Source organism: Paenarthrobacter sp. OM7 (genome assembly GCF_029873575.1).
Lineage (GTDB): Bacteria > Actinomycetota > Actinomycetes > Actinomycetales > Micrococcaceae > Arthrobacter.
Genome location: NZ_CP123579.1, coordinates 3,436,744 through 3,494,414 on the forward strand (window position 1 = coordinate 3,436,744; position 57,671 = coordinate 3,494,414).

Annotated in this window: 46 protein-coding genes and 1 pseudogene (2 of these 47 only partly in view); 20 read left to right on the forward strand and 27 right to left on the reverse strand. The window is 59.3% G+C overall.

Annotation, left to right across the window (positions count from 1 at the left end):
• The 8 genes from QEH68_RS15855 to QEH68_RS15890 form a co-directional block, all read right to left on the reverse strand.
• Positions 1–675 carry the 5' portion of an MFS transporter gene (locus tag QEH68_RS15855; RefSeq protein WP_280623352.1) on the reverse strand. It extends 543 nt beyond the left edge of the window, so 675 of the gene's 1,218 nt are visible here — the first part of the coding sequence; the start codon lies at positions 673–675; the stop codon falls past the left edge of the window.
• Between the two features lie 152 nt (positions 676–827).
• The gene (locus tag QEH68_RS15860) at positions 828–2,423 is read right to left on the reverse strand and encodes a cell wall anchor protein (RefSeq protein ID WP_280623353.1); all 1,596 of its coding nucleotides are present in this window, start codon (positions 2,421–2,423) and stop codon (positions 828–830) included.
• Positions 2,424–2,521: 98 nt separating this feature from the next.
• Positions 2,522–3,505 (reverse strand): hypothetical protein, encoded by a 984-nt coding sequence (locus QEH68_RS15865; protein ID WP_280623354.1) that lies wholly within the window; start codon positions 3,503–3,505, stop codon positions 2,522–2,524.
• Positions 3,506–3,843: 338 nt separating this feature from the next.
• Positions 3,844–4,716, reverse strand: coding sequence for an MBL fold metallo-hydrolase (locus tag QEH68_RS15870; protein ID WP_242703361.1), 873 nt, complete (start codon positions 4,714–4,716; stop codon positions 3,844–3,846).
• A gap of 115 nt (positions 4,717–4,831) precedes the next feature.
• On the reverse strand, positions 4,832–7,039 hold the full coding sequence (locus QEH68_RS15875) for a S8 family serine peptidase (RefSeq protein WP_280623355.1): 2,208 nt from the start codon (positions 7,037–7,039) through the stop codon (positions 4,832–4,834).
• Between the two features lie 214 nt (positions 7,040–7,253).
• Positions 7,254–7,466: a DUF4177 domain-containing protein gene (locus tag QEH68_RS15880; RefSeq protein WP_024817767.1), complete on the reverse strand. Its 213-nt coding sequence runs from the start codon at positions 7,464–7,466 to the stop codon at positions 7,254–7,256.
• Between the two features lie 71 nt (positions 7,467–7,537).
• Positions 7,538–7,903: a cupin domain-containing protein gene (locus tag QEH68_RS15885; protein WP_280623356.1), complete on the reverse strand. Its 366-nt coding sequence runs from the start codon at positions 7,901–7,903 to the stop codon at positions 7,538–7,540.
• A gap of 47 nt (positions 7,904–7,950) precedes the next feature.
• A complete protein-coding gene (locus QEH68_RS15890; RefSeq protein WP_280623357.1) occupies positions 7,951–8,409 on the reverse strand; it encodes a DUF2000 family protein in 459 nt (152 codons plus the stop codon).
• A gap of 50 nt (positions 8,410–8,459) precedes the next feature.
• Between QEH68_RS15890 and QEH68_RS15895 the strand changes: the two genes are divergently transcribed.
• The 3 genes and pseudogenes from QEH68_RS15895 to QEH68_RS15905 all read left to right on the forward strand — a co-directional run bounded on the left by QEH68_RS15895 (position 8,460) and on the right by QEH68_RS15905 (position 10,122).
• Positions 8,460–9,236, forward strand: coding sequence for an AraC family transcriptional regulator (locus tag QEH68_RS15895; protein WP_242703364.1), 777 nt, complete (start codon positions 8,460–8,462; stop codon positions 9,234–9,236).
• A 130-nt stretch (positions 9,237–9,366) separates the two neighbouring features.
• A pseudogene (locus QEH68_RS15900) lies at positions 9,367–9,471 on the forward strand (MerR family transcriptional regulator); the annotation flags it as partial.
• A 192-nt stretch (positions 9,472–9,663) separates the two neighbouring features.
• Positions 9,664–10,122, forward strand: a complete 459-nt coding sequence (locus tag QEH68_RS15905) for a GyrI-like domain-containing protein (protein ID WP_280628065.1) — start codon at positions 9,664–9,666, stop codon at positions 10,120–10,122.
• 35 nt (positions 10,123–10,157) lie between these two features.
• On the opposite strand, the gene QEH68_RS15910 is transcribed toward QEH68_RS15905, so the two are convergent.
• The 6 genes from QEH68_RS15910 to pdhA all read right to left on the reverse strand — a co-directional run bounded on the left by QEH68_RS15910 (position 10,158) and on the right by pdhA (position 15,398).
• Positions 10,158–10,460, reverse strand: coding sequence for a helix-turn-helix domain-containing protein (locus QEH68_RS15910; RefSeq protein ID WP_280623358.1), 303 nt, complete (start codon positions 10,458–10,460; stop codon positions 10,158–10,160).
• Complete coding sequence (locus QEH68_RS15915; RefSeq protein WP_280623359.1) at positions 10,457–10,861, reverse strand: VOC family protein; 405 nt, start codon at positions 10,859–10,861, stop codon at positions 10,457–10,459. The genes QEH68_RS15910 and QEH68_RS15915 overlap by 4 nt, the downstream gene beginning before the upstream one ends.
• Before the next feature lie 113 nt (positions 10,862–10,974).
• A complete protein-coding gene (locus QEH68_RS15920) occupies positions 10,975–11,358 on the reverse strand; it encodes a DUF4259 domain-containing protein (protein ID WP_280623360.1) in 384 nt (127 codons plus the stop codon).
• 268 nt (positions 11,359–11,626) lie between these two features.
• Positions 11,627–13,105, reverse strand: coding sequence for a dihydrolipoamide acetyltransferase family protein (locus tag QEH68_RS15925; protein ID WP_280623361.1), 1,479 nt, complete (start codon positions 13,103–13,105; stop codon positions 11,627–11,629).
• A gap of 2 nt (positions 13,106–13,107) precedes the next feature.
• Complete coding sequence (locus tag QEH68_RS15930; protein ID WP_280623362.1) at positions 13,108–14,208, reverse strand: alpha-ketoacid dehydrogenase subunit beta; 1,101 nt, start codon at positions 14,206–14,208, stop codon at positions 13,108–13,110.
• The gene (gene pdhA, locus QEH68_RS15935; RefSeq protein WP_280623363.1) at positions 14,205–15,398 is read right to left on the reverse strand and encodes a pyruvate dehydrogenase (acetyl-transferring) E1 component subunit alpha; all 1,194 of its coding nucleotides are present in this window, start codon (positions 15,396–15,398) and stop codon (positions 14,205–14,207) included. The genes QEH68_RS15930 and pdhA overlap by 4 nt, the downstream gene beginning before the upstream one ends.
• Positions 15,399–15,569: 171 nt before the next feature.
• Between pdhA and QEH68_RS15940 the strand changes: the two genes are divergently transcribed.
• The 8 genes from QEH68_RS15940 (at position 15,570) to QEH68_RS15975 (ending at position 28,995) form a co-directional block, all read left to right on the forward strand.
• The gene (locus tag QEH68_RS15940; RefSeq protein WP_280623364.1) at positions 15,570–16,034 is read left to right on the forward strand and encodes an Lrp/AsnC family transcriptional regulator; all 465 of its coding nucleotides are present in this window, start codon (positions 15,570–15,572) and stop codon (positions 16,032–16,034) included.
• A 59-nt stretch (positions 16,035–16,093) separates the two neighbouring features.
• Complete coding sequence (locus tag QEH68_RS15945; protein WP_280623365.1) at positions 16,094–16,666, forward strand: YdcF family protein; 573 nt, start codon at positions 16,094–16,096, stop codon at positions 16,664–16,666.
• A 205-nt stretch (positions 16,667–16,871) separates the two neighbouring features.
• The gene (locus tag QEH68_RS15950; RefSeq protein WP_280623366.1) at positions 16,872–18,518 is read left to right on the forward strand and encodes a hypothetical protein; all 1,647 of its coding nucleotides are present in this window, start codon (positions 16,872–16,874) and stop codon (positions 18,516–18,518) included.
• A 605-nt stretch (positions 18,519–19,123) separates the two neighbouring features.
• Positions 19,124–20,266 (forward strand): UDP-N-acetylglucosamine 2-epimerase (non-hydrolyzing), encoded by a 1,143-nt coding sequence (gene wecB / locus QEH68_RS15955; protein ID WP_280623367.1) that lies wholly within the window; start codon positions 19,124–19,126, stop codon positions 20,264–20,266.
• Between the two features lie 250 nt (positions 20,267–20,516).
• A complete protein-coding gene (locus QEH68_RS15960) occupies positions 20,517–23,408 on the forward strand; it encodes a heparinase II/III family protein (protein ID WP_280628027.1) in 2,892 nt (963 codons plus the stop codon).
• Positions 23,409–23,454: 46 nt separating this feature from the next.
• Positions 23,455–25,611 carry a glycosyltransferase gene (locus QEH68_RS15965; protein WP_280623368.1) on the forward strand — a complete coding sequence of 719 codons (2,157 nt, stop codon included), beginning with the start codon at positions 23,455–23,457 and terminating at the stop codon, positions 25,609–25,611.
• Entirely contained in the window at positions 25,595–27,343 is a 1,749-nt protein-coding gene (locus tag QEH68_RS15970) for a heparinase II/III family protein (RefSeq protein ID WP_280623369.1), read from the forward strand. The genes QEH68_RS15965 and QEH68_RS15970 overlap by 17 nt, the downstream gene beginning before the upstream one ends.
• Before the next feature lie 326 nt (positions 27,344–27,669).
• Positions 27,670–28,995 (forward strand): D-glucuronyl C5-epimerase family protein, encoded by a 1,326-nt coding sequence (locus tag QEH68_RS15975; RefSeq protein ID WP_280623370.1) that lies wholly within the window; start codon positions 27,670–27,672, stop codon positions 28,993–28,995.
• Positions 28,996–29,729: 734 nt separating this feature from the next.
• On the opposite strand, the gene QEH68_RS15980 is transcribed toward QEH68_RS15975, so the two are convergent.
• The 8 genes from QEH68_RS15980 to QEH68_RS16015 all read right to left on the reverse strand — a co-directional run bounded on the left by QEH68_RS15980 (position 29,730) and on the right by QEH68_RS16015 (position 40,888).
• On the reverse strand, positions 29,730–32,393 hold the full coding sequence (locus QEH68_RS15980) for a glycosyltransferase (RefSeq protein WP_280623371.1): 2,664 nt from the start codon (positions 32,391–32,393) through the stop codon (positions 29,730–29,732).
• Positions 32,393–32,731 carry a hypothetical protein gene (locus QEH68_RS15985; RefSeq protein WP_280623372.1) on the reverse strand — a complete coding sequence of 113 codons (339 nt, stop codon included), beginning with the start codon at positions 32,729–32,731 and terminating at the stop codon, positions 32,393–32,395. The genes QEH68_RS15980 and QEH68_RS15985 overlap by 1 nt, the downstream gene beginning before the upstream one ends.
• Before the next feature lie 38 nt (positions 32,732–32,769).
• Positions 32,770–34,068, reverse strand: a complete 1,299-nt coding sequence (gene wecC / locus QEH68_RS15990; protein WP_280623373.1) for a UDP-N-acetyl-D-mannosamine dehydrogenase — start codon at positions 34,066–34,068, stop codon at positions 32,770–32,772.
• A gap of 17 nt (positions 34,069–34,085) precedes the next feature.
• Positions 34,086–35,993: a glycosyltransferase gene (locus QEH68_RS15995; protein WP_280623374.1), complete on the reverse strand. Its 1,908-nt coding sequence runs from the start codon at positions 35,991–35,993 to the stop codon at positions 34,086–34,088.
• Position 35,994: 1 nt separating this feature from the next.
• Positions 35,995–36,888, reverse strand: a complete 894-nt coding sequence (locus tag QEH68_RS16000; protein ID WP_280623375.1) for an ATP-binding cassette domain-containing protein — start codon at positions 36,886–36,888, stop codon at positions 35,995–35,997.
• The gene (locus tag QEH68_RS16005; RefSeq protein WP_280623376.1) at positions 36,875–37,762 is read right to left on the reverse strand and encodes an ABC transporter permease; all 888 of its coding nucleotides are present in this window, start codon (positions 37,760–37,762) and stop codon (positions 36,875–36,877) included. Before QEH68_RS16005 ends, QEH68_RS16000 begins: the two co-directional genes overlap by 14 nt.
• Positions 37,763–37,880: 118 nt before the next feature.
• Positions 37,881–39,602: a glycosyltransferase family 4 protein gene (locus tag QEH68_RS16010; RefSeq protein ID WP_280623377.1), complete on the reverse strand. Its 1,722-nt coding sequence runs from the start codon at positions 39,600–39,602 to the stop codon at positions 37,881–37,883.
• An 8-nt stretch (positions 39,603–39,610) separates the two neighbouring features.
• Positions 39,611–40,888 carry a glycosyltransferase family 4 protein gene (locus QEH68_RS16015; protein ID WP_172325569.1) on the reverse strand — a complete coding sequence of 426 codons (1,278 nt, stop codon included), beginning with the start codon at positions 40,886–40,888 and terminating at the stop codon, positions 39,611–39,613.
• A 980-nt stretch (positions 40,889–41,868) separates the two neighbouring features.
• On the opposite strand from QEH68_RS16015, the gene QEH68_RS16020 reads away from it, so the two are divergent.
• Entirely contained in the window at positions 41,869–43,503 is a 1,635-nt protein-coding gene (locus tag QEH68_RS16020; RefSeq protein ID WP_280623378.1) for a hypothetical protein, read from the forward strand.
• A 37-nt stretch (positions 43,504–43,540) separates the two neighbouring features.
• Positions 43,541–44,617: an LCP family protein gene (locus tag QEH68_RS16025; RefSeq protein ID WP_280623379.1), complete on the forward strand. Its 1,077-nt coding sequence runs from the start codon at positions 43,541–43,543 to the stop codon at positions 44,615–44,617.
• A 179-nt stretch (positions 44,618–44,796) separates the two neighbouring features.
• On the opposite strand, the gene QEH68_RS16030 is transcribed toward QEH68_RS16025, so the two are convergent.
• The gene (locus QEH68_RS16030) at positions 44,797–45,162 is read right to left on the reverse strand and encodes a lipoprotein (RefSeq protein WP_280623380.1); all 366 of its coding nucleotides are present in this window, start codon (positions 45,160–45,162) and stop codon (positions 44,797–44,799) included.
• Between the two features lie 244 nt (positions 45,163–45,406).
• Positions 45,407–46,678: a choice-of-anchor P family protein gene (locus QEH68_RS16035; protein WP_280623381.1), complete on the reverse strand. Its 1,272-nt coding sequence runs from the start codon at positions 46,676–46,678 to the stop codon at positions 45,407–45,409.
• A gap of 420 nt (positions 46,679–47,098) precedes the next feature.
• On the opposite strand from QEH68_RS16035, the gene QEH68_RS16040 reads away from it, so the two are divergent.
• Complete coding sequence (locus tag QEH68_RS16040) at positions 47,099–48,880, forward strand: FG-GAP-like repeat-containing protein (protein WP_280623382.1); 1,782 nt, start codon at positions 47,099–47,101, stop codon at positions 48,878–48,880.
• A 120-nt stretch (positions 48,881–49,000) separates the two neighbouring features.
• Complete coding sequence (locus QEH68_RS16045) at positions 49,001–50,884, forward strand: FG-GAP-like repeat-containing protein (RefSeq protein ID WP_280623383.1); 1,884 nt, start codon at positions 49,001–49,003, stop codon at positions 50,882–50,884.
• A 45-nt stretch (positions 50,885–50,929) separates the two neighbouring features.
• Here QEH68_RS16045 and QEH68_RS16050 read toward each other — a convergent pair whose 3' ends face one another.
• Together QEH68_RS16050 and QEH68_RS16055 are read right to left on the reverse strand one after the other, a co-directional pair.
• Entirely contained in the window at positions 50,930–51,754 is an 825-nt protein-coding gene (locus QEH68_RS16050) for an alpha/beta hydrolase (protein WP_280623384.1), read from the reverse strand.
• 135 nt (positions 51,755–51,889) lie between these two features.
• Positions 51,890–52,801 (reverse strand): alpha/beta hydrolase, encoded by a 912-nt coding sequence (locus QEH68_RS16055; protein ID WP_280628028.1) that lies wholly within the window; start codon positions 52,799–52,801, stop codon positions 51,890–51,892.
• Positions 52,802–52,986: 185 nt separating this feature from the next.
• On the opposite strand from QEH68_RS16055, the gene QEH68_RS16060 reads away from it, so the two are divergent.
• Positions 52,987–54,144 (forward strand): histidine kinase, encoded by a 1,158-nt coding sequence (locus QEH68_RS16060; protein WP_280623385.1) that lies wholly within the window; start codon positions 52,987–52,989, stop codon positions 54,142–54,144.
• Positions 54,141–54,806 (forward strand): response regulator transcription factor, encoded by a 666-nt coding sequence (locus QEH68_RS16065; protein ID WP_280623386.1) that lies wholly within the window; start codon positions 54,141–54,143, stop codon positions 54,804–54,806. The genes QEH68_RS16060 and QEH68_RS16065 overlap by 4 nt, the downstream gene beginning before the upstream one ends.
• 63 nt (positions 54,807–54,869) lie before the next feature.
• Here QEH68_RS16065 and QEH68_RS16070 read toward each other — a convergent pair whose 3' ends face one another.
• Positions 54,870–55,307, reverse strand: a complete 438-nt coding sequence (locus QEH68_RS16070; RefSeq protein ID WP_280623387.1) for a hypothetical protein — start codon at positions 55,305–55,307, stop codon at positions 54,870–54,872.
• A 154-nt stretch (positions 55,308–55,461) separates the two neighbouring features.
• Between QEH68_RS16070 and QEH68_RS16075 the strand changes: the two genes are divergently transcribed.
• From QEH68_RS16075 to QEH68_RS16085, 3 genes are all read left to right on the forward strand, one after another.
• Entirely contained in the window at positions 55,462–56,853 is a 1,392-nt protein-coding gene (locus tag QEH68_RS16075; RefSeq protein ID WP_280623388.1) for an APC family permease, read from the forward strand.
• A gap of 38 nt (positions 56,854–56,891) precedes the next feature.
• A complete protein-coding gene (locus tag QEH68_RS16080; RefSeq protein ID WP_280623389.1) occupies positions 56,892–57,473 on the forward strand; it encodes a DUF1349 domain-containing protein in 582 nt (193 codons plus the stop codon).
• A gap of 121 nt (positions 57,474–57,594) precedes the next feature.
• On the forward strand, positions 57,595–57,671 hold the 5' portion of the coding sequence (locus QEH68_RS16085; protein ID WP_242703372.1) for a hypothetical protein. 442 nt of this gene lie beyond the right edge of the window; 77 of the gene's 519 nt are visible here — the first part of the coding sequence; its start codon is at positions 57,595–57,597; its stop codon lies beyond the right edge, outside the window.

The following is a 57,671-nucleotide window of genomic DNA, read 5'->3' on the forward strand; positions in this document are numbered from 1 at the left end:
GGTCAGGAACACGCCCGCATGGGAGGCAGCGACACTCCGCAGCGTGGACGCTGGAGGGCGAGGGGCGCCGTCGGACGTATCCGGAGCCACTAAATCCGGGATGGTGAGCGACAAAGCCGCGGCCGCCATCATGCCCGCAAAGCCCACCCAATACGCGCCGCTTATGCCCGCAAACTGCATGACGCCGGCCCCAACGAACGGCCCAATGAAGAGACCGATCCTGGTCACGCCGCCCAATGTGGACAGTGCCCGTGCGCGATAGAGAACCGGGACCGCTTCGGTGAGGAACTTCTGCCGGGCAAGGTTGAAGACGCTGGCTGACATGCCAACGAGCGTCATCGAGACAGCCAGCAGCCATAGGCCGTGCTCCATTTGCGGTGCGAACGCCGCCGCACCCAGCGCTATTGCGCCCAAGGCACCGGCCCCGACGATCGACCATCGTTCGCCGAACTTCTCCGTGATGATCGACGCCGGAATGTTGAAGATCCAGGAGCCCAGTCCAATCAGCGTCACTATCAGCGCGGAAACGGCCACAGACGCTCCGAGGTCACGCGCCGAGAGGGCAATGACCGGAAGGACCGCCCCTTCACCGATGCAGAACAGCAACGCGGGCCCGAAGGCCGGCAAAGCAACGCTGCGAAGGCTGAACGTTGGATTTGTCTGGGTCTTGGTCATCCCTTTCATCCTAGGACTGCGGTTACTGAGGTCAGGGCAAGCATTACGTTGTGCAATGCCCACCCGTGGACCAGTGCGCTCCGCAGTCCGTTGCGGCCCCTGGGTCCGGAGCCGCAACGAACTACCTGCCGAGCGGGACTGCGTGCCGAGGACTACCGGCGGTTGACTGCTTCCTTCCGGCGGCTACCTACTGCCAAGAGGAGACCCATGAGGAGCATGGCACCCGCCCAGAAAACGACGGTGCCGTTCAGTCCCGTAGTGGCCAGTGCGTTTGAGCTCCCGACGGCGGTAGAGGCTGCCGCCGTGATCGAGCCCTGGGTTGAACCAGCCGGAACAATCGTGGCGGCTTGGGTGCCGACACCTGCCGTATCGATACCGGTGTTACCACCGGGGACGAGTCCGCCACCAGCAGGCGGGTTCACGGCAGGAGGGTTCACCACCGGAGGCGTAACAACCGGAGGGTGCACTACCGGAGGCGTAACAACCGGAGGCGTAACAACCGGCGGATTCACCACCGGAGGCGTAACAACGGGTGGCGTGACAGTGCCCGCCGATCCGCCGCCGACCCCCACCGAGGTGGAGCCGACGCTTACAGGAGCCGTAATCGGAACGATCACCTGGGTGCCTGAGAGGAGTCCATCATTGCCGGAAGTGGTGCTACCACCCGTGGTACCAGCAGGAGCAGTCCCACCGCTGGTTCCGGTGTTCGTAGCTGATGAGTCACCCAGCGCACCGGCCGAGGTAGAGCCCACGTTCACCGGAGCCGTAATCGGCGCAACAACCTGCGTACCCGAAGCAACACCACCAGAACCACTCGTGGTGCTACCACCCGTGGTACCAGCAGGAGCAGTCCCACCGCTGGTTCCGGTGTTCGTAGCTGATGAGTCACCCAACACACCGGCCGAGGTAGAGCCCACGTTCACCGGAGCCGTAATCGGCGCGACGACCTGAGTGCCAGAGCCGATGCCATCCGAACCATTCGTCGAGGTACCCGACGAGGTCCCACTAGGAGCAGCTGGAGCAACAGGCGCGGACGAACCGGACGAAGCCGCAGAGTCCCCAGCTACACCCACAGCAGTGGCTCCGATGTTAACAGGGACCGATATCGGAGCCACTACCTGAGCGCCGGATGCGATTGACTCTCCCCCCGACGTTGTTGCCTGCGCCGGCGCAGGAGCCGGTGCAGGAGCTGGAACTGATGCTGCGGGCGTGGTGGTGGCTGATGAATCCCCCAAGACACCGGCCGACGTCGAACCCACGGTGATAGGCACCGTCACCGGCGCTACCACTTGGGTTCCCGAGGCGATGCCGCCGGACCCGCTGGTCCCGGCCGCCGGCGTCGAACCTGTTGCCGCTGCTGGTGCGGCAGGTGTGGCTGGGCTCGCCACAGTGGAGCCCCCCAGCAGACCCACTGACGACGAGCCCAGGTTCGTGGGCACCGTGACCGGGGCGACTACTTGCGTCCCGGAGCCGATGCTGCTGGAACCATTGGTGGTGGCGGCAGGCGCATGGCCCGAACCTCCAGCAGCTCCCGGCGCGGACGCCGTAGCTGCTGAATCCCCCAACAGTCCCAGTGATGTGGCGCCCGTGGAAATCGGCGCTGTTACTGGCGCTATGACCTGCGTTCCGGAAAGGATTCCATCCTTGCCGGAAGTGGTGTCCGCGGCGTTGGCCGCGGTTGCGCTGAGGACAATCATGCCCCCGGCAAAGCACGTGCCGATAAGGCACTTGCGTAAGGTCCTGTTCATGGTGATCTTCTCCTGAAAGTCTTGTTCCCGTAGGCGTCCGTTGGCGGATCGCCTGCATTGCCGTCGGCTGCGTCTTGTTGCGCAGCGGGGCTGGAGAACTAGTCAGGAGAGGAGCCGGGATCGAATGAAACCGGCTTTGGATGTTGTTCATCGCTGACCGGCTCCAGGTCAGTGAGGGAATCTGCGGGAATGATCAATGCACCGTGCAGGAATGCCGCTGCGGGGCTCGGGGGCCCGTTCTGGGAGTTACCCGAGCCGGTGCCCGCGAGTCCGGCCGGCACTGCTCCGGAGCCGGCAGGGAGGTCTGCGGGTTCCGCAGGCTCCTGGGCTGACCCAACTCCGACGGCTTGTTCTGAGCTTGCAGAACCCAGCACACGGGATATGGACAGCACCGGCGACGCCGTGGTGGCGGTACCCGGAGCATTGGCACGGGTGGCTGGCACGGTTCCTGCCGCTGCAGGTACCTTGACTTCATTTTCGGTCGCAGCCACCCCCGGTTGTGAACTTACGACGCCGGAACCCGGCAGAGTGCCAACGCCCGGTGCCGCGTCTCCTCCCGGCGCTGCTGGAGGTGAGGTTCCCACGCCTCCAGGCAGAGGTGGCAGAACCGGCGCGGTGACCGATCCGACAGGGGGCAGACCCTTGTCATCGACGTCATCAACCACGTCGACGATCGGCTGAACAATCGGGTTGGTCACGTCGGTGACTGGTTCCAGAGCAACAGGTTTCAGCGCTTCGTTGACGGGAGGGACCATTGTCGTGACCGCGCGGTCAACGGTTCCGGTTACCGGCGCGACCACCGTGTCCACAACAGTTTCGGCTGTGTCAGCCGGAACCACAAGGTTGACGACTGGGACGTTCTCCCCAAGTGCGTCGACAGATCCCGCAACTTGCTCCACGATGGGTGTCACCACCGGAACTGGAACGGAGATTGGTTTTGCGGGCACGACCGTTTTGACCGGTGCGGGCAGCGGCACGTTGGGAAAAGGGAGGCTGACTGCAGGGGCCGTCGCCTGTGGAACCGCAGCTTTTGCAGCGGCCCCGACGGCGTCAGCAGCCGCTGTGGTCGTCGCACCTATCATCCTGGTTGCTTGGTTGGAGGTGCTGCTTACCGACCCGGTCGCCGAGGGCACAGTTGAGGAGACGGTGGACGTTACTTCACCAAGAAGTGAGCGATTATCAGCGGCTCCGGTATCGGCACTGGCGCCTGTTGCTGATAGAGCCATCCAAATTGCCGTTCCGGCTCCAGCGATCATGACTGAGCGGAGAATGTTGGTAGCACGCGGGAAGACGCGTGTCCCCTTCATCTCGACACCCCCAGGTAGTCGCGAACCGAACGGTCGCCTTCATCCTAGGACTGGAGTTACCCAATAGTCCATGGTTGGGAGTCAACAAGGTGACAAATTCGTAAGGAACCTTGTTACGAAGGGTAGAACCCGGTCTTTTCAGGCCCGAAGTCCGGCGTGGCCAGCGACGCTCGACCCTGGGCATTGGTTTCCTGAAGCCTCTTGATGAACCAACGGGACTGCTCAGGGCCGTAGGGAAGGACCGGAATCGCTTTGGTCGCGTCCGAGGGCATGTCACGGATGGACTGTGTGGCCTGCCGGACTGCCGTACCCATGGTGTCTGCCATGGTCTTCACGAACTCGTCACTGGCAGGTTTGCCGTGACCTGGAACCAGGAATTCATAGCGGTGGCGTAGAGCGGAGATGTGCCGCAAGGCATCGGCCCATTCTTCCGGATACGAGTCCTCGAATGACGGATGCGCGCCCTGCTCCACCAAATCGCCAACATACAGCGTGGTGCTGGTGCCCACCAGGAGGTCGCCATCAGTGTGGGCCCTTCCAAGATAGAAGAGCGTGGCAGTGATCCCACCGAGGTCCACCAACACGGGCTGGTCATGGACCAACGCGTTGGGAACTACGATGTCAACGGCGTCACCCTCCCCCGCTGCCATCTCAGGTTCGTTGGTAGCCACGAAGCGCCGCTGGTTGTCGGCGTCTTTCTCGATAGCCGCCGCACAGTTGGCATGCGCCCAAAACTCCGTGACGCCGTCGTCCGCGAAGACGGCGTTGCCGAAGTAGTGGTCGTAGTGGGCATGGGTGTTCACAACCACCAGTGGAAGCTGGGTCTTCTCGCGCACTGCTGCGAGGATCTCCCGGCCTTGGCGGGGGCCACAACCGGTGTCGATGACCATAGCGAGTTCGGAGCCCACTACGAGCCCGGTGTTCAGTAAGGACCCCTCGGTTTCCAGGACGTAGTTGTTGGGACCGAGTTCTAGCCAAGCTGACAATTGATTCTCCGTTTACAGTGCAATCCGGCGATGTTCAGGCCTCTACTCTACCCACGGAAAGCTGGGAGGGCGCGGAACCCGGACTATCGCGGCGCACTGATTTACGTGCAGTGCCTCAGAGGATGGCAGTCATGATGTTCCAGCCGGATCCTACCTGGGTGGCATAGATCCAGCCGCCCGAACCGTTGCCGCCGTAGAGAACCAGGTCGCCGTTGCTGGCGCGACCCAAGAGGTCCACGGTGCCGTCCCCGTTGAAGTCGCCCGGAGATTCGATGGCGGTCATGATGTTCCAGCCTTGACCGATCTGGCCAGCCGGGAGCCAGCCACCGGAACCATTGCCCGGGTAGAGCAGGAGTGCTCCGGAGCCGTTGCGGGCCACGACATCGGCTTTGCCGTCTCCGTTGAAGTCACCCACGCCCTCAATGGCGGTCATGACGTTCCAGCCCTGACCGATCTGACGGGCAGGAAGCCAACCACCGGAACCATTACCCGGGTACAGCCACAGGACACCGGCGGAGTCGCGGGCAATCACATCGGTCTTGTAGTCCCCATTAAAATCACCGGGAGCTTCAATGGCAGTCATCACGTTCCAGCCCGAGCCGATTTGGCGGGCAGCAAGCCAACCACCGGAACCATTACCCGGGTACAGCCACAACCGGCCGCTGGAATCGCGTGCCAGGACGTCGGCATTGCCGTCGCCGTCGAAGTCACCGGGAGCCTCGATAGCGGTCATGCCATTCCAGCCCGAACCGATTTGGCGGGCAGCAAGCCAACCGCGGTAGCCGTTGCCTGCGTACAGCCACAACCGCCCGCTGGAGTCGCGGGCCAGGACGTCGCTGCGGGAGTCGCCGTCGAAATCGGTGATCTTTCTCCTGTTGACCGGGGCCGTCCCGCCGTACGTGGCGAGTGCCTTGTTGGCGTCAATAAGGCCGGCACCACAACCAGCCGGGCACCCGGCCGGAAGAGGCCTCGAGGTGGCTTTCAATTGCTGCTCCACCTGGGCCGGTGTGACGCTGCTGCCCTCGGCCGAGATCAGCAACGCCGCCAGCCCAGCCACCTGAGGTGCCGCCATGGAGGTTCCCTGCATCCAGGCGTAGGCAGATCCGGCGCTGGTGGTTTTTCCGAAGTTGAACGTAGACAGGATCCCGTTCTTGGCAGCCTGGCTCATGTCGCCGCCAGGGGCTGTGACGTCCACTGCACTGCCGTAGTTTGAGTACTGCGCGCGGCCGCCGGAAGCGTTGCTGGCGGCCACGGTGATGACGTTTTCGCAGTTGGCCGGGCTTGCATCGGCAGCGGGACGGTTGGAGTTTCCTGCCGAAACCACAACTACGGCACCGGCGTTGCGGGCGAAATTAATGGCGTTTTGGTAGGTCGCCGAGCAGGGCTTGATACCGCCGAGGCTCAGGTTGATCACGCGGGCCGGGTTGGGGTTGACCGGCGCACCGGTAACGGTTCCGCCAGCGGCCCAGATGATTGATTCAGCGATGTCAGAGGTGTAGCCGCCGCAGTAGCTCATCGCCCTGACGGGCAGGATCTTGGCATTCGGAGCTACGCCGGTGACGCCCTGCCCGTTGTTGGCAACCGCTGCGATGATCCCGGCCACATGGGTGCCGTGCCACGACGAGTTTTGAGCGGGGCTTCCAACCTCGCACACGCCAGCTGGCTCCCAGTCACCTTGATCGGTGGGGTCCGGATCGCGGCCGTCGCCGTCCCGGGCATCCTCGGCGTAGGAGATCATGTCATAACCGGGCAGGACGTTCGCGTCCAAATCCTCGTGCCGGGTGATCCCGCTGTCCACCACGGCAACAACAACGTTCTCGCCCTTGACGTAGTCCCAGGCTCCCGCCGCATTGATGCCGGAAGGACCCTTCAGGTTCCACTGATCCGGGAAGCCGGGGTCAGTGGCATCCGCGGTGGCATGCATGATGTCATCCGGCTCTGCGTAGGCAATGGCTGGATCGGTGCGCAGCGTTTTGACGAAAAGCGCGGACTCCGCAGCGGAAAGCGGCTTATCGAGCTTGATGACATGCCCGCCCGCGGCGTTCTGGCGGGAAGCCTCGGCCACAGCACCGAGCGAGCTGGCCGCTTTGCCGGCAACATCGCGCACTGCTTTGTCGGCAGACTGGGCCGTGGCGTCCTTCACCCCCACAATGAACTGATCTGTGGGCGATTCGGGGGCAGGCTTCAGCACCTGCGGCCCAGCGGGAACAATATCCAGGGTGTCTGCTGCGGCCGGCTGGACGGCCAGGCCACCGCCGATCAGAAGAGTAGTGAGTGCCAGACCTGCAGCTCTCAGGGACCGGATTCGGGAGTCATTAACCATCAGGGGCATCCTTGGGACGTCGCGACCAACCCTGAGCGGCTGATTGCGGGCAACTGGAGACCACCAGTTGACCCCCAAGGAATTGTAAGCTGACTCCCGGCTTTAAATGGTACGAATCGCGGTTTGTGACAGCTCCCGCGAAAGCAACCAGCCAAGGCGCCCCGCCCCTCGGCGGAAGGGACGGGACGGATGAATATCCAACGCTTATAAGGACTCAGCCGACGCGCTCAAACACCATCGTCGCCTGGATGCGGTCGCCCCCGCCGATCACGCCCTTGCTCCCGCTGCTGGCAGTGGTGATGGTGTGGAGCCGGTACCCCTTTGCGGCTTGATCGTTGATGGCCTTTTCCAGAGAGGGAAGGTTCCCCGAACCGGCGCCCCACATTTTCTCTTTCAGGATCACTTGAAGAACGACGTACTGCTGCATTGCACCACTTCCTTCTGTTGCCGGACGGTTGCGTGCAAGGCTACTCGACGCCGGCGGGGAACCCATGGGATTCAGCTCAGTTCACGCAGTCCAGCGGTCATGTCACCACCAGCGTCGCCAGTATTGACGGTACCTTTTGGCTCGAACAGCAGTGCCTGAACCTCGTTTTCAGCCTTGGGGCAGTGCTCGGTTCCTCTGGGGACCACGTAGATGTCATTCGGCCCTAGCTCCACATCGCCGTCGCGGAGTTGAATGGTGAGATTGCCACTGATGACCATGAACAGTTCATCGGTATCAGGGTGGGTGTGCCACACAAACTCGCCCTGGATCTTCACCACTTTCACGTCATAGTCATTGATACTGATCAGCCGGTGCGGCTGCCAATGCTCCGAGATCGAATTAAGGGCGGCATTGATGTTGCGAACGGAATCGGTCATGTTAGTCAGCTCTTTCTTTTGATGTCATCATTCGGGCGTCGGGCGTTTCACGCATGCATTCGTGCGCCCTTGACGATCCGATCAACAACGTTTCGGGGTCCGCGGAGGGCTATTCCCACGAGATCGAGATCCGGGGCAGCGACGGCCGCCACGGCCGCGCGATTGGCCTCATCGTGGCCCGTGGCAAAGAGGTCACGGGTATACGCGGCGATGGGAATTTCACGGGAAGTCGCCCGCTCCCGAGCCGCTGCCAGAAGTTTCCGACCGGCAGTAGGAACCAGGACGGGTTGGCGAAGCATAGGAAGGTAGCTGTTGCCGTCCCGGTCCTGGTAGTGCTCCCCCGTCAGACCGGGGGCACTGGTGGCAATGGCACTCATCAGGAAGGCTGTCACGTTGAGCTCTTGCCACGGCAAAAGATCGTCGCGAAGGACCACCACCATTTTTGTCTCGAAGCGGCCGGTTGCGGGGTAAGTGGAATCAATAACTGTTGAGGAGTTTTCCTGCATGTTTCCCAGCATGGCCGCCAACAGAAGTGGTCGTCTTGTACATTTCTTGCATGGGGAACTCGGTGCAGGCATGGCATCCCGCTGTGCCATACGTGCGCGAGGTGCTGCATGCAACGTTTGAGGATCACAGCTACCCATCCCACACGCATGAGGACTGGACTGTGCTTCTGATCGACAAAGGCGCAGTGACTTACGACCTCGGACGCACCGAGCATCAGGCAGTTCCCGCCTCAATCACCTTGCTGCCCCCGCACGTCCCGCACGACGGTCGCTCCGCCGTCGGAGGTGAATCGTTCCGTAAACGAGTCCTCTACCTGAGCGAAGACTGGCTGCCTGCCAAGGCAACGGAGGCGGCAGTGGCGCAACCATTACTACTGGATCCGCAGACGGTGGCAACCGTGACCGGCATCCATACGGCGCTTACCTTGCCGGCGGATGCGATGGAGGCCGAATGCGGCGTTCTGGCTCTCCGCGAATCCGTGCGTTCACACTTGGGAACGCCTTCATCGCCGGCACGGGACGCTCCCTTGGCCCGCCAGTTGCGCGAGATGCTGGACGACCGTCTTTTTGAGTCCTTCACCATCGCCGAAGCAGCCAAAATACTGGGGGCCCACCCGAGCCACCTGGTGCGGGCCTTCTCCAAGGCTTATGGCATCGCCCCCTACCGCTATGTCACGGGGCGCCGCGTGGACCGCGCCCGACGCCTGCTTCTCGACGGCCGCCCGGCGTCAGAAGCGGCGGTAGAGGCGGGCTTTCATGATCAGTCTCACCTGACCCGGCATTTCCGGCGTGTTCTGGGAACAACGCCAGGCGCATTCACCGTCTGATTGTCACCTACCAGGAGCGCGGAAGGGATCGGCGTCGGGCGATACTTGACTCTGACACTGTGGAAGGCGAGAGAACTGAGTCATGTTATCCATCGGAGCTTTCGCGCAGATCGGTCAGGTGACCCATCGGATGCTGCGGCATTGGGACACCGCGGGTTTGCTCGTACCAGCCCACGTTGACGAGTTCAGCGGTTACCGATCCTATGACCCCTCCCAGCTTGAGCGCCTGCATCGAATCGTTGCACTGCGCCAGCTCGGCTTCGGCCTTAACGACATCTCGTCGATTCTTGACCAGGGCGTCGGGGCCGATCGCATCGCAGCTCTGTTGCGGATTCGCCGCGCAGAGGTCGAGCAGGAACACCGGATCGCTGCTGGCCGCCTCGTCGACGTGCAACGGCGGCTCCATCTCATCGAGAAAGAGAACCACATGTCCCAGATCGAGATCATCGAGAAGTCTCTGCCCGCTGTCCGCCTCGCAGCCCGCCGCGCGGTCGTAGCAGACCAACCTGAGGTCGCAAGTGTCGTGGGTCCCTCCTTTGACGCCGTTGCCCAGGTCATCGGCGATGAGCGTGGAACTCTAAAGACGCCAGTCGCGCTGTACGAGACGATTGAAGACGGCCTGCAAATCATCGCCGGTTACGCCTACACGGGACCCGCCCGCGCCGGCATCGAGATCATTGAGCTACCCGGTGTTGAAAATGCCGTCTGCGGCGTCCATCTAGGCTCCATGGAACACATTGCAGAAAGCTGGCAGGCGCTCCACGCTGAGATCTTCGCTCGAGGGCTGGTTCATTCAGGGCCGTGCCGGGAACTTTACGTCCGAGCGGTTACAGAGGACCAGTCCGACTGGGTGACCGAGCTGCAGCAGCCTGTTCGTCGCCGCTGAAACGTTCCCGGGTTCGTATGACGGCGCCTGAAGAATTAGGTTTCCGGGGTGCTCCCAGGCCATTGCCCGCTGCCCCAGCGTTCAAGCGCGACGATCGCCTCGCGCAAGGCGAGCCCTTTATCGGTCAGCGCGTAGGCCCGGGTGTTGTGCCGGAGTGGCAGGCGGGAAAGTACGCCGGCGGCCTCAAGCTCGCGCAGGCGCGTCGCAAGCATATTGGTCGGCACTCCCAGCTCGCGCTGCAGATCGCCGTAACGCTGTGGTCCGTCGAGCAGCCGCTCCACAATAAGCAGTGCCCACCGTGCTCCGACGACATCGAGGGCCGCGGCGAGGTTGCTCACGCTGTCGGATCGGCGTCCGGCTTCATCCAAAACGGGGAATAGTGGTAGCCGTCGGGGTCATCGAACTGGCGCTGGTACATGAAGGGGTAGTCATCGGTGTCACCGATCCGTCCGCCGGCGGCTCCTGCGCGCTCAATGAGTTCGTCCACCGCTTCACGACTGCCGAGGTCGAATGAGACCGTAACTTTCGAGGGGGTGTCGGGTCCCCCGACCAGTTCCTCGGCCCCGCCGACGCTCGCGTACATCTCGCGACTGCCGAGCATGACGTACTGCTCCGGCGCGATCGCAAAGCATGACACGTTGTGATCGGACATCTCAGTGTTGAGGGTCCAGCCAAGGGCGCTATAGAAAGCTGTCGCTCGCTCGACGTTCTCAACCGGGCAGGTGATAAAAAGGCTCATGGGGCACATACTTGCAAAATGCAAGTGCGGCGTCAAGACCCGGGTTAAGCGAACCTGACACGGCAGGTGCACTCCCTACCGAACCCGCCGGTGAACCGCGAACCGGACAGCCATCAATGCAGCAGGGTTTGGATCTTCTTCAGATTTGCAAGCCATGCCACATAGTCCTCGTCGTCTTCACCGAGTTCCGCCCACACATCGTGCCCATCAGCCTCGGGGTCCTCGATGATGTCCTGGATGGCATTCGCAGCGCTCAGCTTCAGAGCCGGGGGCGGAGTAGGCCTGCCAGCAGCCCACTCGGCCACATGAGGATGAACCTCTATGTCGCTGTTGCCACTCAGGAGGGCCAATACAGCACCGGCGGCAACGATGCTCTCCGTGGAACCAACCGCAAGTGTTTCCTGAATGAAGGGAAAGACCTCCGGCGCTTCCTTCAGATCACCAAACCAATCGAGGGCATCGTCATTGCCGAAACTTCCCGTTGACCAAGCACCCATTCCGAACTCCTCTCGTTGTGTATTCATCATGTCTGAAACGACCGCCGAAGGAGGTTTTTGGTTGAGCTTCATTCCACGCCACTGCTTCTGCAAGAAGAATTGGGCTCGCCGGGCCCTAGGCATAGGTTCAGCGTCCACCCACCCAGCGGGCAACCCGGAATGGGAGGCCCGCCTCTGGTCGGATACCGAGGAGGTGAGAGAGCATCCCGCCCAAACCCGAGGGATCTGATAGAGCGACTCGCTCAAGCCCAAGGGATGTGAGAGAGGGTTACATGTCCGCGAGCGCTCGACCCGGGTTCTCGATGGCGTCAGCAACGTACCGGAGGAAGCCGGCCGCGGTTTCGCCGTCGCACACCCGATGGTCGAAAGCGAGGGTCAGTTCGGTCACCTTGCGGACGGCCAGCTCACCGTTGACCACCCAGGGCTTGTCGATGATGCGCCCCACACCCAGCATCGCAACCTCGGGGTAGTTGATGATCGCGGCGGAGCCGTCCACGCCGAACACGCCGTAGTTGTTCAGTGTGAAAGTGCCGGAGCCCAGTTCGGTTGGGGTCGCCTTCCCGTCGCGTGCGACGGCGGTGAGTCGACGGATCTCTGCGTCCAGTTCACGGGCACTCAACTCGTGCGCGTTCCGCACGGAAGGAACCACAAGGCCCCGGTCCGTCTGCGCGGCGAAGCCGAGGTTGATGCCTTCGAAGCCAACGATCTCCTGCGAGCCGTCCGAAGCAGTTTCAAAGCGCGTGTTCAGGGCCGGATACTTTTTTAACCCAGCCGTGACAAAACGGGCTATGAAAGCCAGTAGGCCCGGGGTGTCGTGCGGTGCGCGCTTTTTGAGCTCGGCCCGCATCTCCAGCAACGCGGTGGCGTCCACGTCCACCCACACGGTCGCTTCCGGAATCTCCGAGCGGCTGCGGGTCATGTTCGCGGCAACCGCCTTGCGGACACCACGAACCGGCGTCCGCGCCGAGACGGCCAAACCCGTGCGGCTGTCAACGGCTCCCGCATCAGCAGGAGCGGCAACGGGAGCGGCCACCGGAGCGGGAGCAGAAGGAGCATCAACAGAAGGCGCCGTAATAGCAGCCTCCACATCCCTGCGCATGATCAGCCCGCTGGCACCTGAACCTTCGATTGCGTCGAGGGAGACACCATGGTCGCGCGCCATTTTGCGGACGAGCGGAGAGATGACAGCACTGAGCTTGCCAGGGATGCGCGTCCCCGCCACAGCCGGCTCCATCACAGGCGCAGCAACAGGCTCAGCCACCGAAACAGAAGAAGTGATGCTGACACTCGCCTTCCGCGGGCGGGTCCGGCCACCGGTAGCTCCCCCGGGCGTACCGTACCCAATCAGCACGTTGCCCGAGCCGGCCTTCTCCTCGGTCCGGTACGTCTCGGCAGCAGCTTTCACAGAGGGCGAAACATCAAGGCCCGAGGACACCGGGGAAGGATCCACGGAACTGGTCGGAACAGGCGCCGCGGCAGCGGGCGCAGCCCCCACGGAGCCAGCGCGGGCGATCGAGATCAGCGGCTTGCCGACGTCGAGCGTTTGACCAGCCTCGCCGTGCAGCTCGGCAACCCTGCCGGCGTAAGGCGAGGGCACCTCAACCATGGACTTGGCGGTCTCAACCTCGGCGATGGGCTGGTCAACCACAATCTCGTCGCCCACGGCAACGAGCCAGTTCACCAGTTCGGCCTCGGTGAGGCCCTCCCCAAGGTCGGGCAGTTTGAAGACCTGCATATCTGAGCTCATGGTCAGTCCTCCCATTGAAGGTCGTCGACTGCGTCGAGGATGCGGTCGACGCTTGGCAGGTAGTAGTGCTCCAGCTTGGGAGACGGGAACGGGACGTCGAAGCCGGTCACGCGGAGGATCGGGGCGGCGAGGTAGTGGAACGCGCGTTCCTGGACGCGGGCCACGATCTCGGAGGACACGGACGCGAATCCATGGGCTTCGGCGATCACGACGGCGCGTCCCGTCTTGCGTACAGACGCGCAGACGGTCTCGTCGTCGAAAGGGACGAGGGTACGGACGTCGATGACCTCGAGGGAACGGCCTTCCTCAGCAGCTGCCGCAGCCGCAGCGAGCGCGGTGGGAACCGACGGGCCGTACGCGATGAGCGTTGCATCCGTACCGGGACGAGCGACAGCCGCGCGACCCTCGGTGGAGGTGCCGGCGTCGTGCTCTGCCCGCAAGGCGCCCAAGTCCACCTGGTCCTTGGACCAGTAGAGCTTCTTGGGCTCCATGAACATCACGGGGTCATCGGAGTCGATGGCTTCGCGGAGCATGCGGTAGCCATCGGCCACTGTGGCGGGCGTGTAGACCTTCAGGCCTGCGGTGTGGGCGTAGTAGGACTCGGAGGAGTCGCAGTGGTGCTCCACTCCCCCGATGCCGCCGGCGTACGGAACGCGGATGACCATGGGCATTTTGAGCTTGCCCTTGGTGCGGTTGTGCATTTTGGCGACGTGGCTGACGATCTGCTCGAAGGCCGGGTAGGCGAAGGCGTCGAACTGCATTTCAATGACGGGCCGCATACCGTTGATGGCCATGCCCACCGCCATACCCACGATGCCTGACTCAGCCAACGGGGTGTCGAAGCAGCGTTGTTCGCCGAATTCGGCCATAAGGCCGTCAGTGATGCGGAAGACGCCGCCCAGCATTCCGACGTCTTCGCCGAATACCAGGACGGAGGGGTCGGCGCGCATGGCGTCGGCCATCGCGGTGTTCAGTGCCTTGGCCATGGTGAGGCTCTGCGGGCCGGTGGCTTCTGCAGTGGCCGCGGCGGAAGCGGCGGCGCTGGCGGTGGCTGCGCTGACGTTAGCGGTGGTGGTGCCTGTGGCAGCAGTGGTGACGGTCATTTTGCGCTCTCCTCTCGTGCGAGTTCGCTGGCGAGCAGTTCGGACTGTTCTTTCAGCTGCGGCGTTTGCTTGTCGAAGACGTACTTGAAGAGGTCCAGCGGCTGGACCGGGACGTCCTCACCAAGGCCTTCGCGGAGCTGGGTTGCGACGGCTTCGGCATGCACGGCGATCCTGTTGCTCGCCTCGTCGTCGAGGAGGCCCTTGTCGGTGAGGTAGGACTTCATGCGTGCCAGCGGATCCTTGGCCTGCCATTCGGCGACCTCGCTGTCCGGGCGATAACGCGTGGCGTCGTCGGCGTTGGTGTGGGCCTGCATGCGGTACGTGTGGGCCTCAATCAACAGCGGGCCGGATCCGTCGCGGGCCAGCTTCACTGCGCGGTCCATGACTGCGAGCAGCGCGACGAGGTCGTTGCCGTCAACGCGCTCACCGGCCATGCCATAGCCCACAGCTTTGTGAGCCAGGGACGGCGCCACGGACTGGTGGCTGAGCGGTACGGAGATGGCGTACTTGTTGTTCTGCACGAAGAAGATGACGGGCAGGTGGAAGACGGCGGCGAAGTTCAGGGCCTCGTGGAAGTCCCCTTCGCTGGTAGCTCCGTCGCCGCACATGGCCATGACTACCGTGTCTTCACCGCGGAGCTTGGCAGCATGCGCGACGCCGACGGCGTGCAGCAGCTGTGTGGTCAGCGGCGTGCACTGAATGCCCACGTTGTGCTCTTTGGGGTCGTACCCGCCGTGCCAATCGCCGCGGAAGATGGTCATCACCTCAACGGGGTCCACCCCGCGGGTCATGACGGCGACGGCGTCACGATAAGTGGGGAACAGCCAGTCGCCGTCGCTGAGGCACATGGCAGCTGCAACCTGGCAGGCCTCCTGGCCGTGGCTTGAGGGGTAGACGGCCATGCGGCCCTGACGGACCAGCGCCGAGTTCTGGTCGTTGACGCGACGTCCGACGACGAGCTGCTCGTAAGCGGCCATCAGTTCCGCATCGCTGGGCGTGGGGTACTCGTGGCCGGGCTCGGTGCCTTGCTCGTCATGGGAGCGGAGGGTGCCGTCCGGGTTCACCATTTGGATCTGGTGCCGGGCGGGGAGCATGTAGTCCTCAACGCTGATGCCGAATTTTGTTCGAACGTCAGCGGCGTGGTCCTCTACAGCCGTTTCCGGCGCAGAGTGGTCTGCGTGGATCGTCATTGGTCCGTCCTTCTCTAGCCACTATGTGCTTCCAGTATGTTCCCGAGCCTTGTTTCGTATCCAGCTTTCCGCTGAATCATGGAAGCCCTTTCCTGGAATGGGTATTCTGAAAGACGAATTGCAATTGTGAGCTGGGTAACGTGCCCGTGCTGTAGACGAATTGGAGAGCCAGTGAGCGAGGCCGAGGCGGAGCAGACCGCCGTACCGCTGGACAGTGTGGACCGGGACATCATCCGGGAGCTGACCACCGACGGGCGCATGTCCGTCACCCAAGTGGCCGAGAACGTGCACATCAGCCGCGCCCACGCCTATACAAGGATCGCCCGCCTCACGGGCGAAGGTGTGTTGACCAAGTTCACGGCCCTGGTGGATCCCATCAAAGCCGGCCTTCGGTCATCGGCCTACGTGACGTTGAAAGTTCAGCAGCACTCGTGGCGCGAACTCAAGGAACAGCTGCGCGCGATCCCGGAAATCCACCACATCGCCCTGGTAGGCGGAGACTTTGACGTCATTCTTTTGGTCCGGGCAACGGACAACATCCACCTCCGGCGTGTGATCTTCGACCAGTTACAGTCCATGGACGGCGTGCAGGATACGCAGACTTTCCTCGTTTTCGAGGATGTTGATACGCGGTAGTCGGATTGGGTGGCCTTTTTCTGGGAGAACCACACATTTCCGAACCTTAGACTGTCCCCGTGCCCCTCAAAACTGCCCCCGCCACACGCGCCATTGGCGTCTTCGTGGGGGCATGTCTGCTGGCAGCGGTTCTTTGGTTGATCGCCGCGTTTCAGTTCTTCTACGACCCTCCGCAGGCAACCCCTCACCGTACTGATGCGATCGTTGTTCTGGGCGGCATGAGCAAGGAACGGTTGCCTGTGGCTCAGAAATTGCAGAAGAAACTGGATATACCTGTCCTCGTGGTCTCGACGACTGGCCTGGCGGGCAACGTGGAGGGCGATGCGCTGTGCGACGAGGATCAAGACGATCCTGACCTGGTGTGCTTCCGCCCCTCACCGCTGAATACGAGGGGCGAGGCCGAAGCTCTTCGCGACTTGATTGCAGACCATGGTTGGAAGTCCGTGACGGTGGTGACGTCGGAGTATCACGTGATGCGCGCCGGCACCCTCATTGAGCAATGTACTTCCGCAGAGGTGCAGATGGTTGGTTCCCAGCCTGACCTCTCAGCGGGAGCTTGGCTGGACCGGTTTGTGGTGGAAAGCGGCGGCTTGATGGATACGTGGATTCGACCGGAGTGCTCGAGTAGTTAGAGCCGGCTCCACGGACTTGGCCGGTATGACAAAACTAGTAACGCCATATCGATCGCCGTCGGCTTCGAAGTCAAAGCACTTCATAGGTTTTGCAAACTTTTTGGCTACATGAAGGTTCCGGTCAAGCTATTGAGTTTTCGGGATCCAGCGCGCCATCCTTTTGCCATAGGTCCAAGGTCTCACCCTACGAGCCCAAGGATCCTCCGTGGCCACTTTTAGAGCAGAGCCGACACCTTTTCCTCCCCGCAGGTCCCGTCACCTTATAGCCGGCCTTATGGCAGCGGTCGTTCTGGTGCTCGGTATCCTTCACGGGTCCCCGGCACAAGCTGCAACTTCTCCTGTTTATCCCATCAGCGGTTACTTCATCTATGGCAGCACCAGTGACGCAAACAATTTGAAGAAACTGACAGACATTAAATCAGTGGGTGGTGACACCGTCATCACCTTCGGTTCGCTGCTCAAGCCTGCAACGCTGTCAACCATCCCGGCTGGGTGCACAATATCAGGCGTCAACTGTGCGAAGGCCGCTGCCTCCGGGGTCAGCGTGAATCGCTACTTCACCTATTCGGACAACAGCTCATGGGGATCGCCGGCCGTGCTGTGCGGGCGTGACAAAACAGTCACCAATGGCACCACGAAATACACCATCCTGTTGCTACCCGTTCAAGGAAGCGGTTGCACTTCATCCACCAATACCTATGACGTAGTTGTGATAACGGGTGGCCAGTCTTCAATTTCCATTTCGCTGGGGAAGACGGCCACCAGCTTGGGTATGAAGTACTACGCTGGACTGCCTTCGCCGGTCAAGAGAACCGACATAACGTACTTGCCCGATCTCTCCTACCAAGCCACGTTTTCACTTTTCACTGCGCGATTCCTGCTCTATCAAGAGAAAGTAAACGACGTTCCAGGCTTGGCAGGTTTCTACCACCACACGGAGATGCCGCTCAGCAATGGGGCCGTCTGGGATGCGGTCCTGACGGTTTACGAAATCCAGAACTCGAGGATCGCCCAGTACCAGCCAACTCGCTCAGCAATTGTCAGCCCCTATATCGACTCACGAAGCGCCTTCTCCGGCAGAGTCACAGTTGATCAGGCACGGCAAGCAGTTGAAAACATTGCCAACACCGCCAATGGCGTTGATCTGGCGATCGCGGTCCAAGATGGCATGGGCACCGGCAAAGGCGCTTCATTCTTCGGAAGCGAATCCGGAAACAGTGTGGATCAGTATGCCGCCGCGATAGTGGGCAGCGGAACATGGGGCGGTAAGTACTTGGCACCAACTCGTGATTACTTCGTAGCTCTGGCTGAAGGGGTTGAAGGTACCGGGGCGGAGCTTTGGGCGAACTTGGAAGGTATGGCGCCAGCTACATCGCAGAATCCTTGCAACAACAGCCTGCGCGGTCAGACAACAAAGTCCAGAATTAACAAACAACTCCAGCAGCTGGGCAACACCCCGGGAAAGGTGATTTCCTTCATGTGGGATCCGTACTTCACATGTAGTGGGACGTACGCCCCGATGCTGGACCGGCTCAAAACCAGCAGCACGACTCCCGTGATTACCGACTCCATCTTTTACGGGAATGGTGACGTGTTGGTCACAGGTCACAACTTGAGTGGGGGAACAATACAGGTCAAATGGACCGATGCGTACGGGAGGGTGTTCGACAAGACCGTAGCAGCCACCAGCTATAACCCCACGTATGGGAAGCAACTGGGCATCAACCCGCTTCTTGAGTCGGTGACGGCCAGACTCGGCAGTACGTCGCTGGGATCTGGCAAGAACTACTTCATCAACGTGACTAACGGTTCGGGAGTGAAGAACGACGCCCTCTACTCTGACCGGGGGTGACGCAATGCTGACGGCGTCCGCCCCCCATGGTGGGCGGACGCCGTCGCTATGTCGTGTTAACTAAGACCTCCTTGCATGCCATTCTGAGGCACTGTCCAAGCGGTCGGATATGTCACTCGACTTCCCAGATGCAAGAATTGATTATGACCCTGTCTCGTTTCAACGCACTTGAGGAGTGATGATGTGACGAACCCTGTTTCCCGAACAGCTACCCTTTCGCCTTCTCCGCGCCACATGCGACGGCGTCGTTTCAGGGGTGACGTTCCTTCTTCGCTCCTGCCTGGAGATCAGCACAGTCAGGCGACAGCAGGGCGCGGGCCGACCGCAGTGGTCAACCGAACCTCACCTTCGGCGCCGCCAGAGATAAAGGCGCCTGCGGGAAAGACCCCGAAGCCTCCCTCGACCCCGTCCAAGGACGTCAGTCTTCGTCGCAAACGCTTTGTAGCCCTCGCAGTTGTGACGCTTGTCTCTCTGAGTATTCCGATTCTGGCTCTGACCTTGATGTTTGGCCGCTAAGCAATATATTGCGTCATACGTAATTAAGGACCTCGAGGGGCGGTGCGATAGCATCGGCTGGTCAGCCACTGCCTTTCTCGGGGGAATCCATGCCCATCGTCATGCCAATTTTCGGTACCCGTCCGGAAGCCATCAAAATGGCTCCGATCGTTACCGCCTTTCAAGAGTCTGCGGACTTCGAGTGCGTAGTGACCGTCACTGGTCAGCACCGCGAGATGCTGGACCAAGTCAACGAGTTGTTTGGAATCGTCCCGGACCACGATCTGAACATCCTGCAGCAACGTCAATCGTTGTCTGCCATCATGACCCGCACGATTGACGGCTTGGACAAACTGTTTGCGGCCAACAAACCCGATGCAGTCATTGTCCAAGGTGACACGACCACCTCCACGGCCGGCGCCATCGCTGCTTTCTACCATGGCATCCCGGTGGTGCACGTAGAGGCCGGTCTCCGGAGCGGTGACCTGTTCTCTCCGTTCCCTGAAGAGGCAAACCGCAAAATTACGAGCCAGATCGCCAGCCTCCACTTGGCCCCGACCAGTGTCAGCCGCGGTAACCTGCTGGCCGAGGGGATTTCCGAAAGCGACATCGTCGTCACTGGTAATTCAGTCATTGATGCACTCCTGACCACCGTGGACAAGCACATCCCGTTCTCGGATCCGCAGTTGGAGGAGCTTGCTGCCAGCGGCCGCCGGATCCTCTTGGTGACAACGCACCGCCGCGAGAACCAGGGCGATGCGATGCGTGGTGTTGGACGCGCTTTGGCTCGCATTGCCGAAGCAGAGCCGGAACTGATGATTGTGTTGCCGGCCCATAAGAACCCTGTTGTTCGCGAAGCGGTTCTGCCCGCACTGGAAGGCAAAGAGAACGTCATCGTCACTGAGCCCTTGGCTTACGGCGAATTCACCCGGATGCTCTCCTTGGCGCACATCGTTCTTACAGACTCCGGCGGAGTCCAGGAAGAGGCGCCGAGTCTCGGTAAGCCGGTTCTGGTAATGCGCGACAACACGGAGCGGCCGGAAGCAGTTGACGCCGGAACCGTGACGCTTATCGGCACTGACGAAGAGAAGATCGTCAAGGAAGTTGACCGCCTCCTCAATCAGCAGGACGCATTCGACGCAATGGCCAACGCCGTGAACCCCTACGGTGACGGAAAGGCTGCCGAGCGGACAGTTGCAGCTGTGGCCCAGCTCCTCGGGACTGGCTCACGCATCCCGGAATTCGTAAGCTAATTTGAAACTGCCCTGGCTGGACTGTCCAGCCAGGGCAGCTGCCTTCCCGTTGAGGGTAGGCACTCTTGCCTCCGGGCCGCCGTTACGCATTGCCCCGCTCTGTTTGTGACAGTTGCTCCTGGCGGCGCTCACCTAAGATAGTGCTCGAATGTGGCCGTTCAGGGGCAGATAGCCCGATTATGGCGTAAGGAATCGCATGACCACCCACACAGTAGATCTCGACGTCGTTCGGCGCCAGACGTTCGGAGAGATGTTCAGGAAGAGGTCAACGGACCGTGCTCTTGCTGACGAGCTCCTCGTCGGCAAGCTCAGCATGCGACCACACCCGACGTGGAATTTCCAGGACGGCATCGACTGGAATGCAGATCCGTTCGGGCAACGGAACTGGCGGGCGCAACTTCACATGCTGCGCTGGTTGGAGCCGGTCCGCAGGGTAGCCATGGCTGGAGACCGGGAAGCACGGGAGTTTTGGCTCCAAACGTGCAAGTCGTGGATTGAAGCCAATCCTCAGTCGGACCCGAAGGAGAAGGACCAACAGGGCAATTTTGTCAGCTATGCATGGGCTGACATGGTGGAAGCGCTACGTGCCATGGTCCTGACGTTTGGCCTCCCGCTGGTTCAGGAGGGCGACGATCAGTGGCTGGCGGAGTCCATCCATGCACACGGTTTGTGGCTGGCGGACTCCAAGCATCTCGGTCATTCAAATCATGCCCTGCACCAGCACCAGGCTCTTTTCGTCATCGGTTCGGCCCTGGGCAACGCGGAATGGACAGAACTGGCAAGACAGCGCCTCACGAGCTTGTTCGAGGAAAACTATGACGAACAAGGCGTAAACGTCGAAGGGGCCATCGGCTACCACAAAAACAACCTTGTGTGGTGGGAAGAGGCATTCAAACGTCTGGATGTGGAAGGCGTGACCCGTCCCGCTTCAGCCGAGAGGCTGAACCTCGCCTACCTGGAGCTAGCCCATGCCACTAAACCCGACGGCACCTTCGAACTGATTGGTGATACTGAAGCCACTACTCCGGGAGCGTTGTCGTCCCCCGAATTGGATTACGTGAAGTCGGAAGGTTCTACGGGACAACCGCCCGCCGAGCTCACAAAGATTTATCAGAAGGGGTATGTCTTCGGGCGCAGCGGCTGGGGCGATCACGAACGTGATTTCAAGAAGGAAACCTTCTATTCCCTGTCCTTCGGCAAGGCCAACCGCGTACATGGTCACCAGGATGGCGCTTCGCTGACCCTTCATTCAAACGGCCATCCATGGTTGGTTGACGCCGGCAAGTACGCGTACAAAAAAGACGCCATGCGCGACTACTGCTTGTCCCGGCTTGGACACAACGTAGTACAAGTCGAGGAAAGGGTATACAACCCCAAGTCCGAAGTGGCCCTTATCCGGTCATTCACCAGCGATGAAGTTGACGATTTCACCTTCGCGGATTCCGGGTACAAGGGCGTCGAACTGAAGAGGCGTGTTGTCTACTGCCGTGGTGGCGAGTTCTTACTCGTCGTAGACAACGTATTCAGTGCCGACGAGGTCTCCGCCAGACAGCGGTGGCATCTTGACACGGACACCGCGGTAGAGGACATCCCGGGCGGCCTGCGACTGGATCGCGATGGTGCGTCCTCCTTCCTCCTTTGGAAGGGCAACGCGCCTGCCATCTCAATTGCGAAGGGTTCAGAAGAACCCTTCGACGGCTGGATGTCCAGGAAATGGATGGAGAAATTGCCGACCCAGGTTGTCTCCGCGACACAGAGCGGACGGCGCTTCCGGTTCATCACCATCATTGCCGCGCCACAATCGGGCAGCTTCTCTGTCAAGAAAATGGATGCCACCGGCGGACGAATAGCGTTGAGTGCGCTCTCCGGGCGTTACCAGTTCAACCTGACCGTGGAAGAGGATCGCGTTTCGGTCACCCTCGGCGAGGAAGGAACAATTTCCTCCGAATTGGACGACGTGAGGTCAGCCTGGCTTAAGACCATGGACCTTTGCCGCGCCGCAGGTGTCTTGTGGTCGGCGCCCAAACCAGATGACGGCCTGTTCACAACGAGGTACTGGGGCAGTTTGAAGGCATGGGTCGCCCAACAGGACAACACCCGAAGTGCGCGGCTGGAAGCTTTGAGCATTCTTCTCAACCTTCTTCTCGACGCCAACGATGACTCGAGCGACGATCAAGGCCTGCGTACGGGCATCGTGGATCTCCTAGGGAACGACCTCACTGAGGAAATCGAGCTAACCAGCAACGCTCTGGGCGTGATGCGGGAACCGCTGATTGCCTGGGCCGGCGTTGATCTTCGTTCGAAGACTTATGGCCGAAAGATCGAGACCATCAGCTCTCCGAGTGAGATCGGTTTCGAGGAAGGCGAGAAGTCCAAGATTTACTCCGCCAACTTGGGAGGCTTGGTTCTGCCTTTCGCGGTAGGACATGGGCCCTCTGATCTCTTATCCGTCAGGTTCCACGGCGCGATCAATAGAACCAAGACGACGTTGCCTTTCTTCCAGGGACTGACTTCCGAGCTCATGGAAGGGGGAAACCATGCCGTCTTCCAGGATCCATCACTGGACCTCAATAAGAACATGACCCTCTCTTGGTACCTCGGAGACGGCAGCATCAATGTCCATCGGTTCATGGCCGAGTGCATCCGCAAGCTTCAGCTCGAAACGAATGCTACGCGTATTCTTCTGTCGGGCAGCTCGGGCGGCGGATTCACTGCCCTTCAAGTTGCCTCCTACCTCCCCGACTCCGTGGCACTGGTCTTCAACCCCCAAACCGATGTAAAGGAATACTTCCGGACAAGCGCAGATGTGGCTCTATCCACCTGTTTGAAGTCTGATGTCGATGTGGAAGAAGCACGCGCCTTCAGGCTTTCCACGTCCGTGGTCGAAACGTATGCGATGCTGGAAGACCTCCCCCGTATCCTCTACGTCCAGAACACAGGCGATACCCACCACGTCACAAAACACCGTAACCCGTTCCGTTCAATGCTGGAGTCCGAACACAGCAACCACAAAGATCGGATCGAATTCGTTGATGTTGATTGGGGCCCTGGGCATGTGGCCGCTAAAGCCGAGCTTTATGCCCATTACCGCTCCGCCGCTTTGCAGCACTTTCCGACAAGTGCCAGTTCATTAATCAACTGATGCAGCACTTTTGCACCGACCAGATTTCGTTGACTTAGGAAACACGTTGCATATTAACAGAAGACTCAGTTCTGACAGGACCATTGGCCTTTCCGCGGTTGCGGGGTTTGCCTTCATTTTCTTTGGGACGTTGCTGGCTCTCCTGCCGCAGGCGGCTTCGACGGCAAGCGCGGTGGTCATCATCGCTTTGTTTGTGGTAGCTATTGTCGCCTTCAGCGTAGCCACCACCGGCTTGATAGGGAGGCTGAAGGAGAACCGCCGCTTGCAGCGCGAGTCACAGGCTTCAATTAAGAAGTACCTGCTAACTCTGCAACGGCAGTTGACGGATCTGGGAGAAACCCAGAGCGCCTCCACAGCACAGCTAGCCGACCTGCAGGAAGCCCACAACGCCTCCACAGCACAGCTAAGCGACCTGAAGAAGGCCCACAACGCCTCCACAGCACAGTTGTCAGATGAGGTCCGAAACGCAACTAGGACACTCCCCGTGCCCGCGCCTGAGCTTGAGGCCGAGCACGGGCGCTTGCTGCAGCTCGTCGAGGACCTTAAGTCCGAACACGCAGACAAGGCCCGAGAGGCCGAGGAGCGATATCTAGAACGGCAGTTCGATCTTGTGGCGCTTGACGGTAGGAACTGGCACTCTTTCTCCGGTTCCGAGGTCAAAAAACTTGCTGAGACGCAGTTCAATGCCAAGCCCTTGGCGGTCTACGAGATGCTCGAAGCCCATTCGATCTTTGAAAAGATCAATATGACGTCATTGCGTGGCCTGGCGAGTGAGCTGCGCAAGCTCGGATACACAGCCAAAAGCCAGCACGTCCTTCGGGTAGTACTTAGCCGGAAACACAACGAGAAATTGGCCAGTGCAGTCGCTTTACGCGATGAAGAAGTCAAAATCTTCTCCGGTGCCTTCAAGCCTGAGCCCCAAGGACCATACGAGCACTTCACTCCCAAGCCCAACTGCATTCTGCACGTAGTGGGCAAAGTTCTCCCGACTACACAATCGGGATATACGCTACGTACGCACTATACGGCCTTAGCCCAGATCCAGTCCGGGTTGGAAGTACACGTGTGCAATCAGGTAGGCGATGCGGTGAACGCCGACGCAGCCGCGCAGATGGACGTTGACGGTGTCACCTACCATCTCCCGACGGGACCCATCCGACTGAACACTCCCCTGACTACCTGGCTGAGCGCCAACGTCGAGGAACTCGCGAGAGTGGTTGCAGAGGTACGTCCTGCTGTCCTCCATGCCCACTCTGACTTCTTCAATGCCCTCTCCGCAAGGGCTGTTGGTGACTACTTCGAGATTCCTGTGATTTACGAAAGCCGTGGCTTCTGGGAAGAATCCTGGCTTTCCCGAATGGCCCAAGCCAGCGGTATCGAAGACATCGAGGCATTCAGTAGTCGCTGGGGCGTCCCTGACACCTATGCATGGCGCCGGGAACGCGAGCGTGATTGCAGGGAAGCAGCGGACCATGTGTTCACCCTCGCAGAGGTCATGAAACGCCGAATTACGGCCGAGGGGTGCCCGGAGGAGAAGACCTCTGTAGTGCCGAACGCTGTCAGCGGCGACCAGTTCCCGGTTCAAACGCGAAACGCCGAGTTGGCTGGCAGGTTAGGCATACAGGGCGACGAGATCGTCATCGGGTACATTTCATCCCTGGTCGAATATGAGGGCGTACCGGTACTTATCGATGCGTTCCGACAGTTGCGTGAACGCCTGAGCGTTCCTGTCCGGCTCCTGGTGGTAGGCGATGGACCAGTCCTGGACTCCCTTAAGGCCACAGCTGCGTCGCTCGGACTTCACGACGCTCTCTTCACGGGGCGCGTACCCCACGAGGACATCCTGGGCTATTACGGGCTCATCGACATTTTCGTTGTCCCACGCACGGCAGCAGCTGTATGCCAGCTCGTCACGCCGCTGAAACCCTTTGAAGCCTTCGCAACGGGACGAACGATTGTTATGTCTGACGTCGACGCGCTCAAGGAAATTGCAGAGGCAAGCGGCTCGGCTGCTCTGTTCCAGGCCGGAAACAGTGACTCACTCGCGGACGTTCTATCCGACCTTGTTTCAAGCCCTGAGACGAGGAGCAAGATGGCGGCAGCCGGCGCGGCTTGGGTACGTGAAAGTCGCTCATGGGAAGCCAACGCGGCTGTCTATAACAACCAGTATGCGAATCTGGCGGCGAATGCAATCCGCGTCTGAATTGCTGTTCCAGCAATTAACGGACGCTGATATTGAAGCGCTTCGGGAATGGGTCGCTTCAAGTCACCGCCCCGATCTTTCGGACGCAGTTTGGTTCGACAGCCTAATCAGTGATTCCGATTCGGATGTCATTAACAACGGCTGGAAGGCCGGAGACTACGATCGCCTGGATCTTTCGCTGCCACTCGCCTGGGATAGTCTCTGCGCGGACGACAGAAGCTGGGGTTCCCAGCTTCACGGCTGGAAATTCATGGACAGGCCAATCCAGGAGTTTATCCGTACTGGCGAAAAGACCTACCTTCAATGGTGCTTGGATCGTGCAGTCTCCTGGTCGGAGAGGTATTCTGGCCAGGAGACAGACAATGCGATCGTCTGGTACAACATGGCTCTCGGCCAGCGCGCCCTTCGCCTCGCTGGCCTCATTTATCTGGGGGCAAAAAACGGCATAACTATCCAGGAACTGCGGTCCCTGCTCAGTGCTGTAGACAGGCACAGGCTTGAATTCGCTCTCGAAAGCTCGTTCAATCCACGCACTAACCATGGCTATTTTGTGGCCATCGGTCAGACAGTACTGGGCGCAGCTCTTGAAGCTGTGCCAGAGTTGAGCGGGCTGGCTGAGGAGGGCCGCAGACGGCTGGCTGTCATGATCCGAACACAGTTTCTTCCGGACGGCGGCCACAGCGAGCACTCCCCCGAATACCATCGGATGCTGATGCAATCTTTCCAGATTGCGGTGGACAACGGCCTCATCGAAGATTCCGAACTGACGGGCCGCCTCCGCAAGGCCGCGGACTTGCTGGGCTGGATGATCCAGCCCAATGGTTCGCTGGTCCCGTTGGGGGATACTCCGTACGTCAAAATGATAGACGGTAGTCATCCGCTGACTCTGAGCCCTGAAACCAACTTTCTGATGTCGGGAGGTTCATTCGGTCAGGCGTGCCCAACAGAACTGGGAGTATTTCCGGACTCTGGCTACGCCTTTGTCCGTTCACCCCAGCCACAAGGAGAAGCAGGACAGTCAACTTCGTCTTACCTCGCTTTTACAGCGGCCTTCCACGGCAGAGCGCACAAACACGCGGACGATCTCAATTTCGTCTGGTATGACCGGGGGCAGGAGATATTGGTCGAAGGCGGCCGTTACGGGTACGGTGCACAATTGCCCGTCGATTCGCCCCTTCGCGCGGACGGCTTCTACTATGCCGATCCCTTCCGTCGGTTCGTCGAATCTACGATGGCTCATAATACGGTGACCGCCAACGGAAGGAACCACGACCGGCGTCGAACCCCTCAAGGCTCTGGTCTTGGGCTGTGTGAGCAGGTGGGCGACGTGTTCGTCCTGAACGGCCGTATGGACCACGGAGGATGGACCCACCGTCGGAAGGTTGAGTTGAAGCCCGGCATTGGTCTCACCGTCACAGATGATGTTCAATCCACGGATGCCGTCAAGCGGGATTACCAGGTTTGGTTCAATCTCTCTGGGGCATTGACATTAAATGCCTCCCCTGCTGCCGGGCTTTCTTGGTCTCCAGCCGGTGGAGAGTGGCATCTGACGTTGAGGACGGAACCGGGCACTTCGGTCCAAGGCCCAGTACGTGAATCCGACAACCCTCTCCGGGGCTGGCGATCAGTCGAGGACGGAACCCGCGAGGGCGTTTGGTCAATCTGTTTGGAAGCCAGGAAAACCCGCCACCACGTGTTCAGGACCAGATTTAGCTTCGACAACGATGACTAGGCGAGCAGCAGAACCGCCTTTGAGTGAGACAAATGGGCGCTCTTGGCTCGTGAGTGGCACTCAGTAGCGCCATGAGAGAGACAGCCCCTACGACTCTCTGGCTTCAAACCGCCCCTCCATGCCAGGCGTGGGATATCCAGCCATTCAAGGACCCTCATACGCGGGTAGAGCCATGGCGGTGTGCTAAGTCAATGCTTGGTTTATCAGGCGCCGTTAGCATCAGAAGACCGTATTGTGACGGGTGATTCCCGACGGAACAAGGGGCAGGTCTGTTCCAGCCGGTAACGTTGGTCCTTGGTAACATCGACCTAACAACTGGGGAACTTATGGGCTCATCTACCGACTATGTGACCAATGAATACGAGGTTGGTTTGCCGGCGCTCCGCATGGAACGCAAAGCCATCTGGGATTACTACCGCATAGAATTTCTGCCCAACGGATACCCTGGTCGCCGGACTGATGGTGTGCTCATGGCGCACCCCATCTATGGCCCTTACGTCATCACTGACTACCTGATCCAGTATGGACTCACCGAGGATCCCATTTTCCTCGAAGCTGCCATTCGGGTCGCTGACATCTCTGTAGCCATGATGGAGCCCTTGCACGACGGCTTGGTATTTAATTATGACGAGGAACGGGCCAAGGTCTCCAGCAAGAAGGGCACCTGGTACAGCGGCCTCACGCAGTCCCGTTACGTAGACGTCCTCAGTAAGCTCCTCGCCTACCCGGGTACAGATCGGTTCCGCGGACCACTGAAGGCTGTTCTGACCAGCTTGACCATCCCTGTAGAGGACGGCGGCGTGGCGCGCTACACCAGCGACGGTGGACTGATTATCGAAGAGTACCCGGCGACCTTCCCGAACTGCACACTGAACGGATGGACCACTGCGACGTGCATCCTGTTGGACGTGGCGCGGGCCACGAACGATGAGGGCGATTGGGAAGTCTTCCACAAATCCGTTAAGGGCATGGAAAGCGTCATTGGCCTCTACGACGTCCCTGAGCTCGCCAACTCCCGTTACAAACTCGAAGGCGACGCCACGTTCCAGCTCACGGCTGCGGGCTCCGACCTGGAAGTGACGGACTGCCAAGTGGTTGTCCCATCAGCCGGCGTCTTTGCTGCGAACGTCGACGGCGACCAAGCGGGGGAAGCTCTCAAGGCCGGCCCCTTGGCCATTCGCGACGGTAAGTTGGGGCGCGTCAAGGTTCGTTTGAGTAGGTTCTCGTGGCCTTCGCCCAACAGGCTATTGCTGAAGGTCACGGCCGAACGTGCAGGGCAAGTCAAAGTGGCTATTGGCGAGACGACGTACAACCCGTTCGGGAGCGTGCCGAAGGTGACCGGTCAGAAGCACCTTCAAGAGTTCGATCTCCTACCCGGCGAAAACCTTCTTGAGATTGCGGTGCCCTGGATTGCTGCGGAGATGGTTGCACACCCCACCAATTTTTCCAAGAAGCTCACTGGGCGACAGTTCAACGTCTACCACTTCATTCACATTGATACGCTCACCAAGATCGTGGAGCAGTCTGGCAGCGAGATTCTGGGTTATTACCTCGATAAATGGCGGCATGCTCCGTCTCTTTGGGCTGAACACCCGGCATACCAAGATGAACGCTTGATGTTGGAGCGCTTCGACATGCACAAACACAAGTAGCCACAACCGACACAGATGCCCCCATCATTAGAGCGCGTGGGGGCATTTGTGTCGCCGCCCTTAGGGCGGCTTTGCAAGGTTCCCTGTGAGACGGACTCCCTCCTGTGTCAAATGATCTCTACGCATTCAACAAGAGTCAGGAGCTAGGAGCGCCGATCATGCCGACTTCCCGGCGCCACGATCCTGCCACCTCGATTCTCACTTCGCCTGACCACCGTGTCATCGGTTCTTAGGTCCTCGCCTTTGGGCAGCCACGCCTCATGGCCTAAGCCGCTGCCGAGTCCGGTCCCCGTCCTGTGCTGTGAAACCAGGTCCCGCGCCACACTCACCTGCTTTCCGTAAGGCTCTGGGGGTGACGCTCAATCGGCGCAGTTTGGGCCAACCGGAGACTGCTCGGGCACGCCAACGGCACACTCTCAGACTGGACCCGGGCAACGCGCACCACTGGCGATGCCACCGGGAAACTACAAGCCGCCTGGTTGGTCGAAGAGCAGCTTCGGGAGCTCTTGGCCACCGGATCACTTACCGATACGGAGGACGGCCTGCAGGTTCTGGTCGAACACGCCTCTAGACCGGAAACGAACAGGCTTGGGCGCCATACCGCGATCAAGCACAGCACCAGGACCGGAAGAGGAAGCACCAAACGCCCGGAACTACCAAACGCTTGTCCTACAGCGAACTGCCGCCGGGATGTCCCCAGGCCGAAAACGTTCGCCGCGAACCGCGACAGCCGCTTAGGCAGGGTGGAGCGCCGTAGTGTCGCCTTCCATAATCGCCAATACCTCAGGATCTTCCCAGGTTATGGGTGCGTAAATCTCCCCCAACTGCTGGATCAACTCAACGCATTCGGCAACGTCGGCCTCGGGTACGCGCTTGAGTTTATGGATAAACCAGTGCTTCATGAAAGTCTGGGCACGTCCCGCTTTGTACTCCGGCATCAGTCCGACTTCTTCAAGCCAGGCGGCGCGAGCCTTCTCCAAGGGAAAATACTTTTGGTAGAACCGTGGACCGAGGGTATTCACCACGGAGTTCTCCACCGCACCGTAGTAGATGTGGATCGGCACTTCGAGGACGTCGATCCTACGGGCGTAATGTACCAACTGCTGGAAGAAGAACGAATCCTGTCCAAGCGCTCCAACAGGCTGCTCAAGATGAAGATTCTTCAACCACGAGGAATTGAGCACAGCAGCCTGGATGCTCATCGGATAGAAGTCCAGGCGACTGAGAAGACTGTCCGGAACATCGTCACCGTCCACGGGCGAGCTGTCCAAATTGCGGCCAAGTTTTCGAGAGTTATGGAAAGTTTTTATTCCGTCCGAGTATCTCAGCATGTCACCCAAGGCCATGTCCAAGGACTCATCAACAGCGAGCTGCACCAACTTTGCATAACCGTCGTTGATTGCTTCGTTGTCAGGATCCAAATAAGTCACCCAAGGTGCTGTTGCGAGTTCCAGCCCCTTATTTCGTGGCCTGGACGCGCTACCCGAGCCAGTGCCCCCGAACTTGAAAACAGTAACCTGGCTGTACCGCTCCGCCAGTTCGTCAAGTATTTGATGAGTGCGCAGATCCGTAGAGCCATCGTCGACCAGGATGATCTCCATCTGGGCAAAAAGTGACGAGCGTTCGAGGGACCTGATGCACTTATTTAGAAGGAAGGAGCCGTTGTTATGAACAGGCACTATGACGGAAAGAAGTGCTTCGAAGGGTGCCTGGGCTGACTCCACTAGTGACAAGGACTCTGTACGCATGCCGATACCGAGAGGATCCAGTACGTAGCCATTGCCTTGAACGCGACCACCTTGGCGATACGCTTCACCGGCAGCAGAGTCGAGCCAGAGGGCACCCGCGGAAGGTTCAGGCAAGGTGGAAAAGGACTCATGCTCGGGCATGGGGCCCGTGTCCGTACCGGCATTCGGCAGCGACTTCGTGACGAAATCAACATCAGCATACTTGAACGCGTTGACCAGATCCTCAACGTATGTGGGAGCGTATCTGAACCGATCCGAAATGGGTACGGCGATGTCGAACTCTTTGTAACGTCGGCGCAACTGTTCCGGGCTCACGGTTTCGACTCCCCTGACAGTCTGCTCCTGTACAGCGCGCTGAAGTTCGTCGGAGGGTGCCTCCATGACTGCACACACCCTCGCCGATGGAGCCCCCGCTGACAGGCCTGCAGCCTGCAATATCTCTGCCATGCGATCGTGGGCAAGGTGGTCCGTGTAGGCCCTCCTGAGGCCTTCCATTTGGACCTCGTAGAGGTTGACCTGGGACATTCCATCCAAAACATCACGGACATCAGACGTAGTCTGCGCCGTCAGCACGTTAGGGAACCTATTATTGACGCCCACGTTGTAGTTCGACAGCACCATCGACCCCATGGCCTGAAGTTCAACAACCCGGTTAGCGTACATCGAAGCACTGGATATAACGGAGTTCAGATTGATATTGAAGTCGGATATCCGCTGGAGCTTCATCAGCAGATCATGTTCGACAGTGGGTACCACATGCTGGAGGTATTCCTCCGGAAAAAAGTAGCGGCTGTTTTCCAGCGACCAATTGCGGTCAATGATCACGAGGTTCCGTGACGATTCGAGGACGCCGTCGAAGATGGCTTTCGCCCCCGACCGGCGTGCGGGATAACGCTGTGTGTGCCATGAGCCAGCGAACAACACATCCGGGAGACGATGCCTGCGTGAGTACACAGGTGAGTGATGATAGGGATTTACCCCAAAGCTCAACACGCCAATGGATGCCGCATCCGGGCAATCCCGGGTGTAGTCGGGGACGCTTTCTGCAGCACAAGTGAAAACATGGTCGGCAGCCCTGGCAATGCTAAGGAATTGGCTGTAGTTGGGGGGATCCTCTTTGGAATAGAAGGCAACCGGCGTCCCTTTGGCTCTGAAGTATGGGACCACTTCTTCAAGAAGAAATTTCCTCTTCTTTGACTCCGGGGTTGCAAGCCCTTTCCATTCACCGCCAAGTCCACGCCATGTACTCGCTATGAGCAACAGCCCGGCATCAGCAGCTACGTCCTGAAAATTTGCCGGTGTGACGTAGCTCAGGCGGGCGGTTGAGTCGAAGCTCTTGTAAAGAAACTCGTCGGCAATAATGGCGACGTCAACGGGATGGGCCCTGAGGCTTCTCGAACCCAAGGTTTCGGGAATATCCTGCAGGATAGGACGAAGATCCTCAATGTAGCCCTCGATGTGTGACGCATTCCGCCGGGCCAGGTACTTCCGTTTTGTGTTCGACGGCAAAACAGGCTCGCCGGCGAGTACTGAGTCCACATAGTACTTTGAGGTGTAATAACCCTGCCGTGAGTCCGAGGCAGCTTGGCAGTATTCGAGTTCTTCCAAACGCTTCTTAGACCGCCAGAGGCGGTTCTCCGCGTCGCCCATCAGGCTTTCCCCCGTCCTTGGCGCCTGCGTAGACGCCAGTACTTCAGTTGCAGCGCACCGAGCGCCGAATTGGACAATGCTGCTAGTTTCTTGTCGCGCTCGGCCAGTTCCCTCTGGCTGGCAGCATACTTTTCACGGTACATGTCCAGTTTAAGGCGGGTCGTGAACAGTTCCTGGCTGAACTTCCGCCTTTCGGCTACCACAGAGGCCATATCCACTTCCCGCTGGTATGCGTCGCGCAATTCAGCCTGGAGTTTTTCGATCTGGACATTGTGGGCAAGCGCCGCACGGCTAATGCCCTGCCGAATATGCTCGACGTCCCCTTTGTTGCGGTCCATGAAGTAGTGGATCCTCCTCTGTGGTAACCGAAATGCCGTTAGTTGACGGCGTGGGCCACGGTGGCAGTCACTTCGGCGTTGGCATCCGGTCCCCAGATGCCGCGGGAGTCAATGACTGTCTTGCCTGCATATGCTGCCGGGGAAATGGACTTGAATTCGTCGTGGTCCACCAAAACCACAATGACATCAGCTTTGGAGATGGCTTCTTCCGTGCTCACAAGCTCCACATTGGAGCGGTCCCGAAGGGCAGCGGGAAGTGCTTCGACGTGCGGCTCCACGACCAGGAGACTTGCCGTCGGAAGCTGCTCAGCCAGTTCAGCTGTGATGCCAATGGACGGTGACTCGCGCAGGTCATCGATGTTCGCCTTGAATGCCAGACCGAGTGTGGCGATGACGGGTGCGGCTCCGACTGCCTCAGCAGCCTTGCGCGCCTTCACCACGACCCATTCCGGCTTGGAGTCGTTGGTAATGCGGGCCTGGCGGATGAGTTGAGCTTCCTCCGGAGCGGCGGCCACAATGAACCACGGGTCCACAGCGATGCAGTGACCCCCAACACCGGGACCTGGCTGCAGGATGTTAACCCTCGGGTGGTGGTTGGCCAACCGGATCAATTCCCACACGTCGATACCCAGCTTGTCGCTGATGATGGAGAGTTCATTTGCGAAAGCAATGTTCACATCGCGGTACGAGTTCTCAACGAGCTTCGCCATTTCAGCCGTCACATCATCCGTGACCAGAATCTCCCCTTGGCAGAACACTGCGTAGAGGTCTTTTGCCAGTTCCGCGGCTGCGGGCGTAATGCCACCCACAATGCGGTCATTGGTGACGAGTTCGATCATTACGCGGCCGGGCAGAACTCGCTCAGGGCAATGAGCAAAATGAATAACCGGCGCACCATTGGCACCGTCAAGCGAGAGGTCAGGCCTCAAAGCGAGTATGTAATCGGCCATGTGCCGCGTGGCGCGTGGGGGTGAAGTGGATTCGAGAATAACGAGTTCGTCGCCTTTGAGCTGAGGCGCGATTCCGCGGGCAGCTGCCTCAATGTAGCTCAAGTCTGCAGAGTGGTCGTCGCGGAACGGTGTGGGTACAGCCACGATGTATGCCTCGGCAGACGGAGTTTCCGTTGTCGCCTTGAGGTGTCCTTGGCTCACAGCACCGGCCACGTGGACACCCAGATCGGGTTCCACGAACGGGACCTCGCCTCGATTTACTGCATCAACCGTGTTTTGGTTCACGTCGATGCCTACGACGTTGATCCCGTTGGTCGCGAGGATAGCGGCAGTCGGAAGCCCGATATATCCAAGGCCAACAACGGCTACTGTTTTGATGTTCGTCATTTACTTCCCCTTTTTAGTTAAACAGTGATGTGTTCTTTGGGATCTCCAAAGAACGTGATTTCGCCGGACGCGGCCAGTTCTTCATCTGAGACATCCCAAGTATGACCGTCGCCCTGCCGGATCTGGCAGAAGTTGAATCTGTCGGCAGAATAGATGAAGCCACCCGCCGTGGTGACGGCTTTTAGGAAGCCTGTATCTTCTCCACGATTAACAGCTTCAAAAGGATTGGATTCAAAGACTTCACGTCGTGCCGTGATAGTCGGTCCAACCACAAAGCGGGTTAGACGATGTTCCATATGGGCGATACGGAGCGCCGTCGCCTTTGTCGACACGAAGTGCATGTAGTGCGCTTGCTTACCCACCACGTCTGCCTTCGAGTAATCAAGTGCATGCAGGAGGTCCACAAGATATTGCGGACCATAGTAGTCGTCGTCATCCATCTTTGTGAGAACTTCACTCGAAGACGCGGCGACACACTGGTTCAGGCATTCACCCAGCGTCAAGTCTCTGGACGCAGTCAGAAGCTTGAAGCGCTGAACCCCGTGCTTTGCGGCCAAATCCTCGACATGGTCCATGGGTACTTCGAATCCGTGCGTTAGAAGGACCAACTCAACATCAACGTCCGATTGACTACCGATAGTCGCGAACACATGCTCCAGCTGATGTGGTCGAATGGTCGGCACGAGAGCACTGACTGTTGGCAGAGCAACACGACGCACACGCTCCGGGAGAACAGCTGCGATTATCGTTTCCGCGCGGTGGGCATACGTGTGCTCGCTCCAGATTCGTCGTTGGCCCCTATGAACCACTCGATCATTGAGTTCGGGGCTGCGGGCCAACATTCTGATCTGATGTTCACCCTGCTCTTGTGACCCCGCTACAAAAACCTCATCTGGCTCAAAGAAGTGACCGATAGCCGCGCTCGGCGTTGAGACTATCGGTGTCCCCGAAGCGGTGATCTCAAAAATCCTTCGCGCGCACATGCTGGGAGAACCGACCACGGAATTAACATTGAGAAATACCTTGTACGCCCTGTACGCAGTGAGCATTTTTGCGTAGTCCAGGCTACCAACTACGTTCTCGTTGAACGGTACTGGAAACTGGTAGCTGGAATCGCCACCTAGTTGGCGCGAAAATATGTCCAACCTTGGCCCTGACTTAGACGACGCGTCCCTTGCCGCACTGAGGAGTAGATCCATCTGCTGCCGGCGTTCAGGGTACTTATGAGCAAAGTACATTCCGGCGAAGGCCACTCCTCTTGAATGGCGACCCTCTCCAATGCGAACCGGATTATGGATTGCAGGCTGCGCAGCAAACGGCAGCGGAGCTATGCGGTCATGGCCCAAGTCCCTTTGATAGGACGGAATACGGTCTGAATCACTCGTGAAGACCATGTCGAACTCACGAGCTGCAGGGAGGAAGTCCTCGTAGTGAGGTGGATCCTCCTTATTCCAAAAGACTGTAGGAATCTGCCGCGCCCGGCACCACGCCATCAATTCCAAGAACTCCGGCTTTGGTCCGGATGTGCCCATGAGCTGGTACTTCCAAGAGCCTTGGTTGCCGCTCCAGGCAGACTCTACGAACAGGAAATCGATGGACGTTTCCGCCAACTGCTCCTGCCACGAGTCTTTGCGAAGGTGCAACAAGTTCCATTCAAAGGAGTAAGCAGCACTTGAAAAATCATCCAGAATCACGCCGACTCTAAGATCCTGGCGTCGCGGATCACGATCAGGTACGCGATAGGGCCCAAAGGCTGCAAGATTAGCAGGCCCCGAACCAGAAGAACCAGGTCGCGTCTTTCGTTTGCCTCGTGGACTGTTAATTCGCTTCTCGACTTTTTGTCTCCTGCGCCACTCCAAGAGCTGGTTCAGTCCTCCCTGTCGGTAATGCCAGGCAGCTTTGCGAATGTCCTCGATTACTAGCATGTCAGCGTCCTTCCATCCGACGCCCGCTGGCTCGCTCGAGCACACGTGTAGCGACAAGGTTTGCGCGGGCTTCATCCTTGATACCTGCGGCTGTGAGGTTGTTCCCACGGGAAAGGTTGGATGAGAAGTCTTTGTAAGTAGCTGTCACGTCTTCAGCAGGCCCGTCCATGATGAGTTCGCCCTTATCAAGCCAGATCACCCTGCTGCACATGTCCCGGATGGTGTCCAGGCCATGACTGACGATGAAGACGCAACCCGCTTGGGCCCGCAGCTCATCCATGCGTGCTTTACTCCGGTTGTTGAACTGCGCGTCTCCAGTATTCAGCGCCTCATCGACCAGGAGGATTTCCGGATTGACAGATGCTGCAATGGCAAAGCGTAATCGGGACGCCATGCCCGAGGAGTACGTTTTCATCGGAAGGAAGATGGCGGAATCCAGACCTGAGACTTCGACGATACTGTCGAAACGAGCATCGATCTGCTCCCTGGTCATACCCATAGCGAGGCAGCCCAGAACAACGTTTTGATCGCCGGAAAGTTCAGGGACCAGTGCGGCATTGACGCCAAGGAGAACGGGGGTGCTTGAAGCGTAAACAGCACCGTGGGTCGGCGCCACCTGGCCGCTGATCAACTTCATCATTGTGCTTTTTCCAGAACCATTACGGCCGATGATGCCGACAGACTCGCCCCTTTCCACGACCAAAGAGATCTCTTTGAGCGCAGAAACAGTGACCAAGTTCGGCCGCTCCAGCAGGCTTGTAATTCTTCCCCTGATTCCCCGTCGGCTGGACGTGCTGCGTCCGTCAGAAGATGGCACCCGATAGGTCATCCGGACCTTGTCTATGACTACGCAGGGAGGACCATCCAAAAATGCAGTTGAATCAATCGCGCCCATAAGTCTCCTCCCCTTGCCAGAAGAATACGAAGCCAACCAAGAGTGCCCCCAGCGCGACGACTCCCAGAGTTGCCCATGACTCCCAAGACGGCACACGATCGTAAAGGACGCTGCTGCGAACGATATCAATGACGTTGAAGAGCGGATTGAACTTCATCACGGCGAGAATCGTCGGATCGGACACGAACCGTTCGTAGGAGTAGAAGACAGCCGAACCGTACATCCAGGCACGGATAACGAAGGGAAGTAGATGGGTGATGTCGTGAACCTTCGAGATGACTCGTGCAAGTATCAGTCCGATTCCGAGATTAAAGATCCCCTGGAGAATCACGGCTGGAATGGTCAGAAGCCACAACAGGCTGACTTTCTCGGCGGGCGGCACCAGAACTATGAGGAGGAGCATGCCCAAAATCAAGGGAACAGCTGACAGCATCTCACGCATGTTGGCACCCAAAGGCAGTGCTGCCCGTGGAAAATTGAATGCTTGCACAACAGATTTACCGTTGCGAATCGATCGCGCACCTGACGTGATCGCGCCTGAGCTGAACTGGAAAAGGAAGACTCCAACAACCAGATAACCGACAAAATTATCGATGCCATGGCTGGTCTGCAGCAGCAGGCCGAACACGAAGTAGTAGGTCAACCCATTGAAGACGGGGTTCAGCAGAAGCCACGCGCTACCTAGCCGGTCTTTCCGCGTTCCACTCTGAACCCGAGCCCGGGCGTCGTAGAAAATAAACTGGCGGTAATCCCAGAGCTGGACCAGATAATCCAGAAACCCCGGACGGGACCCGACCCGGGAGAGCTTCCTGATATCCACCGACAACGGCTGTATTGCCGCCGGCGGTGGAAGCTTAGCTTTCTTTGCCGACACTAAATGGGTCTCCTTGATCGATTCGAAAACACTGTGTCGCAAGCCCAACCCAACTGAACCAGAACGCCGTCGTAGGTACACGAAAGCGCTGCACGCGTTGCCAACCTGTCCGCTGACATCAGTTGCCCCTCAATGTTTCGTAAGCCTTGCCATATAGATCTGCGTTTGCTTTCCATGTCCGCGTGGCCAGGACTTCCTGACGGCCGGCAGCCCCCAAACGGAGTCGCAGACCTTCGTCGTCGAGCAATTCGAACAGTGCATCAGCCAAAGCGTCAGGCTTCTGCGCTGTCACCAAGCGGCCGTTTACCCCGTCATGCACGATCTCCCGTAAGGCATCAAGATCACTTGACACCACAGGTCTCCCCGAGGCCAAGGCCTCGACCGGCTTCAACGGCGTGACCGCCCTCGTTACGGCGAGATCCTTCCGAGGCACGACGAATACATCCAGAGCTTGGTGGAAGAGATGCGCTTGGGCGGCCGGCACCCGTCCTGCGAAATGAGTTCGTTCCGATAAACCGAGTCGCCGGACCTGATCCTGAAGAGCAGGAGCAGCCGCCCCATCTCCAACGACGAGCAACTTCAACTTTGACAGCCGAGGTGCAAGCAGCGCAAATGCTGAGACGAGATCATCGATGCCCTCGTAATCCACAAGACTGCTGACGGTTCCTACATAAAGCCCCGCCGGATCCAGTCCCAAGGCAAGACGGGCCGCTCTATGCTCCAGGGGTTCCCTCAAGTAGGACCCACCCACTGCGTTGGGGCAGATGAGCACCTTGTTGGCCGGGACTCCCGACGCAACGATATTGCTCTTCATGGCCTCACCCAGAGTTACCACCAAGTCAGCGCTGCGCATGACGTCGGCCTCGCGCTCCATAAACAACTGATAGCGCTCGCTGCGCCGTGCATCGTCGCCGCGGGTTGATGCCCAAGTGTCGGCAAGCTGCCCACGAACCTCGTAAACCCAGGGTAAGTCCAAAGCGTTTGCTACTTCGCGTGCAACCACGCCGTTGACAAAGTGAGTAGTCGTATGAAGAACGGAAGGCTTGAAACTCCGGGCTACTTTGAGAAGTTCATCGGCCTGCTGCTGTAAGCGACCATCCATGGACTTGGCCATGTGGCTTGGAAGTAAGCGAGTGTAGTGGACTCCATCCACCACGTCATCCTTCCGCGCCGTGAGTGCACCGATCTGTACCGGATAGCCCAGACGGGTGACGGCTAACGTCTCCCAACCGGAGTCTTGTTGCGACGTGAGGATCGAATGGGTCCGCCGAGCATAACCACTGGCCGTATGGGGTACGGAATTCGTCAAGAGGTGCATGACGCGCCGAGGCTTTGGCTCGAAGCTGATTCTCGGCAATACGGGGCGCCATCCCCTGAAGACTTTGAGCTCTGATTCGAGTCGTGCTCGCTGCCTGGCCATACCTGCGGGCTGACCTGTCAAAGCCTCTACAGCCCCGGACATGTCGCCGTCGTACCACTTGCGTCGCGCCGAAGTCGCAGGACGTTGACGTGCGCCCTCGGCTTGACGCAAGAAGATGTCCGCCCATTCAAGCTGTCCCGCGGCAAGTGCAATTTCGCTTGCCCTCCGAGCTTGGCCGGCTGTGATTCTCTGAGCCGAAGTGCTTTCGAACCGCTTCACCAATCCGCCAATGTCACCAGCAGCGAGGCTTGCGAGCAAAAATAGCGGTTTGGACGATCTTGGTGCTTCTTTTGTGACCATGGTGGCAGCGGGCCCAACCACGGATGAAGGCAGCCGCCTAAGTATCAAAAGCACCAGCATGAAGGGTGCCTCCGTCAGGTGTTCAACAACGGTGCTTGCTGCCAACTTGAAGTTGGTCATGACGCGAATCATGTGGATTCCCGCCGTTCTGAAGCCTGCGTAGTCTTGGCTGCTACTTTTGCGATCTCCTGCATATATTGAAGGGCAAGATGTGCATAGTCCGCATGCTCACTTACCCACTCACGACCACTTTTGCCTGCTGCGAGCCTTTGTCGGTCTTGGGAAAGCTCGCGCCACAGTTGAGCAACAGCTTCAGGATTGGCCTGCACCACGTCACCCGCCTGGGCTTCGCGGATGATTCGCTCAGCCTCACCTCGGACGATTGCGGTCACATGCCTGCCGATCGCCAGAACCTCGTAGGTCTTCGATGGAACGGTGGTCTCAAACGACTTCCAGTCATCGCGGAGCGAGACGATGCAAGTGTCCGTTTCCCGGTACTTTTCAAGAACAGCCGGGCCGTGAAGCGATGGGTAAAAAGTCACCGGAGCGTTCAGTTCCCGAGCGAGCTTGACCAATTGAGGCCTGGTTGTACCTTGGCCGACCAGTGTCAGATGAAAACCATCTCCCAACAACGCGCTGGCTCGGATGAGAATGTCCAGCTTCTGGCTCTTGCCGTGATTACCAAGGTAGAGAGCCCGGAACTCCGTACGATCAAGAGCGGGGGGCTCCAGGAATGGGACTGTATGGAGATCCAGTCCATTACTGACCGTGGCTACATGCTTGATGCCCCGCGCGCGAAGCGTGTCAGCAAATCCTTCTGTCACTGTAACCACCAGGTCAGCCCGTTGCTGCAAGAACTCCACAGCATGCTCCACAAGACTCTTGACGCTGCCCTGGACGATACGAGCGTCACGTGCCAGGTCCGGCCATGCATCCCGCATCTCGACGATGAAAGGGACTCCCCTGAGCTTGGAGAGAACGTACCCGGTCGCCAACGTAGGAAGGCTGGGAGCCGTGGCGAGAATGGCGTCGGGTTTCTTGCCCCCCAGGCCCACGGGAACGGACATAACGGCAGAGAACAGCTGATCCATGAATCGGGCAAGGGACGATGTGCCCATGTGCCTCAGATAGGGGACCCGTCGGATGGTTTCACCATGAGGACCTCGCTGATGCGAAAAAGCGAGTCCGGCTTGCCTGCGGGGCAGATTGCGCCGGCCGTTTGGATAATGGGCCACAGGCGCAACAACGTCCACGTCCCAGCCAGCTTTACGGAATTCACGAGCGAGGGAGGCCCACCTGCGTTGGGGTGGGCTATGTTCTGGCCAATAAGAGTGTGTGAGGAGCATGAGGCGCATCGGTGATGCAGGATTTTCCGCAGCCTGTTCCCCGGTGAGGGAGTAACCCATGGGCTACTTGCCGTTAAGACGGGGGCGAGGACTCCCCTTGGAACGCAGAGCACGGAAGTATGCAACGCCCAGCAGAATCAGCACGAGGATGGTAACCCCTTGGACAAGGGGGTTATTCTCAGCAACGGGTGCCAAGGCAACCTTTAGCGGACCCGCAATATCGGCGCTGGCAACGGGTGGCGCCGCTGATTTGGTTGGCAATGGAGTGGGCGTTGGAGATGGTGTGGACTCCGAAGGGGCCGTCGTCGTTTCCTCAGGAACCAAAGGTTGATCAACGTAGCCCTGAACCTCGCCTTCCGCGGGCAGGTTTGGCAAAAGCGTCTCTTGGGTGGGAGCGGTGGGAACAACTGTCTCAACGGATGGCGGGGCCACAGGCTCGGTGACCGGAGGAGCAACGGGTGCCGGCTCAACAGCCGGAGGAGCTGGTTCCGGCGTTTTCTCCGGCTCCAAAGGAGGGGGGGTCGGAGACGGCTCCAAAATCGGAGGCACTACGACCGGTGGCACCACTGGTGGGGTGGGAGTTGCGGTTTCAGTAGGTTGCCCGGTTTCACTGCCTGGTCCCGGCTCCAGCTCGGTGGCGACAGCGGGCTGAATGCCTATGAACCCGATGCTGGCCAGCAGAAAGACCACGAGCACGGCTTGAACACGTTTGATTCCAGTGCCCAACTTTCCCCCCGTTGTATGTGTTTCAGAACGCTTTCGGCGATCCATTTATCGCAACCACCTGAGACATGACGGCGCGCGGACGTTCCCCTCCGCGGAGGGGCGACCCGGATTAGTTTATCGTATGGACTAGACCCATCCCCTCAGCCGCAGAGATCCGCCGGGAGCCCGCCCGCCGGGGCGGGATAATGCCCTCTCTTGGTAGAGTCGTCTCTGCTGATGTCGATTCAGAGGAATACATGAAGCCCGCTAACCTCTTCCGACAATCATCGCCGCAGAGGCCATCCCCCAAAGGAATAAGGCGATGGGCCGTCGCCATGCTCGCGGCCCTCCTTGTCGTCGTGTGCGTGATCTTCGCTCCCTGGGACAATAACGCCGGAACACCCAACACCGCCGTAACACCCAACGCCCCCGCTTCGCCGCCCACCCATCCCATCAGCGGTTACTTCATCACCGCCAATACCGAGTCATCCGCCAACAGGGACAAGATGGCAGATATCAAGGCCTTGGGTGGAGATACAGCGATCACTTTTGGCACCCTTCTGAGGCCGGCCACGGAGGAGTCCCTTCCTACCGACTGCGTTGTGCAAGGTATGGCCTGCGGCAAATTCGTCAGCACCTCCTTAAGTGTTCATCGATACTTCACCTATTCCGACGGAAGCCACTGGGGGGAGTCTGTCTCGAAGTGTCCCAATGACCGGACTGTCTCATCCGCCGGCAAGTCGTACACCATATTGGTGCTGCCCACAGAGGGCCGCGGCTGCAACTCCCCCGACGGAACCTATGACGTGGTGATAGTGGGGGGCAGCAAAGAGTCCGCCGAAGATCCAGCCGCCGCATTGTCGTCGGCGGCCACCGAACTGGACATGAAGTTCTACGCGGGTCTCCCGGCACCAATCAAGCGGACCGACGTGGACTACCTTCCCGATCTTTCATACATCAATACCCTTGACCTTTTCACGGAGCGGTTCCTGGAATATCAGGCCGCTAATAATGACGTTCCCGGTCTTGCCGGCTTTTATCATCACTTCGAGATGCCGATCAGCTCCGCTCAATTCTTCGACCCTGTTTTGTCTCTCTACAAGATGCAAAACATGGCAATTAAGCGCGTACTTCCAACCCGTTCAGCGGTCATTAGCCCATATATCGAGTCCAGATCGGCGGCGTCCAACGTCAGCCCTCAGGATGCCCGGCTCGGGATACGCAGGATCGCCCAGACCTCTGGTGGCCTCGCGCTGAACATCGCCATCCAAGATGGCATGGGAACTGGAAAGGGCGCAGCGTACATGCCCAGCGAGGGCAACGATCCCGTGGATACTTTTGCCGCAACCATCGTCGGCCAGGGGACGTGGGGAGAGAAGTACGTGGCACCCAATAGGGACTACTTCCAAGCCGCGGCGGATGGCATCACCGGGACAGGTGCCGTTTTGTGGGCCAACTTGGAAGGCATGGCCCCCTCTACTAAGACCAACACGTGCGGCAACAGCCTTCGTGGGCAAACCACTTTGGAAAGAATGGATCGCCAGCTTCAACAGATGGCTCAGGCTGAAAAGATAATTTCATTCATGTGGGATCCCTACTTCACGTGCAAAGGCACCGGCACGCCGCTCAAGGAGCAATTGCAGTCGGGGCATACGTCGCCCATCGTGACCGACGCTAAAATCGACGCTGACGCAGGCGTAATAACCGTCAACGGATTCAATCTCTCCGGCGGACAAGTGAAAGTGTCCTGGACCACAAGTGACGGGGCTTCCCATGAGTTGGACTCAAACCCTTCAAGCACGGCGGAAAAAGACGGTGAGGACGGCAGCTCTAATCCAAGACTTGAATCGATCGTCATCAGTCTCGATGGATCAACGCTGCCCTCTGGAACGCCGTACCTGGTGAACGTCACCAGCCGGCAGGACTCCGGCCAAAAAGTGGAGTTTGCGGACGGCGTATTTTCGCCTTGATAGAATCGTCACTGCTGATGCCAACATCAAGGAACACATGACGCTCCCGAACGATACCGAAACTCCCACCTCAGAGTCCCGTCCCAGACGGCAGAAAAGCGGCAAGAAAACTGTACGGAACGTACTCCTTGGCTTTGCAGCCGCCGTGCTCGTCGCGGGTCTGATTGGGGGTGGCTACCTTTACAACCTTGCTCAGACGTTCAATTCGGGCACCACCAAGATCGAGACGGCCTTCCCTGAAGAGTCGACTCGGCCTCAGAAGACCGAGCCCGTGAATGGCACCGCCGCGATGAACATCCTTGTGATGGGTAGTGACACTCGCGGGTCTGCGGAGCTCGACATTGATACTCAGGCTTCCACCGACCAGCGCGCTGACACGTTGATGCTCGTGCACATCCCGGCAGACCGCAAGAACGTGTACGCAGTATCACTCATGCGTGACCTTTGGGTGGATATTCCGGGGAAGGGGGAGTCAAAGATCAACTCTGCCTTGGCTCTTGGGGGCGTGCCACTGATGGTCCAGACTGTTGAGTCCCTATTCCAACAGCGCATTGATCATGTCGCAATGGTCGATTTTGAAGGCTTCAAGGGTCTTACTGATGCTCTGGGCGGAGTCGAAGTGGATGTAAAGATCCCCTTTGCACCGGCGAAGGGCCCCATGAAGGGCCACTACTACGAAGCCGGAAAGCAAACGCTTAATGGTGATGAGGCACTGGCTTTTGTCCGTGAACGTATGTCATTCAGCGATGGCGACTACCAGCGAGTGCGGAACCAGCAGGCGTATATGAAAGCAATCATCAGCAAGACGATTGCACGGGAAACCCTGACCAACCCTATGACCGTCAACAGCATGGTTAGCGCTGTGACTCCTTTCATCAGCGTCGACAAGAGCTTCGACGCTGCCGCCATCGGGAGCCTCGCCGTTGGTATGAAGGATCTGCGAGCAAATGACACAGTGATGTTCACCTTGCCCACTCTCGGCACGGGCACCTCAGCTGACGGCCAGTCGATTGTTGTCGCCGATACAGCAGCCATCTCGGACATCGCAGGAGCCCTTTCCAAGGACCAGTTAGGCGCCTATGTCACGGCCCATGCTCTGGAAAAAGGTAACTAGCACCGGAGTCAGCCGCAACTGTTGTCGCTGGGCCTAGGCCCCTGTACGCGCACTCGTCGCGTCCAGGGGCTTCTTTGTGCCTTCCTGGCCACTGGCAAATTGAACTGAGCACCGTTCCCATTCAGAGTCAGGCCCTGACGCAGGAGCTATCCGAACGGAAACGGAGCGCGCACTAATCGTTAGGATGCGCCATCTTTGCAGAAACCGTTGGCTCGGATTGCTTCTACAACTCCGGCCGCCTCGGTATCCGCTATGGGATCGTCAGCACGGTTGAAATGCTTGACCACAGTAGCCACCAGCGCTTTGTCGCTGCCGCCTTGAAGGATGGCGGCGCAGACATAGCGGGAATTGGTTGCGATCTCTTCCTGTGTGAATTTCGGAGCCACTGGAGAAATGCGCTTCAAGAGGTCAGCGCTCTGTTCTTCCGTCACCTTGGGGACTGCTGGTTTGGACTCCGTAGTCGTAGGCTGGGGCTCGGACTGGCTCGGGGCGGAGCACCCAGCCAGGGCGAGTGTGATCAGGGCAGCGGAGAGTGCGCGTCTCATAACTGTGGAATTCTCCTGGGGGTAGCAGTACAGGTCGTGGGCACTTGGCCCGCAGACGACACTATCCGATGCGGCGCCACGGACCCACTTGTCACCCGTGCTTTAGGGGCGCCCAGCTCTTGTTGTGACCCTAACTCGTCAGCGAGGCCGGTTGTCGCGCAAGCTTTAGTTCCCACCAAAAAGTCCCGCCAACTTGACGTTGGCGGGACTCCGTGGGTTTGTGGAAATTTGAGATCTACGAGGGTTAGGCTCCGACGCTTGAGTTGGAGTAACCGATTTGAATTTTGGACCCTGTAGGAAGCGTACCAAGCGCTTGGCTAAGGACGATCTCGACCATCGTGACAATTATAGTGGTCGATGACTTGCTGACCTTATGTAAGGTGACTTGGCCTAGACCTGGTACTTGAATGACTGTGTTCGGGGCAACCGATGCGTTGATTGCCGGCAGTCCAGCAATCCTGAGATTCGTAAATGTCGACGTGTCGGTCAGCTTAACTGCGCCCCCACCCGGAGCACGGCTTGCACTGGTTTCTGCCTTGATAGCGTCAACTTGTATGACGCCGTTAAGGACATTGACTCCTCCGATGGTATTGACCACGGTGCTCTTCGCCTCAGGAGTCAGAACGCCCGTAGCTGTCGTCACGGAAGCTCCAGCCGAAACCGCGCCTGGGATGTTGACTGCGGCCACATTCGCCGTCGTCGTTCCTCCCGCGCATTTAACGGACGCGAGTGCAGTGGGGCCGGACCCAATGAGACCGGATGCGAGGGTAGCCCTTGTGCCATATCCTGTCCCTGCGAGATAACCGGTCTGCGGTGGCGTCAACTTGACGTTGCTGACTCCGAGGCGGATGTCTGTACCAACCTTTAGACCAAGTAGCCCTGCTTTCAGAATTTCCACCCGCAATGCCGTGGTGGAGACTTGGTAGGTGGTGCCAACCAAGCGCTTCTCTTGGCCGTTCAGTGTAACTTTTCCTACCGAACCCAGAAGCGGCACTTTGAGGTCAATAACGGTATTGGCTGCCGGATTGGCGTTTACAGCGATGCCCAACACTTTAAGGTCGGCGATAGTTGTTTGATTTGTCCCGGCAAAAGCACCGGCGGTGTTCTTCTCTGCGGTGCTTTCGGAGGTTATGGCACCTGCGGTAATGAGACCACCGAGCAGGTTCGCCCCGGCTACGGTCGACTTCCCCTCAATGCGTTTACTTGTTGTGGTGAGCACTGTCTTGACAGTCGTGTTTGCATTGCCGACAGTTCCAACGGCGGGGACGTTAAGCCCGCTGACGTTGTTGGAGGCCGTCTTACCCGTAGCACCCGTGCAGGCAATGCTCGCGCTGGCAGTTGGACCGGAAGTCAGTGTCTTGTCCGTGTTGAAAATGTATGACCCGTATGCGGACCCCGCAAATCCAGTAGTGATTTGTGCCGGCGTAATGCTTGTAGTGGCAAAGGCCGAAGATGTGGCGCCGCCCGTAAGCGCAAGCGCAAGAGCGCCCGCCAAAGCGACCATAGAACGTTTCATGTAATGCCCCCAGTAGTAGAACACGATGCTGCGATGGTGATCACACCGTAACGTCCAAGGTGCCTACTGGCAATAGACCGAAAAGCCAAGAAGCTTTCATACTTGGAATTTACGATTCCCGCATATTTGTTGCGACTTTTTCAACACAATCTCTAATGGTCGCCCCTTCCCCTATCTCTGGCCCTGTCACCCGTCGGGTTCCTAGGGCTTTACGCCGCCCACCCCCACGCCACTCGTTCGTCATCGGTAGTATTCACCCGCGATGGCATGCGGGCTATAGAATGCCCGTAAAGACGCGCTTCAGCGTCACGACTTCCGGGGGATTCTTTGAGTAGTGTTTCAGCTGGTTCGCGCCCGTGCCGACCGGTGGGTATACGACGACGGCATAGAGTCTCCGGGTTCGGCACCGCCGCTTTGACCTTGGCACTGGCGTTGGGAACGGCTGCCGCACCGGCAACGGCTGACGTTGTCAAGGATGCTGTCCTGGTGGGTGAACAGCCTTCCAATATAGCCGTAAATTCGGTAACCGACACGGCCTATGTGTCGACTTTAGGCGGCATTTACAGCATCGGCGGGGGTGGCACGGCGAATGTGTATCAGCCCGATATCTTGTCGTCGCGCATCGCTGTAAACTCAGCGACGAACAAGATCTACGTCAGCGATTCCAGTTCGGTCGCAGTAGTTGACGGCGTGACCCACGCAGCCACCACCGTCTCAGTTGGCGCTAATGCAGACGTCATTGCGGTAAACGAAAAGACCAATAAGGTCTATGTCAGCACTGCAAATGGCCTCAAGATCATCGATGGCGCTACAAACGTGGCCTCTCCGGTCCTGAACTCCGCCGGTGCGCAAGACATTGCAGTCAATACCGCCACCAACAAGGTCTACGCTCTTTCCGCCGGGACTGTGAAAGTCATCGACGCCAGCGGAAAGATCACGTCAACTGTGTCCGTAGGTGCGGGCGGGATCGGTGCTATCGCGATCAATCCGTCAAAGAACAAAATCTACGTCACGACGACACCGAAGTATGGATCCAGCGTTAAGGTCATCGACGGTGCCACTGACAAGATCACGGGATCCATGTCATCCGGGGGCCCACTCGGAACTTTGGCGGTGAACCCCGCTACCGACAAGATCTACGTCGAATCCGGTACCTGGAACAGCGACGGATCCATCAAGGTGATCGACGGCGCCACCCTGACGGAAACTGCGCACATAGTCACGGCTACCCGAGTTCGCAGCATCGTGGTAAACCCGTCCAACAACAAGATCTACGCCACCATGACTGGCCGTGGAACCACCGTTATTGATGGCCGGAACAACACCAGCAGTGCGCTTTACACGGGCCAGGAACCCGACGCTGCAGTCGTGAACACGTCCAACAACAGGGTCTACGTGGTCAACTCCGAGAGTGATTCTGTGGGCGTCATTGACGGAAACGCGGAACAGCCCGTCAAGAACGACTTCAATGGAGATCTCAAGGCCGACATCTTGGCCAGAGATGCAGCAGGGGTGCTCTGGCTCTACCCCGGCGATGGCTCCGGCGGCTGGCTGCCGCGCCTCCAGGTGGGACAGGGCTGGAACGTCATGAACGCCCTCGTGGCTCCCGGCGACTTCAACGGAGACGGCAATGCAGATGTGCTGGCTCGTGACGGGGGCGGAGTGTTGTGGCTCTACCCAGGCAACGGCTCCGGCAGCTGGCTCACTCGTGTGCAGGTCGGCAGCGGTTGGGAAGGCATGAGCGCAATTGAGGCAATCGACTTTCATGGTGACGGATTCGCTGATGTCGTAACTCGTGCCCGGGATGGCGCGCTCTGGGTATATCGCGGAGATGGCAAGGGCGGTTGGCTGCCCCGGATGTGGGCCGGTTCGGGCTGGGCCGGAATGTCCGAGATTACTGGCGTAGCCGACTTCAACGGTGATGGGGTCTCTGATCTCGTAGCCCGCGACGGCGCCGGAACACTGTTCCTCTATCCGCCCAACGGCTATGGAAGCTGGCTCCCAAAGCAGACCATTGGACAGGGTTGGAACAGCATGAACTCACTTGTTGGTCCCGGCGACTTCAACGGCGACGGCAGGGCCGATATTCTCGCCCGCAACGCCGCAGGCGAGCTGTGGCTCTATGCGGGCAACGGCGGAGCATCGTGGCCCACCTCGAGCAAAGTGGGCTCAGGCTGGAACGGCATGTCCGCCATTCTCTGATTCACACCATTTCATGACAACCAACGGCCAACCCTGATCGAATTTGGGTTGGCCGTTGGTGTATCAGCTATAGAATTCGAACACCGACGCTGTTGAGCGTCACGACTTATGGGGGGCTCTATGTCTGTTGCTATTGATGAATCGCGCGCCTTTAGAGAATCAAACCAACGACGACGCCGGGCGGCGGCTACGTTTGTCGCCACCGGCCTAGCGGTGGCTTTGTCGCTGGGAACCATGGCTGCGCCGGCCACGGCTGACATTGTTGGGGATGATTTCCACCTTGAAGGTGAGGCCGCATCCATCGCACTCAACTCCACAACAGACACAGCGTACATAAGGTCAGATGGCGCCGTGCTCAGGGTCAAAGACCGCAGCTCGAGTCAGGTTAAGTGGGTGGGTGACTCGCCGGGGGTGTTGGCCGTCAACTCGACGACGAACAGACTCTACGTCGCAAGTTCTGACGCATCGATGATGGAGAGAAATGCCCTTGTAGTGATCGATGAAGGGACTCAGGAATCCACCCTAATTCCGTTCGATTCATACGTCGGTGATATTGCTGTGAACGAGAGGGCCAATAGGGTCTACGTCAACACGGACGCAGGGATCACGGTGCTAGATGGAGACACTAATACCCCCACTCTCGTGGCGGGTTCCGCAGGCCGTGGTAGGACCATTGTCAATCCAGTCTCAAATAAGGCATACGTACTCTCAAATGCCGGCGTAAGTGTCATTGATGCATCTGGAAAAATCACCTCAACTATGAACGTCGACGGAATTGACGTCCTCAACTGGGCAGTGAATCCTGTGAAAAATAAGATCTACATCACAACCAAGACGATATCCGGTTCCAGCCTCAAAGTGATCGATGGCGTCAGCGACACCATCACCGCCACGCTATCTTGGGACGGCCCCCTGGAGAACTGGGCCCTGAATCCGGCGACAGACAGGCTCTACATCGGTTCGGCTGCTGCATCCAATAGTGGATCCGTCCGTATTGTCGATGGGACCACTATGAAGGAGACAGCAAAAATCCCCACGCCTACGCGGGTGAAGAAAATCGTGGTGAACCCGACGAATAACAAAATCTATGTTTCGATGGCCGACCGAGGTACCACAGTCATTGACGGTGGGAACAACGGCACAACGACGCTGAGGATTTCGCCGTGGCTCATGGCTGCCGTAAACCCGTCCAACAACAAGGTCTACACTGTGGTCGGTAACCACATATCCGTCATTGATGGGAATACAAAACCGCCCGTCAAGAACGACTACAACGGAGATCGCACGGCGGACGTCGTTGCCAGGGACTCGGCCGGATTGCTGTGGCTCTACCCCGGCGACGGTTCAGGTGGGTGGCTGCCCCGTAAACAGGTAGGACAAGGCTGGAACATCATGACAGCCATCGTCGCGCCCGGAGATTTCAATGGCGACGGTAATGCAGATGTTTTAGCCCGCGATGGAAGCGGACTGCTTTGGCTATACCCGGGTAACGGCTCGAGTGGTTGGCTTCCACGCGTCCAGGTCGGAAGTGGGTGGGAGAGCATGACGGCAATTGAGGGCATCGGACAGTTTAACGACGACGAGTTCGTCGATATCGTTGCGCGTTCCAGCGAAGGCTGGCTATTTGTCTATCGCGGCGACGGGAACGGCGGTTGGTTGCCTCGCTATTATGCAGGTTTTGGGTGGAACGGGATGTCCGAAATCACAGGCGTGGGTGACTTCAACATGGACAGCACTCCTGACCTTGTTGCTCGCGACGCAACCGGAGCACTTCAGCTTTACCGCAACGGTAATGGTTGGCTCCCGACTCAGCAGATCGGCCAGGGCTGGAACGTCATGAACTCCCTGGTTGGACCTGGTGACTTCAACGGTGACGGGAAGGCCGACATCCTGGCACGCAACGCGGCCGGCGAGCTGTGGCTCTACGCAGGTAGCGGGGGCGCAGCCTGGCCAACGGCCACAAAGGTGGGCACCGGCTGGAACGTCATGACGGCCATCCTCTAACGCACTCAGCCATCGGAGGAAAACGGCGGCTGGCCCTGGAAACGATCAGGACCAGCCGCCCCGCACACCATCCAGAAACTCCCGCACATCCCCCGCCACCCGCTCCGGGCACTCCCACAGCACCAGATGACCAGTCTCCTCATAGATCTTTAGACGCGATCCTGGAATACGGCTGGCAAGCGTCTCCTCATGATGCCGCGGAACCAGATGGTCGTGGGCGCCCCAGAGAATCAAGGCAGGTGCTGAAATGGTGTCTGCTTCCGTTGGCGGCACCGCTTCGTAGTAGCCGCGCAGCGACTCCTTCCAAATGGACGCCGGCATGGCCAAACCGTCCTGCACCCGATCTTCAATGTAGGAAGCAGGCACGGTGTGCAACAGCCGGTACCAAGACAGAGACCCGCGCACCCACTCCTCTGAAATCGGATCAGTCAGCGAATCCATTTCGGCGGCGAACGCCGGCTTCCCGTGGAGGCTCAACGGCGCCCCGACCAGAATCAGAGATGCCACCAGTTCTGGATGCATCACGGCTAGTTGTTGGGCAACGTATCCCCCGCTGGAAGAACCCACCACATGGGCACGGACAAGGCCCATGGCATCAAACAGAGCCACCACGTCTTCGGCCACCTCCACCAGCGAATAGCCGCCGGGAGGTTTCTCGGCAAGACCATGCCCACGAAGATCCGGGGCCACAACAACTGCATCCGGAACCGAGGCAATCAGCCGCTCGAAACTGCGCCAGGACTCGCTCCAGGCGTGTAACAAGAGTAAGGGCGTGCCGCCGTCGTCGACTGCTTGTTCGAGGCGACCTTGTACGAAACAGGGGACGCTGATACCCGTGCGCAAGGCGACAGTCCTGATCTCGGACTCCATAGGGCCAGCGTACGCTCAGAGCCCCCGCGGGACGAGGGCAAGGGCACCCGGCGAACTACCAGCTAGCGAGGTTATGGTTGCTGAGTCCCGCCTGATCCCCCATCAGGCGGGACACTTTCGTTTCAGCCCGCCGGCCTACTTTGCGCGGGTGGCGGCCCACTGCCGAAACCCATCAGCGATCTCCGCAGCTTGAGTGTGATGGAGGTAGTGCTCTCCCGGGAGCGGCACCACGGTGCCATCGGTGACGCTCGAGGCCTGCCTCTGATGCAACCCCAGCCACTCCGGTGTCTTCGTATTTTCCGACACCACGAACAGCAGCAGGGGCAACTCCTTTGCGAAGCCGGTCCCCAATGCGTGCTCGAAGTTGGTGCGGATGTGGGTCATCTCGTTCAGATATGTGGAGGAAAGGGAGTTCCGCTGCGTCAGCATCTGAATCTGCTCGCGTGCCTGATTTGAGTAGGCGTCGCCATACCCGTCGCTGGCTGCGGACACCAGGCGGAGAAGCCCCAGGCTCTTCGCAGCGGACAGGAGACCGGTGGGGAACTGGGTGTCCATGCCGGGTTGCCCGGGAACGCTCGAGTCAATGCCGACGAACGCCGTCACCTCCTCCGGATAGCTGGCGGCATACTCAATGCCGTAGATCCCGGCGATGGAGTGCCCCATCAGGATGTACCGGTCAACGTTGAGCGTCTCAAGTGCCGAGTGGACCTCCGAAACAATATTCTCAGTGGTTCTCTCCCGCTCCGTTCCATCACTCAAGCCGTATCCAAACGGTTCCACCACAATCACCCGGTGGTCCTGGGCGAGGTTATCCACCAACGGTTGAAAGTCGAGGAAAGGAGAAGACGTACCAAATCCCGGCAACAGGACAATGTCCTCCCCCTCGCCGTTGACCACCACATTCATCAAGCCGCCTGCGACTTCCACCTTCTGCCCATACGACTCAACACGGTGGCTTTCCGACTCAGCCGCCACCACGTTCACCACGGTTGTAGTGGCCAAACCCACCGCCAGCACGGCACCTACTGCGGTGACCGCCACGAGCATTTTCCTTACAGACCTCTTCAAACCTGCCTCTCCCAAGGCGCACGATGCGCCCATGCCTTCAGCCTCGTCCTTGGCGGGACTCCGCGCGTCACCCCTGAGTAGTCACCTGTGTACCGCGTTGGTGGTACAGACGAATCGTCCTCAGGATGAAACGTCCACTGACGCTGCCTCGCAATACTGGGAGGGTGCCGCCACATCGCCCTCCCGGAGTCACCACGCACCTGAGCGACGTCATCGTGGTCGCTGTCGTTGTGCTCTTTGCCGTCCTGCCGTTTCCCGACCACGTCTTCCGGGCACGCGGAGCACTGCTCTTGATAGCGCTCTTGCCGGTCGTGGCGATGCCGTTCCGTCGTCGTTGGCCGCTGGCAACGCTCGGGATCAGCCTTGCCTGCAGCGTGGTCGTCGCAGTTGCAGGCGTGCTGGCACCCAGTACTCTGATTGCCGCTGTGATCGCGGCCTATTCAGTGACAAGCAGGTCGCGCCGCGTCACTGGGACTGTTGCTGTGGCTCTGACCGCGCTCCTCGTGTTCCTCGTCAGCGCACTCCCGCTGGGCGATTTCTTTGACTCCCGAGCGCTGCAGTTCGTCGCCTTCATCGTTCTGGCCGGAGCCATGGGCGACGCCGCCAGGTCGCGGCGTGAGTACATCGCCGGCGTGACGGAACGGGCCGAACGCGCTGAGCGCGGCAAAGATGAAGAAGCACGACGGCGGGTGGCTGAGGAACGCGTCCGCATCGCCAGGGACCTCCACGACGTTGTGGCCCACCAAATCTCGGTCATCAGCCTGAGCGCCGGCGTCGCATCCTCCTCCCTCGCAACCCGGCCCGAACGGGCACAGGAGGCGCTGACCACCATCCGCGGTGCGTCGCGCACAGTACTTGCCGACATCGGGTCGCTGATGTCCTTGCTGCGCAACGAGGATGCAGACGATGGTCGTGACCTCCACCCCCAAGCAGGTTTGGCACAGCTCGACGAGCTCATGGCACGCTTCGATCAGGCGGGACTCAAGGTGGAACTGCATCAGGAGCCAGGCATCCCGGCACTCTCACCCGCCAGTGACCACGCTGCGTATCTCGCTTTGCAGGAGGGAGTCACCAACGCACACAAACACGGAGCAGGCGGGCAAACCGACGTCGTCATTTGCTCCAGCGAAGGCGACATTATCCTGACAGTCACCAATCGGCTCCGTGCGGGGGATGCGGGAACTGTGGCCAGCGGACATGGGCTGCGTGGGCTGCGCGAACGGATTGCCGCCGTAGGGGGCACAGTGGAAACAGCAAGTGTCAACGGCGAATTCCGACTCGTGGTGACGGTGCCGTCAAGCGTGAAGGGAGCACTCCGATGATCAGCGTCTTGGTAGTGGACGACCAGCCCCTGGTACGCCAGGCCGTGCGCGACATTCTGTCCGACAGCGGCGGGATCCAGGTGGTGCGCGAGGCCTCGAATGGCAGGGAAGCTGTCCGCGCCGCCGCCGAAGCAGCCCCCGACGTCGTGGTCATGGATATTCGGATGCCGGAAATGGACGGCATAGCAGCCACCTCGGAGATCATCGCGGGTCCATCCGCCCGGACGCCGCGGGTGCTCATCCTCACCACCTTTGAGGAGGACGAATACATCGTGGCCGCCCTCCGTGCCGGTGCGAGTGGATTCATTGGAAAAGGAGCGGAGCCGGAGGACATCGTGCGCGCCGTGAGAACCATCCATTCAGGTGAATCGCTGCTCTCCCCCATTGCGACGCGGGCACTCATTGAACGATTCGTGGAGCCCCTTCCACTGGCATCTGTATGGGAAGACAGGAGCCTCTCACGCTTGACCGAGCGGGAGCGGGAGGTGCTGGTTCTGGTGGCCCGGGGACTGACGAACCAGGAGATCGCAGCCAGCTTGGTCATTTCCCCGCATACGGCAAAAACGCACGTCAACCGGATCATGACCAAAGTGGATGCCCGGGACCGGGCCCACCTGGTGATCCTGGCTTACGAATCGGGTCTGGTTTCCGCAGGGTTGTGATCAGCGCAGACAAAAGACCAGACGGCCATCCGCCGTCGACGCTTTGCTTTTCAGCCGTTGGCACTAGTCGCGGCGAGGAACCGGCTGCGGCGGGACGGCAGGGTCCGACGCCGGTATACAGAACCTCAGTCCGTCGCCCCAAAATCCGTTGTTGATGCAGTACAGGGGCACCTCTTCGTTGACGACATGAAGCGTGGGATTCCGCATGCGTTTGGACACACTGAAGGTTAGTTCCACTGTGCCGTCAGGAGACTTGCAGCTGTAGGCGCCGTTCCACGGGCTCAAGTCTTCGCAGGTGTTGAGTCCCCTCGATACGCCGTCCCGGTCCACGTACTCCCAGGTCCTGTCCGTCTTCTCGCCCACCTGAATGACGGAATTTGGAACGGACCGGGCATAGTCACGGGTAAATGACCGCTCGTCGCAGCCAGCGGCTGTGAGCGCGAGCAACGCAAGCAGGGCGAAGCCTACTTTTGTTACACGACGCATTCCGGTGTCCCCCATCAGCTGAACTCTGCAAAGCCTATCCATATGCTGGCCTGAAGAGCGCCTCGCCCGCGCGCGGGGTCAGAACCACTTGGGCACGGGGGCGTCACAGCCCCTCTGGAACCGTCACCGATTTAGTAAGGTTACTTATCTTCCTGTACTATCTGTTCCCATGAACAGCCCGGCAAAGCCCCAGACGTCAAAACTCAAGCAGTCGATTACCGGCCCGCTGCTTTTCCTCTTTATCCTCGGCGACGTTTTGGGCGCGGGCATCTACGCCTTGGTGGGGAAGGTTGCGGGCGAAGTGGGAGGTGCTGTCTGGATTCCCCTGGCGCTGGCCCTGTTCCTGGCCATGCTCACCGCCGCCTCCTACGCGGAGCTCGTGACAAAGTACCCGAAGGCCGGCGGGGCGGCAGTCTTTGCTGAGCGGGCTTTCAAAGTCCCCCTGGTTTCGTTCCTGGTGGGCTTCAGCATGTTGGCTGCCGGAGTGACCAGCGCGGCCGGTTTGAGCCTCGCCTTCGCCGGGGATTACCTCAAGCCACTGCTGGACGTCCCCGTCACTCCCACAGCACTGGTGTTCCTGCTACTGATCGCACTCCTGAACGCACGCGGGGTCAAGGAATCCGTGAGGGCAAACGTGGTCATGACTGTCATCGAGGTATCAGGCCTGGTGTTGGTGATCGTCTTGGTTGGCCTGATGTTCGGCCGCGGAGACGGCGATGCTTCCCGCGTTCTTGAGTTCAACCCCGCGGTGTCGCCCGGAGCAGGAATCCTCGCTGCATCCCTGCTGGCGTACTACTCGTTCGTGGGCTTTGAAACCTCTGCCAACGTTGCCGAAGAGGTCCGGGACGTCCACCGCGTCTACCCCAAAGCACTGTTCGGGGCGTTGTTGACCGCCGGAGCCATCTACATTCTCATCGGTTTGGCCTCATCCATTGCCTTGTCGCCCAGTGATCTGAGCAGTTCTTCGGGTCCCCTGCTGCAAGTTGTCCAAGCCACTGGTTTTGGAGTTCCGGACTGGCTCTTCGGCCTGGTCGCCCTCATTGCCGTAGCCAACGGCGCCTTGCTGACAATGATCATGGCCAGTCGCTTGGCCTTTGGACTGGCGGAACAATCATTGCTTCCCACAGGCTTGGGGAAGGTCCTCCCCCAACGGCGTACCCCGTGGGTAGCCATTCTGGTGACCACGTTGGCGGCAATGGTACTGACCGCCACCGGCGACCTCGGCTCCCTCGCCGAAACGGTGGTCCTGCTTCTCCTGTTCGTCTTCATCAGCACCAACGTGGCCGTTCTGGTGCTGCGCAAAGACAAGGTGGAACACCAGCACTTCCGCGTCCCAGTGGTTATTCCATGCCTGGCATTGGCCTCCTGCGTCCTCCTTCTGTTCCAGCAAGGCCCGGAAATCTGGTTGCGCGCAGGCATCCTCTTGGTAATCGGGCTCGTCCTCTTTTTCGTTACGCGCTGGATTCAGGGGCGCCAACGGACAGGCCTGCCCGCGGCCAACGAACGTCCCGAGGCACAATTTGCAGAGTCCAAGAAGGGCAAGGAGGCTGGAAGCCCATAGGCTGTGGAACTGTACTTGCCACAACCTCGAGGAGCCTAGTGAACATCGACATCCCCTGGAACCGCGGCGAGTGGACCAACCAGCCGGCCGCCGTCGTCGAGCAGGCAGGTGACCTGCTGGTGACTGCAGCCGAAAGCAGCGACGCTTGGCGCGTCACGTCCTATGGATTTATCCACGACACAGAGCACGCGCTGCTTGCCCCTTTTCCCCAGGACAGCGCCATGGAGGTTGAGTTCACCGCCGCGTTTTCCCAGCAGTTCGACCAAGCTGGCATCTTCGTCCGTGTCAGCGCCGAGCACTGGATCAAGGCGGGCGTCGAATTCGCCGACGGCGCCGCTCAGCTGGGTGCGGTGGTTACGGACCGCTTCTCTGACTGGTCCTTGGCACCGGTCCCGGAATGGAACGGCGGGCGGGTCCGCATGAGGGTCAGCCGTTCGGGCGATGCCCTGACCATTCGGGCGGCTTCAGCCGACAACGAACTCCAGTTGGTCCGGGTGGTGCCGTTGGCGCCGGACGTGGTGGCCGTCGCCGGGCCTTTCACCTGCGCACCAACACGCGCAGGGTTGACCGTACCCTTTCACTCCTGGCGGGCTACGCCAGCGGACAGCCAACTCCACTGATGCCAACAGAGCGGAACGAGGTTGCGGGTCCCGTCGTTCATGAGATTATGGAGTTTCCTGCGGCCTGCCATTGAACAGTGCTGCAACTCAGTTGGCTCCAAAACAAGCCTGTGGGGGGCACATGACTGTGGAAGATACTGCGAGTCTCTGGCGTACTGACCCTACGACGTTCCGCGACGTGGCGATCAACCGCCAATC

Excerpts from the sequence above, each read along its gene's own strand:
- QEH68_RS16015 (WP_172325569.1), bottom strand. The coding sequence starts at position 40,888 with ATGGGTTACTCCCTCACCGGGGAACAGGCTGCGGAAAATCCTGCATCA.
- QEH68_RS15905 (WP_280628065.1), top strand. The coding sequence starts at position 9,664 with ATGTCCCAGATCGAGATCATCGAGAAGTCTCTGCCCGCTGTCCGCCTC.
- QEH68_RS15970 (WP_280623369.1), top strand. The coding sequence starts at position 25,595 with ATGCAATCCGCGTCTGAATTGCTGTTCCAGCAATTAACGGACGCTGAT.
- wecB (WP_280623367.1), top strand. The coding sequence starts at position 19,124 with ATGCCCATCGTCATGCCAATTTTCGGTACCCGTCCGGAAGCCATCAAA.
- QEH68_RS16020 (WP_280623378.1), top strand. The coding sequence starts at position 41,869 with ATGCTCGCGGCCCTCCTTGTCGTCGTGTGCGTGATCTTCGCTCCCTGG.
- QEH68_RS15885 (WP_280623356.1), bottom strand. The coding sequence starts at position 7,903 with ATGACCGATTCCGTTCGCAACATCAATGCCGCCCTTAATTCGATCTCG.
- QEH68_RS16055 (WP_280628028.1), bottom strand. The coding sequence starts at position 52,801 with ATGCTCGTGGCGGTCACCGCAGTAGGTGCCGTGCTGGCGGTGGGTTTG.
- wecC (WP_280623373.1), bottom strand. The coding sequence starts at position 34,068 with ATGACGAACATCAAAACAGTAGCCGTTGTTGGCCTTGGATATATCGGG.
- QEH68_RS16075 (WP_280623388.1), top strand. The coding sequence starts at position 55,462 with ATGAACAGCCCGGCAAAGCCCCAGACGTCAAAACTCAAGCAGTCGATT.
- QEH68_RS15960 (WP_280628027.1), top strand. The coding sequence starts at position 20,517 with ATGTTCAGGAAGAGGTCAACGGACCGTGCTCTTGCTGACGAGCTCCTC.
- QEH68_RS15920 (WP_280623360.1), bottom strand. The coding sequence starts at position 11,358 with ATGGGTGCTTGGTCAACGGGAAGTTTCGGCAATGACGATGCCCTCGAT.
- QEH68_RS15930 (WP_280623362.1), bottom strand. The coding sequence starts at position 14,208 with ATGACCGTCACCACTGCTGCCACAGGCACCACCACCGCTAACGTCAGC.
- QEH68_RS15895 (WP_242703364.1), top strand. The coding sequence starts at position 8,460 with ATGGGGAACTCGGTGCAGGCATGGCATCCCGCTGTGCCATACGTGCGC.
- QEH68_RS15915 (WP_280623359.1), bottom strand. The coding sequence starts at position 10,861 with ATGAGCCTTTTTATCACCTGCCCGGTTGAGAACGTCGAGCGAGCGACA.
- QEH68_RS16010 (WP_280623377.1), bottom strand. The coding sequence starts at position 39,602 with ATGACCAACTTCAAGTTGGCAGCAAGCACCGTTGTTGAACACCTGACG.
- QEH68_RS16000 (WP_280623375.1), bottom strand. The coding sequence starts at position 36,888 with ATGGGCGCGATTGATTCAACTGCATTTTTGGATGGTCCTCCCTGCGTA.
- QEH68_RS16035 (WP_280623381.1), bottom strand. The coding sequence starts at position 46,678 with ATGAAACGTTCTATGGTCGCTTTGGCGGGCGCTCTTGCGCTTGCGCTT.
- QEH68_RS15865 (WP_280623354.1), bottom strand. The coding sequence starts at position 3,505 with ATGATAGGTGCGACGACCACAGCGGCTGCTGACGCCGTCGGGGCCGCT.
- QEH68_RS15985 (WP_280623372.1), bottom strand. The coding sequence starts at position 32,731 with ATGGACCGCAACAAAGGGGACGTCGAGCATATTCGGCAGGGCATTAGC.
- QEH68_RS16050 (WP_280623384.1), bottom strand. The coding sequence starts at position 51,754 with ATGGAGTCCGAGATCAGGACTGTCGCCTTGCGCACGGGTATCAGCGTC.
- QEH68_RS16025 (WP_280623379.1), top strand. The coding sequence starts at position 43,541 with ATGACGCTCCCGAACGATACCGAAACTCCCACCTCAGAGTCCCGTCCC.
- QEH68_RS15860 (WP_280623353.1), bottom strand. The coding sequence starts at position 2,423 with ATGAACAGGACCTTACGCAAGTGCCTTATCGGCACGTGCTTTGCCGGG.
- QEH68_RS15890 (WP_280623357.1), bottom strand. The coding sequence starts at position 8,409 with ATGCAGGAAAACTCCTCAACAGTTATTGATTCCACTTACCCCGCAACC.
- QEH68_RS15925 (WP_280623361.1), bottom strand. The coding sequence starts at position 13,105 with ATGAGCTCAGATATGCAGGTCTTCAAACTGCCCGACCTTGGGGAGGGC.
- QEH68_RS15995 (WP_280623374.1), bottom strand. The coding sequence starts at position 35,993 with ATGCTAGTAATCGAGGACATTCGCAAAGCTGCCTGGCATTACCGACAG.
- QEH68_RS16030 (WP_280623380.1), bottom strand. The coding sequence starts at position 45,162 with ATGAGACGCGCACTCTCCGCTGCCCTGATCACACTCGCCCTGGCTGGG.
- pdhA (WP_280623363.1), bottom strand. The coding sequence starts at position 15,398 with ATGACGATCCACGCAGACCACTCTGCGCCGGAAACGGCTGTAGAGGAC.
- QEH68_RS15880 (WP_024817767.1), bottom strand. The coding sequence starts at position 7,466 with ATGCAGCAGTACGTCGTTCTTCAAGTGATCCTGAAAGAGAAAATGTGG.
- QEH68_RS16065 (WP_280623386.1), top strand. The coding sequence starts at position 54,141 with ATGATCAGCGTCTTGGTAGTGGACGACCAGCCCCTGGTACGCCAGGCC.
- QEH68_RS15975 (WP_280623370.1), top strand. The coding sequence starts at position 27,670 with ATGGGCTCATCTACCGACTATGTGACCAATGAATACGAGGTTGGTTTG.
- QEH68_RS15980 (WP_280623371.1), bottom strand. The coding sequence starts at position 32,393 with ATGGGCGACGCGGAGAACCGCCTCTGGCGGTCTAAGAAGCGTTTGGAA.
- QEH68_RS15875 (WP_280623355.1), bottom strand. The coding sequence starts at position 7,039 with ATGGTTAATGACTCCCGAATCCGGTCCCTGAGAGCTGCAGGTCTGGCA.
- QEH68_RS16070 (WP_280623387.1), bottom strand. The coding sequence starts at position 55,307 with ATGGGGGACACCGGAATGCGTCGTGTAACAAAAGTAGGCTTCGCCCTG.
- QEH68_RS16045 (WP_280623383.1), top strand. The coding sequence starts at position 49,001 with ATGTCTGTTGCTATTGATGAATCGCGCGCCTTTAGAGAATCAAACCAA.